Source organism: Streptomyces sp. B6B3, from assembly GCF_039871525.1.
Taxonomy (GTDB): domain Bacteria; phylum Actinomycetota; class Actinomycetes; order Streptomycetales; family Streptomycetaceae; genus Streptomyces.
This window is the reverse complement of sequence record NZ_JBDPLU010000027.1, coordinates 1-57671: the sequence shown is the minus strand read 5'-3', so window position 1 is coordinate 57671 and position 57671 is coordinate 1. Positions and strand designations below refer to the sequence as shown.

Here is a 57671-nt window from a genome sequence, read left to right as displayed (position 1 = left end):
GCTGCACGGGGCGCTGGCGACCATCAGGCCGCGGTCGTCGGCGAGGCCGACCAGTTCCTGTGCCTCGGCCAACGACGACGCGAAGGGCTTCTCGACGTAGACGTGTTTGCCGGCGAGCAGAGCCGCGCGGGTCACATCGGCGTGGCTCCGCGGATTCGTCAGGTTTACGACGATTCCCACTTCCGGGTCAGCCAGCAGTTCGGCCAGCGAGGAGTACGCCGGAACAGCGTAGTGATGCCGGAAGGCGGCACGACGTGCCTCACTCCGATCATAGACCCCGACGAGTCGAATGTTCGAATGGTTGGGAAGGGTCGCGGCATAGAGGTCCGCGACGTATCCGCATCCTACGAAGGCTATCCCGATCACGCTTCCTCCAAGATGTTCGCGCTGAAAGCCGCCGAGGGAAGACGGGAAAACTGAAGGGAAAGGTCCAGAAGCCAACGGCGGGGCCGAGGGACGTCCGCACGGGCGCGGAGCAGCGCCCGGACCGAGCAGACGAAGAAGAGAGACCGGCACGAACTCGACGGGTATCGGCGGCTGGTGGAACTGCGGTCCCGCGTATCGTGCAGCAGCGTAGTGGACCAGACAGGCACCGTCCATCATCACGTGCCCCGCGCGGTTCCGGCGACAGGCCGGAACGCCTCGTTCGCAGGGCTCAGACGTCCGGCCCACCATCGAGCTCGCCGCGATCAGTGGCCCGCGCCAGGCTCACGTCGCGCGCTTCACCCGCCCAGACGCGGGGCAGCGAACGAGCCCCGACCAGTTGTGACTCAGCCAGGATTGGCGTTGAATGCAGCAACAGGCCGGGCGCTTTCCAGCAACGGCGGCGATTCCGCTGCCGTGTCGATTCGTGCTGCCCAGCCGAGGAACGAGAGCAGAGCACGCGCTTGACTCGTCTGGAGTTGCCGCATGAACTTCGCAGCCTTACCGGAGATTCCCACCAGGACATTCCACTGGGCCGCCGTGACAGACGACGGCAGCCTTTCACGATCCCCAGGGGGCATCCCATGAGCACCCCGCGTGGGGTCGCCGTGATAGGCGCGGGCTGGGCCGGTTGCACCGCGGCACGGATGCTCCACGACCGGGGACGCACCGTGCATGTCTTCGAGCGTGGCGGGGAGGTCGGCGGCCACTCCCGTGCCGAGCGGCTGAACGGCGTCGTGTTCGAGCCCAACGGCCCACATATTTTTCACACATCGAACCAGAAGGTCGCCGAGTTCGTCCAGCTCCACGGAATGCGGCGAAATTTCGAACACAAGGTGATCACCGAGATATTCCTCGACGACGCCGACGAGGAAGGCCACTTCCTCTCCTGGCCGCCACAGGTCGAGGAGTTACGCGCGTTGCCGATCTGGCCGGCCATCGAGAAGGAGTTGGCCGTTCTGCCCGCCACCCCGTCGCGGGCGAACCTCGCCGAGTACTGCGAGTCCCTCATGGGTCCGACCCTGTACCGGCTGTTCGTGCGGGACTACTCCATCAAGCAGTGGGGCCAGCACCCGTCCACGCTGTCCAGCACCTTCGGGCCGAAGCGGCTCGACCTGCGCACCGACGGCAACCGACGCCTGTTCCGCGACACCTGGGAGTTCTTTCCGCCCGCCGGCGCCCAGGAGGTGATCGAGAACATCGCCCGGCCGATACCCATCACTGTCGGCGCCACCCTCACCCTCGCCGATCTCGAGGACCTGGCCCGGGAGTTCGCCGCCGTGGTGGTGACCGCCGCGCTGGACGACTTCGTGCGACGTCCCGGGGAACTGGAGTGGCGAGGCATCCGCACCGTCTCCCGCTACACCCCGCTCGACGACCCGGACAGCACCCTGACCCCGGGGTACCAGGTGAACCGGCCCTCGCTGCGCCGGCCTTACACCAGAACCGTGGAGACCAAGCACGCCACCGGTCAACGCGTGCCCGCCACGGTGGTGACCGAGGAATATCCCGGGGCGCCCGCACGCCACTATCCCGTGCCGGGTCTCGACGGCGGGAACGAACGGCGCAACGCGGAACTGCGCGACGAGATCCGGGCGACCAGCCCGATCCCGGTCTTCTTCTGTGGACGACTCGCCAACTACCAGTACATCGACCAGGAAGAGGCCATCGCGCAGGGCATGGCGACGGCGGCGGAGATCGACCTTCACCTGGGGTGACGGCCGTCGCGTTCCCGCGCTCCCCCACGCCGGAGCACCCCAGTGACCTCCTTCTCAGGACGAGCCTTCAGAAAGGAGCGGGACATGTCGCCTGCCGAGATCAGGCCACCCGTGGTTTCGGTCCTCATGCCCACGTACCGGCAGGGCGCCTTCATCGCCCGGGCGCTGGGCAGCCTGTTCGACCAGTCGTACCAGGACTTCGAGGTCGTGATCGTCAACGACGGGTCCGACGACGACACGGAGGACCAGGTTCTCGCCTACGACGACCCCCGGATCCGGTACATCGCGTGGGCGGAGAACCGCGGGCTCGGGGCCGCGCTCAACGCGGCCACCGCGGCCGCGGGGGGCGACCTCCTCTGCTACCTGCCCTCCGACGACCACTACGACCCCGACCATCTGGAAACCTGTGTGACGACGCTGCGCGACCGGCCCGACGCGGGACTGGTCTACTCCGGGGTTCGGTGGGTCCGACGGGACGAGGACGTGGCCTGGGGACCGGCCGAGGAGTCGGCGACGCTGCGCGAGGACGTCCCGGTCGGTGGGGAGGACCGCATCCACACCGCTATGGGACCCGAGGTCATCTCGCGACTGGACGTGCGGAGCGGCAACTTCCTCGCTCTCGTCCAGGTGATGCACAGGCGGAGCCTCACGGAGGGCGTCCGCTGGCGGGAGCGGACGGAGATCGTGTCCGACTCCCTGGAGGTCGACTTCTGGTCGGCGCTCCTCAAACGAGGCGTGACGTTCGCGTACACCGGCTCGGCGACTTGCGAGTGGGGGGACCACCCCGACCAACGCCACAAGATCATCTCCGGCCGGGGAACCGACACCAACCAGCTCAGCCACGGGTACGGCATCTCCCGGTACCGGCAGTTCTACCGCGTGCCGTCCGGCCAGCTGCTGAACTGGCAGCCGGTGCGAGAGGGCATTCCGATCGACGAGAGGACGAGGTACGGCGGAGTCGCGCCGGCGGCTCGGTCGACCGGGCGAACCGGCATGCGGATCCTCGTCACCGGGGCCATGGCCTACGGCCCGGAGCAGCTCGTCGCGCTGGAGGAGGCCGGCCACCGACTGGCCGGGCTGTGGTCGGAGAAGCCACACTTCTGGGAGACCGGCGGGCCGCTCCCGTTCGGGGACATCACCTGGATCCCCGATGACGCGCACTGGCAGGACCGCGTCCGTGAGTTCGCGCCGGACGTCGTCTACGGCCTGATGAACTGGCCCAACCTTCCGCTGCTGCACAGGGTCTGGCGGGCAGGACTCGCACCCTTCGTCGTTCACTTCAAGGAAAGCCCCATGGCCGCCATGCAGACCGGCATGTGGCCCATGCTGCGGGACCTGATGCTGCGCAGCGCGGGGCGCGTCTTCCACTCGGAGGACCTCCAGGAGTGGTTCAGGCGGACGATCGGCCCTTCGATGCCCGAGGGCCCGAGCATCGTCATGGACGGCGACCTCCCGAAGCGGGACCTCATGACCAACGAGTGGGCACCCGCCCTTTCGGATCTGTCCGAGGACCCGGAGGAGACGCACACCGTCTGCATCGGTCGGATCTTCCTGGAGCCCATGGCCGAGCTGGCGAAGCGGAAGATCCATGTCCACCACTACGGTGCGCTCTACCGCCGTTGGGCCTCCGGCTGGACGGCTGAGGCAGGGGACAACGCCTGTCTGCACCCGCACGCGCGGGTGGGGCCGCAGGACTGGGTGCGGGAGCTGTCGCGGTACGACGCGGCCTGGCTCTACGTCTTCTCCAGCTCGAACCGCGGCAACATCCGCAGCGCGTCCTGGGAGGACCTGAACTATCCCGCCCGGCTGCACACCTACGCGCTCGCGGGTCTGCCGTGGATCCAGCGCGACAACACCGGTCATGTCGTCAGCACGGAGAGGCTGGCCAGGGAGTTGGGGGTCGGGATCCTCTACCGGGACGTCGATCACCTCGCGGAACTCCTCCGGGAGGAGAAGAGGACCAGGAGGTCTCGAACCAGCATGAGGGCGGCGCGTGAGGCGTTCACCTTCGACTACCACGTACCTCGATTGACCGAGTTCTTCCGGTCGCTCACCGACTAACGCCACCGGGAAGGTAACGGCAGCCCAGATGTGTGCAGACACCGTGACAACCGCTCCCCGTCCCGCCCACGACGACGACCGCGACGCCCTCTGGCGGGACACCTCGTGCGAGCCGGCCGCACGGGTGGCCGATCTCATCGCCCGGATGACGTTGCACGAGAAGATCGCCCAACTCGGCGGGCTCTGGGTGAGCGCGTGCGTCGACGGCTCGGGCGTGACCCCGCACCAGCCCAACGACTTCGTCCCCGACGACCTCGTCTGGGTCACCGCCGAGTGGAGCGACGCCATCCGCCACGGCCTCGGCCAGCTCACCCGCGCCTTCGGCTCCAAGCCCGTGCACCCGGTCGCGGGGGTACGGGCCCTCGCCAACGCGCAGCGTGAGATCGTCGCCAGCAACCGGTTCGGCATCCCCGGCGTCGCCCACGAGGAGTGTCTCGCCGGGCTGCACACGTGGGGCGCCACGGTGTATCCGGTTCCGCTCGCCTGGGGCGCGTCGTTCGACCCGCAGCTGGTGCGCCGCATGGCGGAGGCGATCGGCACCGGAATGCGGACGATCGGCGTGCACCAGGGGCTCGCGCCGGTCGTCGACGTCGTGCGCGACCTGCGCTGGGGCAGGGTGGAGGAGACCATCGGCGAGGATCCCTATCTGGTGGGCCTGATCGGCTCCGCCTACGTCAGGGGCCTGGAGTCCGCTGGAATCGTCGCCACGCTCAAACACTTCGCCGCGCATTCGGCCTCCCGGGCCGGCCGCAACCTCGCGCCCGTTCCGATGGGCACCCGCGAGGTCGCCGACGTGATGCTGGTCCCGTTCGAGATGGCGCTGCGGCTCGGAGGCGCGCGATCCGTCATGGCCACCTACACGGAGATCGACGGGATACCCACGATCGCCGACGAAGAGTTGCTCACCGGGCTGCTGCGCGATGCCTGGGGATTCGACGGCACCGTGGTGGCCGACTACAACGCCATCTCCATCCTCGAACAGCTGCACCGGGTCGCCGACGGCCCCGGGGACGCGGGGGCGCAGGCGCTCACCGCCGGCGTGGACGTCGAACTGCCCAACGCCAACTGCTACGGGGAGCCGCTGGTCGAGCGGGTGCGTTCAGGCGACCTCGACGAGGCGCTCGTGAACCGCGCGCTGGAGCGGGTGCTCCGGCAGAAGTGCGAGCTCGGGCTCCTCGACCCGGGCTGGCAGCCGACGCCGGACATCCTCGCCGACGGTCGGATCGACACCCTCGACCTCGATCCGCCCGGCGACCGCGCGCTGGCGCGCACGCTGGCCGAGGAGTCGATCGTGCTCCTCGCCAACGACGCGGGTCTGCTTCCCCTCATGTCACCGGGGAAGGTCGCTGTCGTGGGCCCTCTGGCCGACGATCCACTGGCGCTCCACGGCTGCTATTCCTTCGAGTCCAACGTCGGCCAGGCGTATCCCGACTGGGAGATGGGCATCACCGTCCCGACCGTCCTGCAGGCGCTGGTCGACGAACTCGACGCGGAGTCGGTCGTGCACGCGGAGGGGTGCCCCGTGCAGGAGGAGGTCCGCTCCGGCATCGCCCCCGCCGCGGCCGTGGCCCGCGAGGCGGACGTGTGCGTCCTGGTGCTCGGAGACCGTTCCGGGCTCTTCGGCCGGGGCACCTCGGGAGAGGGCAGTGACGTCCAGGACCTGAGGTTTCCCGGCGTGCAACAGGAACTCCTGGACGCCGTGCTGGAGACCGGGGTGCCGGTGGTCCTCGTCATGCTGAGCGGCAGACCGTACGCGCTCGGCGGATCAGCCGAACGCGCGGCGGCGATCGTGCAGACCTTCTTCCCCGGGGAGGAGGGGGCCACCGCCCTCGCCCGCGTACTCAGCGGTCGGGTCAGCCCGTCCGGGCGGCTACCGGTGAGCGTGCCGCGAGACACAGGCGGCCAGCCGGGTACCTACCTGGGGCCTCCGCTGGTCCACGCCACCGTGGAGAGCTGCCTGGACCCGACCCCGCTCTATCCGTTCGGTCACGGTCTGTCATACACCACGTTCTCGTACTCGGATCTGTCCCTACCCGAGACCTGTCCCGTGGACGGCGCAATCGAGGTCTCCTGCACGGTGGCGAACACGGGCGGTCGGGACGGCGCGGAGGTCGTCCAGCTCTACCTGAGCGATCCGGTCGCCCAGGTGACCCGGCCGGTCAGGCAACTCGTCGGCTTCGCGCGGGTCGAGCTCGCGGCGGGGCACCGCGGCCGCGTCCGGTTCCAGCTCCACGCCGACCGCACCTCCTTCACCGGCCGCGCCGGCCGGCGCATCGTCGAACCGGGCCGGGTGGACGTCCACATCGGCGGGTCGAGCGCCGGCGCCCGTTTGGAGGGCAGCTACCTGCTCACCGGCCGGCTCCGCGAGACCGGTCGTGACCGCGTCCTCGACACACCGGTGACGGTCTCGGACCTGGCTCCCGACGTCCGGCGCGGTCGGCAGGAGGTCGGCCCGGCGAACAAAGGATGAAAGCCGGGTGAAAGCGCCCATCGGCACCATCGTCGAACGCGGGATCGGACCAACTCCCGCGTCGACACGATCGCCGTGAGAGCGCCGGAGGTGACCCGCGATGCCCGTGCCCGTCACCTCTGTCGCCGCCCAGGTCGACCGGTGCCGTCGGCGACGGACCCACGGCCCTGGCACAGGAGATCCGACGGACCGGTGGCCGGAGCGGCCTGCTGCGGCCACCGGGCCCCATGTGGTCGTCGGCGCCGTCTCCCCCCGGAACAGAGCGCGCTCTCCCTTTCAGGCAGGGCGGGCAGAGCGCGCTCGGCAGTTCCGTGTTGACGACGGACCGGCACCGCACCGCGTGCGCCGCAAGGCGACGCGCACCTTCACCCGCAGGTTGACGACATACGGATTCGCGTGCGACGCGACGCGTGGCCGCTGATTGAAACGAGCAGAACGCCATTCCGGATCTGTCGAGGGTTGTGTCAATCGCAGGGAGTCTGATGAAAATTCAGGAGAGCATAAAGAGTTCAGTCCACACCGGCCCGTCAGCGATCCGATCCCCCGAACGAGGTCTTCCCACAGCCCTCGTTCCGGTCGATCTCCTGACGCCCGGAGAATGCGTGCGGCTGACCGGGATAGACGAATCCCACGTCAACCTTCTCGTTGAGACACAGGCCCAGTTACCACCGATCCTTGTTCACCGCGAGACGATGCGTGTCATCGACGGAGCCCACCGCCTGGTCGCGGCGAAGAGGCTCGGACACGAGACGATAGCCGTGCGCTTCTTCGACGGCAGCGAGGACGACGCCTTCGTCACGGCGGTGCGACTCAACGTCGCACACGGCCTGCCCCTGACTCTGGCGGACCGACGGGCGGCCGCCGCCCGGGTCGTCGAGGTGCACGCCGAGTGGTCGGACCGCAAGATCGCCGGGGTCGTCGGCCTGTCGCCCAAGACCGTCGGTGTCGTCCGTAGATCGTCAACTGAGGAAATTCCTCAGTCGCGCGCACGAGTCGGCCGGGACGGGAGGCTGCGCCGCCTCCCGGAGCGAAGGCGAAGCGGCGCACCCCCGACGTTCGGAGCCTCCGACGATCCGGTCGACCGGCCGTCCGAGGAGGGACCAGCGCCGCGGGCCGCGACGGTGGACGCGACGGTGGAGGAGCCAGCGCCAGTCCGACCGGCCACCTCCCACAAGTCGTTGGCGGATCGCAGACCCGGTGAGGACGTCACCACGCTCCAGCGGCTGGCCCGGGACCCCGCACTGCGCATGTCCGATTCGGGCAGGTTTCTACTCCGGTTGCTGAGCATGCACTTCACGGGGATCAGCGCTCGGGAACAGCTGCTCACGGATGTTCCGCCACACTGCGCCGACCGTCTCGCCGACCTGGCCCGGCAGTGCGCCGAGGGGTGGCTGGAGTTCGCCGAGCGGATGGCGAGTCACGGCATCACGGGGACCATCGTCGCGTCCGGTGGCGTCGAGGCACCCGCCGGCACCGACGCGCGCGGTGGAGTCAGCCAAGCGCCGCGGGCCGCCTGGCCGGCGTGAACCGGCACCCCACGACCTCTCATCCCCCACGTCAGACCTCGTGTGAGAAGTGCCTCCGGCAACGGCCAAACCAGCCAGGGGCACTTCTCGCACGTCTACCCCCGGTTGGCCACCGCCCTTCGCGTGGCGGATCACCTCCCACGAATTATGATAGGCCCGCCCGCGGGGTTCCCGCAGCGCTTACCGACTTTCGAGAGCACATCGAGCCACTTCCGGCCGATTCCCAGGAAAGATGCGGCTGTTGACCGACCCGGTCCAGCATGTAAGGATGCGCCTCGGTGAGCGAATTCGGCGGGCGCCGTCCTGCTATTCGCGAGTTTTCTCCCACACTGCCAGAGGATGAATCCGGGCCGGCTCCGCCGTAGCGGGGACTGGTTGGATCGGGCGATTCCACGCCCCCCGACCTCGCCCATGAGCAATACGGTCGCGTGCGGAAACGGAGTGCGCCAGTGTTTCGTCAGGAGCGCGAGGATACTTCCTCCACGCCGAAGGCCACCCTTCACGCGCTGTTCGAGCACCACGCCGGACGAGCGCCCGAGGCGACGGCCTCCTCCTCGGGAGACCGCGTCCTGACCTACGGCGAGCTGAACGGTCGGGCGAACCAGATGGCATGGCGTCTTCGCGAACTGGGTGTCGGGCCCGACGTGCTGGTCGGGATCTGCGTCGAGCGGTCGGTGGACATGCTGGTAGGTCTGCTGGCCATCCTCAAGGCAGGTGGCGCCTATGTCCCCCTGGATCCCCATCTCCCGGCGAGACGGCTGGCGTTCATGTGCCGGGACAGCGCGGCCCACGTCATCGTCACCCAGAAGCGGCTGGCTCCGCTGCTGCCCGCGTCCGAAGCCGCGGTCCTCGTCCTGGACGATGACCGCGGTCGATACCCGTCCGAGAATCTCCCCGCCGTGTGCGGTCCCGAGAACGTCGCCTACGTGTGCTACACCTCCGGGTCCACCGGCACCCCGAAGGGCGTCCTGACCACCCACCGCAACGTGATCAACCTGGTGACGGACCAGAACTACGTCACCGTCACGCCGAACGACCGGGTGGCCGCGCTGGCCACGCTGTCGTTCGACGCCTCCACGTTCGAGATATGGGGGCCGCTGACCAACGGAGCCGAGTGCGTCGTCTACACGTTCGCCGGAGAGGACATCGCCAGCCTCTGCGAGAGGATCCGACGCGACGCGGTCTCGGTTCTCCACCTGACGAGCCCCGTGTTCCGGCTGCTGCGGCCCGAGCACTTCCGGGCACTCGCGGGAGTGCACACCCTGCTGTTCGGCGGCGACTCCGTCCGGTCCTCCCTCGGCCAAGCCGCGGGCGAGGCGTTCCCCGGAAACCTCGTGCACCTCTACGGGCCGACCGAGACGACGGGATTCGCGACGTTCCACGACCTCCGCTCGACGACCGAACCGGCCGCGTTGACGCCGATCGGGCGGCCGATCCGCGACGTCCACGCCTGCGTTCTCGGGCCCGACGGCCAGCCCGTCCCGGACGGCGAGGTCGGGGAACTGCACATCGGCGGGCACGGCGTGGCCCGCGGCTACCTGAACCGCCCGGGGCTCACGGCCGAACGTTTTCCGCCTGACGCCGGCGCCGCACCCTCCGGCCGCCGGTACCGGACCGGAGACCTGGTCCGACGGGACGGGGAGGGGGTGCTGCACTTCCTCGGCCGCCTTGACCGCCAGGTCAAGGTGCGGGGATATCGGGTCGAGCCGGGAGAGATCGAGCAGGCACTGACCCGGCACCCGCTGGTGGACGACGCCGTCGTCCTGGCGCGTGACGACGGCTCCGGGGACAGACGGCTCGACGCCTACGTGGTTCCTGCGCACCCGGGCACCGCGACGGAACCGAGGGACGTCGAGCACTCACACGTCGCCGACTGGCGCCATGTGTTCGATCTGGTCCAGGGGACCGGTCCCGCGTCCGACGAGCCACCGGAGGAGGACTTCACGGGGTGGAACAGCAGTTTCGACGGAACCCCGATACCGGCGGCACACATGCGGGAGTGGGTGAGGACCACCGTCTCCCGGATCGCGGAGACCAGCCCGCGGAGCGTGCTCGAGATCGGCTGTGGCGTCGGTCTGCTGCTGTTCCAGCTGGTCCCCAGGGTCGAGCGGTACGCGGGCACGGACTTCTCCGGTGAGACCCTGCGGCTGCTGAGGCAGCGGCTGGACTCGCGCGCTCCGGCTGGCGACGTCCAGCTCCTGCAGTGCGAGGCGACCGACCCTCGCGGCTTCGAACTCGTCGAACCCGACACCGTGGTCATCAACTCGGTCTCCCAGTACATGCCGAGCGCCGAGTATCTGGAACAGACGCTCGACCTGGCGGTGGCGTCCGTCCGTGAGGGCGGCACGGTGTTCGTGGGCGACGTCCGCAACCTACTGCTCGCCGAGCCCTTCCACGCGGCCGTCGCGGTCGCCGCCCGTCACCCGTTGACCATGGTCGAGGCCGTCCGCACCAAGCTGTCGAGGTCGCTCGCGGAGGACGACGAGATGCTGCTCGCGCCGCGGTTCTTCGTGGACTTCGCGCGCCGCCACGGGGACGTGAGCGGCGTGCGCGTCATGCCACGGCGCGGGCGCCACCTGAACGAGATGACGGCGTACCGCTACGACGTCGTCCTCGACGTCGGGCACCGGCACCGCGCCACGACGACGCCGGCGGGCGATCCGCCGGCGGAGCTGACGTCGATCGACTGGCGGTCGACGATCCTCGACCTGTCCCGGCTCCCCCGGGTGCTCGACGACTCCCAGGACGCGCAGCTCCTGCTGCGCGACGTCCCCAACGGTCGCCTCTCCGAGGCTCTCGCGGCGGCGCACACCATCAGGCACGCGGCACCGACCGCCCGCTGGACCGACGCGCACGAGGGCCCCGCGGACGGTCAGCACGGGATCTGCCCCGAAGAGCTGCACGCCGTGGCACACGACGCCGGATACGGCGCGGAGCTCAGCTGGGTCTCCTGCTCCGAGACCGGGGACTACGACGTGCTCCTGACCCGGAAGGGCGCCGACGTCGTCTGGACCCCGTGGGACCTCGCCGACCGGCTCGCGGCGGACGGTGCCGCGCGGACCGAGACGGCCAGCCACCCGGTGCGGAAGCGCACGCAGCGGCAGGACCAGCGGCGGCTCGCGGTCGAGCTCCGCGGGCACGTGGAGGAGACGCTGCCCAGGCACCTGCACCCTGCCTCCTTCACCGTGATTCCGAGCATCCCCCTCACTGCGAATCTCAAGGTCGACGACACCCGGTTGCCGCCGCCGGCGGAGGACGGGCGGGCACGGGCGCGGGAGACTCCGGCCGGGCCCCGCAGCACCGTGGAGTCCACGATGGTCACGCTGTGGAGCGAGGCGCTCGGCGTCGCCGAGGTGGGCATCGACGACAGTTTCTTCGATCTGGGTGGCGACTCGATCGCGGCGGTTCGGGTGGCGGCCGCGACCGCGCGGTGGACCGGCCGGAAGGTGGCCGTCAGCGACCTGTTCCGGCATCCGACGATCCGACAGCTGGCCGCGCTGGTGGCGAAGAACGAGCCGTAGGCCACCGAGCGTCGACGCGATCCCCGACGCGGGCCGGCGCACCGGATCGTCCTGACAGCACAGGATCCGTTTCAGACAAGGGAGAGACACTCATGACCACGGCCAGTCGCCCACCTGATCTGACGCTGAGTCACATTGAGTTCGCCGTCGAGGCGGAGTCGGGCGGCACCCGGCGGTTACTCGAGGACTTCGGCTTCACCGTTCTGGGCTCCCGCACCAGGGAGCAGGCGTCGCACGGAGCCTCGCGCGTCACCGTGCTGCAGTCGGGCTCGGGCACCCCCATGGTCCTCACCGAGGCCCTCTCCAACGAGCATCCGGGAGCCGGCTATCTGGCGGCGCACGGCGAGGGCGTGGCGGACATCGCCTTCAGCACCCCGGACGCGGTCGCCGCCTACCGTCACGCGACCGCGGCCGGCGGAACCGGCCTGACGGAGCCCCAGGAGATCGAGGGTGTCGTCCGCTGCCAGGTGCGGGCCTTCGGCGACGTGGTCCACACCATCTACCAGACCGACGGCGCCCATCCCCTCGAACTGACGGAGGGCGTCACCTTGACGGCGTCGGCGGACGAACCGCCCGGCGACCTCGGACGGGTGGACCACATCGCCGTGTGCCTCGCCTCCGGCGACCTGGCTCCCGTCGTCGAGCAGTACACCAACGCCCTCGGCTTCGCCGTCATCTTCGAGGAGCGGGTCCAGGTCGGCGACCAGGCGATGAACTCCAAGGTGGTGCAGGGCGGGAACGGTCGGCTGACCCTGACCCTCCTCGAGCCCGACGAGGACGCGCTCCCGGGACAGATCGACGACTTCCTCAAGGATCACGGGGACGCCGGCGTCCAACACGTGGCGCTGGAGTCGGCGGACATCGTCGCGGCGGTGCGGCGGCTGAAGGGTGTGGGCGTGCCGTTCCTGACGCCGGTGCCGGCGTACTACGAGATCGCCGGCGGGCGGATCAGGCCCTCCAGCCATGCCATCGCCGACCTGTCAGCGCAGGGCATCCTGTTCGACGAGGATCACGACGGCCAGCTCTACCAGATCTTCACCCGCTCCCTGCACCCTCGGGGGACCCTCTTCTTCGAGATCGTGGAGCGCGCCGGTGCCCGCACTTTCGGCTCGGGCAACATCCGGGCGCTGTACGAATCCGTCGAGATCAGCCGAACCGGCAGCGCGCCCGGCCCTCGCCAGGAGGAGACCTAGGTGGCCCCGGAGCCGACGTCGGCCGCCGGCCCTCGACGCGCCGAGCTGACCGGTGCCCGGGGCGACGAGAGCCGGCGGGGCGGGGATCATTCGACGGCCGTCCCGCTGACCCGGGCGCAGAGGTTCCAGTGGTTCGTCGAGAAGGGACTCGTCGAGGCCGTGCGCCCGTTGCCGGAACCACTGCGGGACTCGACCGCCGAGGGCTCGGTGCGTCGTGTGGTCCGCTCCCTGGTGGAACGCCATGAGATCCTGCGGACCTCCGTGGAGCAGGTCGACGGCGAACTGCGGCAACGGGTGCATGGTGCGGGCCCGGCGCTGGCCGTGGTCGACCTGGCCCCGGAGGAGGGCGCCGCACAGGCGCTGTCCAGGCTCGCGGGCGAGTACCGGAGGAAGCGGCAGGGCCTCGTCGGGGACTTCCTGGTTCGGTTCTACCTGCTCAGGTCCGGAGACCGAGGCTGGCTGGCGATGCTCGCCGACAACGTGGCCGTCGACGCGAACTACCACACCGTGATCGACGGCGAGCTGACGGAGCTGTTCGCCGCGCGGACCGGGCAGGTACCAGGTGCGACACGCCAACGGGGCACGGACATGCAGCCCGTGGAGCTCGCCCGGTGGGAGGCCGGCCGGAACGGCCAAGCCGAACGGACCGACGCCCTGCGCTACCTGCGGGGCCATTTCGCGACCGCGCCGGCACGTCTGCACGCCGCCCAACACGTCGGGGAGCGGCCCGCGGGCCGCTACTATCGGTGCACCCTCGGCCTGGACCACGCGGACGGCCTTCTGGCGCGCGTGATGTCGAGCACCGATCTGGTGCCCTCAGCCGTGATTCTGGCCGCCTTCGCACAGCTGTTGTGCTGGCGGAGCGAGAGCGACGCCTGTGTCGTCAACGTCTCGTTGGACAACCGCCACAGCCCCGAACTGCGCAGCGTCCTCGGCGCCACCGCACAGCGCACCCCCGTGACCTGTGTGCCGCGGGACGGGTCGCTGATCGCCACCGCCGCCGGGATCCAGGAAACGCTGTCCCAGGGGTATCCGGCGTACGGCAGGTACGAGCCGTTCGATCTCTTCCAGGAACGGGTCCGGGCCCAACACCGCAGAGGCGTCTGCCTGACCACGGACCTGGCGTTCAACTTCGTCCCGCCTCCCCAGGGGTGGGGCGCGCTGTTCTCCGCGGCCGGGGGTGGGCCCGGCCCCTCCCCGGATATGAGGACGGAGGTCAGGTGCGCCACGACGGACGAGACCTCCTATGTCTACGGTGCCAGCCTGACGGTGCGGTGGTCGGACTCCGGATCGGCGGAGCTTTCCGTGCACGGCGACACGGAGGTGCTGCCCCCGACCCAGTGCGCGGCCCTGCTGCGCGGCATCGAGGCCATGCTGCGAAGCACCGCGATGGGCCTGGATCCGGCCCCTGACGAGGTCGCGGGGGAGGTCGCCCTGGGTCGACGGGAACGGCTCCCGCACGAGACGCGCGCGGGCGGCCGATGGATCGATCTCGGAGCGATCAGGGACCGGCTGCTCGGCATGTCCGACGTGCGGGCGGTCGACGTCGAGACCGTCAGCCGCCCCGCCGAGACCGCGCGGCTCATGGCACGCGTCGTGGTCGCGGAGGGCTCGGAGCTCACCGAGTTCGACCTTCGGGAGGCGCTGTTGGAGGCGGTGGACGTCGGTGAGGTCCTGGTGACGCCGGACTGGTACGAGATCGTCGGCGAGGCCCGGACCGGCGCCGACCGTGTCGAGGACGCGACGCGACGGCGGGGCGGCGACGGGCACGCGACGGAGCGACGGCCCGTCAGGACCAGCGCGGAGGAGGCCGTCCGGCGTGCCCTGGAGAAGTCCCAGCAGGTGCGCGATCCCGATCTGGACCTCTGCTACGTCAGGGCGGGCGGCCGACTCGAACGGTATCCGGCGTTCGCGGACCGGCTGGTCGAGCGCGGCTATGTTCCTCCCGGTTTCGCGCTCCTGAGCGGCATGACCACACTCCGCTCCGTGGCTCGGAACCTGGTCGAAACCCCCTCCCCGGCCCGTAATAGCAGGGCTCTTCGTTGACACGACTTTACTGGCTCAATAGCATCACCAAGCAGAGTCGTTCCACCTTCCAGTCGCCTTCGCACGACGCGAAGAATTCAGTGGGGAGATATGCGCCCTAGGGAAGACGTGCTCACTCAGGAAGAAGTGAAGACCTTCTGGCAGGAAGGCTACCTCAGGGTTCGCGGGGTGTTGTCCACGGAAGAGGTCCAGCACTTCCGCCGGCTGATCCTGGATCTACTACCACGCGATTTGACCATCCCGGACCACTGGGAGTCCTTCGACGGCCGGATAAAGCCGTTCTATACTCCCGGGAACCAGACCTTCGATGGCCCGGACTTCATCCCGCTGCATCAGAACGAGAAGCTCTACAGGGTGATGGCCCAGCTGTTCGAGTACCCGAGGCTCCGAGTCGGGGACGGCTCGATCGGGATAACGATTCGGAATGACGCCGCGCACGGCGAACTGAGCCAGGATCTCCACCTCGATCCGGCGGTTCCCGAAGAGGCTGAGCAGTTCCTCTTCACTCCCGAGGAGATCGAGATAGGCGGCTGTTACTACCTGACCGACGTCGAGTCCGGGGGCGGTGGCATACACGTCGTCCCGCGCGGTCACTGCATCGTCGAGGAAGAAGCCGGGGCGGTCCCGGGTGGCCGGCAGCTGCATGACAAATGGCGAAGCATCAGCCATCTGGAGAGCGTCGAGGTGACCGGGCGGGCCGGCGACTTCATCCTCATGCATCATCTGATGCCGCACGGCGCGTCGCACAACCGTCGGCCGACGACCCGCCTCGCGCAGTTCTTCCGCTATGTGCGGGACGATCAGCCCCACGGCCTGGGCGCCCTACGGCCCGAGGGCTACTTCAGCAACCTGCAGGTCGAGGCCATGAGTCCGCTGGGCCGCAAACTACTCGGGGTCGACGCCTGGTAGACGTCCAGGCCGCCCGGCCCCCGCCACGCCGGCTCGGGAGCGGCACACGTAGCCGATCTCCGGCGTGCGTCGACGGCTGGGCCTCGCCCCTCGAAGGGATACGCCATGCACGGGTCTGCCGACATCCGGTTGAGCTCGGTGGTCATGACCCATCCGCGAAGAAGCGGCCTGGCGCAGAAACTGGTCGAGCGCCTCCACCCCGAAGCGGTCACGCTGGTCCTCGACCCGCGTCCTGACGGCCCGCCCACGGGGCTGCGCACCGCCATCCAGGCCTGGTCACGCGTGCCCGCCGACGCGACACATCACCTGGTACTCCAGGACGACGCGGTGCCGGTCGACGACTTCTTCACCCAGGTGCGGGCCGCCGCCCGGGCCGTCCCCGACGCCGCGCTGGCCTTCTACGCCCACTGGCAGTCGCGCAACGCCGGCGCGGTCCGGCTCGCCGCCCTCGCCGGCCGCCGCTGGGCGCCCGCCATGCCGGAGTACACCCCCACCATGGCACTCCTGCTTCCCGCGGAGATCGCCGCGGGATTCGCTCCCTTCGCCCGCGAACACGGCGCGACCTGGGCCGACGACGTGGTGATGAGCCGGTACCTGCGCCAGGCCGGGGTCAGCGTGTACGTGTCGGCACCGAACCTCGTCGACCATGCCGACGAGCCGAGCATCCACGCCAACGGGGGCAGCGGACCGCGGCGTTCGGCCTGCCTCGCCCCGACGCCCACGAAGAGTGGCGCGTGGACCCTGACGGCCGAGGACGCCGACCCCGACTCGATCCCGTTCTTCAAGCAGGGCCGCGCCCAGGTCGTCACGCGCGTGAGTCCCGACGAGTGGACGACCCTCAGCGCGTCGCGGTACCTGGCCCGCATCGGTCTCGCCCCGGACAGCGACACGGAGGCGCTGGCCGCGCTCATCGACGACCCGGCGCCCGGGACGACGCGACTGGCCGGGCTCAAACGACGCGTCGCACCCGCCCTCCTGGAAGCGCACTGGCGGACCGCCTACCTGATGGGCGTGGTCAACGCCCACGAGCGGCGACACGCCCCCGACGCGGAGGCGGAGTCCGTGATGACGGCCGCTCTCGCCACCCTCGGCCCCGGTGGGCTGTGCACGCGCCTCGACGATGCCTCGCTCTCCGAACTGGAGCCGGCGCTCCTCGAACTCAGCCGGGCCGGCTACCACCTGGGGCAGCGGGTCGGGCGACGACTCGACCACGGTCCGAGTGGCCCGCGTCGTGGAGTGGGCCGCGGACGTCTGCTCCTCAGGGACGCCGTGCGCCGCCTCGCGTCGCCCCTGGCGCGTGGTCTCGCGGACCAGGGATGGGAGGTGTGGGTCGACCTCGAGAGGCCAGGAGATGCCGGCCGGCCGGTGCCGGACGATGCCGTGGCGCCCTACCCCGGCGTGCACCCGTACGTGCCCGCCCGGAGTCCCGCGACCTTCACCTCGGTCGTCGAGATCGTGGACGGCGCGGGACCGCGGCCCCGGCCGACCGACGCCGCGGACGGCTCCCACCGCCTCGTTCTGCTGACCGCGCCCGAGGGCACCACCCCCGACCGGCCAGGCACGGTGCCGGCCGGCCACACCGTGCTGCTGCTGGGCGACGTGTACGGCCCTGGCGTGCGCTCCGACTCGGCCCTCGGACTGGCCGTGCGGGACGCGCTGTTGTGCCAACCCGTGCGGTGGCGTGGCCGCCACGACGCGCTGTGGCAGCCCGTCTACGTCGACGACGTGGCCCAGGCGGTGCATCACGCGGCCGGCGGCGCGGCGGCCGGCACGTCGATCAACCTGCGGGCCTCCCCACCGCTCTCCTCCCGCGCGCTCGCCGACGCCGTCGTGCGTTCCGTGCGCCGGGTGCCCTTGGCGCTCCCCCCGGCCGCGACGGCCGGCCCGCATCCACCCGACACCCCGTCCGTTCCGGAGAGAGCGCCGGAGCTGCCCGGCTGGCCGGCCCGCACCGGGTTGGAGGACGGGTTACACGCCTGGTCCCAGTGGATCGCGTACGAGGAACCGCCGTCGGCCGGCGTGGTCGTGCCCGCGCCCCACGGAGGGGTCGACGGCCCCGCGACCCGCAGGCCGGTGTCCCGGCCATGACCGTCTCGCCCGACATCGTGCTGCGCACCACCTCGGCCACCGTGCCGTCACCCGGCGGTGCCAACCAGGACCTCTTCCTGACCGGGCCCCGGTTCGCTCTCGTCCTCGACGGCGCGACCCCGGAACCCGGTGCGGCCACCGGCTGCCGTCACGACGTCCCCTGGCTGGTGGCCGAACTGGCTGGCCAACTCGGACAGCGGTGCCTGGCGGACGGTGACCGGCGGACCCCTGTCGCCGTGCTCCTCGGCGAGGCGCTGACCGCGGTGGCCACCTCGCACGGCCGCACCTGCGACCTGGACAACCCGTGCAGCCCCAGCGCCACCCTCGCCCTCCTGCTCCTGCGCGACGACACGGCGGAGTACGCGGTCCTGGGCGACAGCACGGTGGCCCTGGGACGGGCGGACGGCACCGTGCACGCCGTCACCGACGACCGTCTCGACCGGCTCATCCACCTGCCCTGGGCCGAACTGCGCGGGTATCGCAACCGGCCGGGAGGCTTCTGGGTCGCCGGTGCGCGGCCCGAGGCCGCCGACCACGCCGTCACCGGCAACGCGTACCTGCCCGGTCTGACCGAGGTGGCCCTGCTCACCGACGGCGCGACGCGAGTCGTCGAGCGCTACGGCCAAAGCTGGGGGGACCTGTTCGGCCTCCTTCGCACCGGCGGCCCCACCGCGCTGATCGCCCGAACCAGGGAGTACGAGCGGGACACCGAACCAGGCCGTTATCCCGGCAAGCACCACGACGACGCCACCGCCGTGTACTGCCGCATCGAGGACGCCGCGACGGGCCGACCACCGGGCGATGCGCCAACCGACTGACGAAGAACACGACAGGACAACGCGAAGGCACGGCAGGAGGAGGTCACCTGATGTCGGAAAAGCTCGTGCTGGTCACCGGGGGAGCGGGTTTCGTGGGGAGCAGCCTGATCCGCAGACTGCTCGCGAACGACGAGGACCTACAGGTCGTCTCGGTCGACAACTACTTCACGGGCAGCGCCGCGCGGCACGTGCGCGACCCGCGAGCGCGTTACGTGCACGGCAACACCATCGACGTCATGGCGCTGTGGGACGACCTGCGGTTGGACGCCCCGGCGACGGTCTACCACCTCGGCGAGTACTCCCGCATCCCACAGTCCTTCGAGGAACCGGACCGGGTGTGGGAGTACAACCTCCGCGGCACCAAGGAGGTCGTGCGCCTGTGCCGGCGGTTCGACGCCAAACTCGTCTACGCGGCCTCCAGCTCGAGATTCGGCAACGACGGGCGCGACGAGAACCTGACGCCGTACTCGTGGACCAAGGCCAAGAACGTCGAGTTCATCAGGAACACCCACACATGGTTCGGGCTCGACCACGCCATCGCCTACTGCTACAACGTGTACGGACCGGGCCAGATCTCCGTCGGCCCCTACGCCACCGTCATCGGCATCTTCGAGGAGCAGTACCGCGCCGGGGAGCCGCTGACCGTCGCGGAGCCCGGCACCCAGAGCCGGGACTTCACCCACGTCGACGACATCGTGGCGGGCCTCGTGCTGTGCGCCGAACGCGGCTTCGGGGACGGCTACCTGCTGGGCCGCGGCGAGGAACTGCAGATCATCGAGGTGGCCCGGATGTTCGGAGCCGACACGATCATGATTCCTCCGCGCCGTGGTGAGCGGTACCGAGGGCTGGCGGACACCTCCCTGGCCCGGTCCATCGGCTGGGAGCCGAAGATTTCGCTGGCCGACTACGTCGCCGAGGTCGTCAAGCACACGACCAGCGACGGTGCGGCCGCCCGCGCCGGGACCGACGCCCCGCAGGCCGTACGAAGCGCACGCTGATCCCTGCTTCGACAGTCCACCTTCGAATGACCGGAAGAAAGGCAGCAGGTTTCATGATCCTGACCGGTCCTGAAATTATCGCCGCCACGAGAGTCGGAAAGATATCAATATCCCCGTTCAGTCGGGATCAGGTGAATCCGAACAGCTACAACATATGCCTCGGAGAGACCTTGGTCACCTACGCGGACGGCGTTATCGACGCGTATCGACCCAACCCCACAGAGGTCACGAAGATAGACTCGGAAGGCTTCGTCCTGCGCCCGGAGCAGCTCTATCTGGGGCACACGGTCGAGGAGGTCGGGTCCGACGTCTTCGTCCCGCTCCTCTTTGGCCGCTCCTCGGTCGGACGGCTCGGACTCTTCGTGGAGATAACCGCCCCGATCGGCGATATCGGGTTCCACGGCCAGTGGACTCTGATGTTATCCGCCGTCAGGCCGCTGCGCGTCTATCCCGGCATGAAGATCGGCCAGATCATGTTCTTCGTCTCACACGGCGACATCGAGCTCTACTCCGGCAAGTACCAGAGGGCCGTGGGACCGCAGGAGTCACGCTACTGGCGAGACAAGATGGGAACGACGTGATTCTCACGAGCCGGAAGATAGCCAGGTCCGTCGAGACCGGCGACATCGTCATCAGCCCTTTCGATGCCCGACGTCTCTCGCCGAACGCTTACGACTGGCGGCTCGGCGACACCATCCGGGTGTGCGAGAACGACCTCGACGCGGCCCGCCCCTCGGAATTCACCGAACAGACGATCCCCGAGAGCGGCATGGTGCTGCTGCCGGGCAGGATCTACCTCGGCGTCACCTACGAGCGCACCTACTCCGAGCGGTACGCGCAGATGATCAACGGGGACCGCACCATCGGGGCGCTGGGCGTCTGGGTCCATGTCTCGGCGCCCCTGGGGCACGTTGGCCACGCCATCAGGTGGACCCTGGAAATCCGGGTCGTCCGGCCGGTGCGGATCTACCCACGGATGACCTTCGGGAAGATCATATTCCTCAGCACCAGTGGCCAGAACGCCAGTTACCAGCAGATGGGCCGCAAGTACACCAGGAGCGTCGGCATCGACACCTCACGCTTGTACGAGGAGTTCGGATGAGGGTTCTCACCGGAATCGACCTCCCCTACGGCAGCCCCGGCGGAAGCATGGAACTCGTGCGGGACATCTACCTGGGCCCTGATTCCCCACTCCCCGCCGACGTCTTCATGCTGCCCCCGGAGCACGACGGCGAGCCCGACGCCTCCGGTCTGCCGGCCCTGCTTCCGGTAACGGGAAAGAGTGTCTCCGGCGAGGAGTTCTGGTCCTACGTCGACCGGCTGACGACCCAGGTGCTGACAAGGTTCTCCGCCGTCGACTACGAGGTCATCCACTGCCAGCACCTGACGTTCGGAGCGACGCCCTCCCTCATGCGGGCGTTTCCGGCCCAGTCGAAGATCGCGCTCGTCCACGGCACCGACCTCCTGTACGCGGAGGAGAACCCGACCCAGGCCGAGGTGCTACGGCAGACGGTCGCGGCAGCCGCCGCGGTCGTCGTCCCCACGCGGGCGATGGAGAGCCGACTGCGGAGGATCTCCCCCGTTTCCCCTCGCCACGTCCGTCACATCCCCTGGGGGGTGCCCGACGAACTGCTGCGACGCCGGCCCTCGCCTCCCGAGCGGCGCCACGGGACGCTTCGGGTCCTCTACGCGGGCCGCCTGTCAGCGGAGAAGATCACGTCCGACGTCGTCGAGACGATCGCGGGACTCGCCGGAGTCACGTTGAGCGTGGCCGCACCCGTCGCCGAGTACGCCCGCCTCGCCGACCGGACCGACATGTCGCGCGTCCGCTACCTCGGGTGGCTGTCCCGGGAACAGCTCTGGCGCGAGTTCCGCCAGCACGACGCGCTCATCGTCCCGTCGCTCAAGCTGGAGGCGTTCGGGCTGGTGGTGATCGAGGCACAGGCCTGCGCGCTGCCCGTGCTCTACCAGCCGGTGCCCGGCCTCGCAGAGGTCATGGGCGACAGCGGGATCCCGGTCGACTTCGGGAAGCCACGGGAACTCGCCACGCTCCTCGCACGGGTGAGCAGATCTCGCACCGCCCTGGACGACATCCGCTCCGCGGGACTGACCAACTGCGCGCGCTTCCCGCTGTCGCGAACCGTCGCCGAACTCGCGGGCCTGTCAGCGACGGTGGCCCGATAGCGCGACGGCGCGCCCGACCCGACCCCCCGCGAGAGCGATGCGCCCAGGAGCCGATCGTGACGAAGAGTTCGCCTGAGACCGACTGCGTGTTCTGTGCCATCGTCGCCGGGCGGCAGGCCGCCGCCGTGGTCTTCGAGGACGACCTCACGATGGCGTTTCTCGACATCACGGCCGTCATGGAGGGACACACCCTGGTGATCCCCAAGTCGCACGCCACGGATCTCTGGGACATCTCGCAGCGGGATGCCGTCGCCGTGATGCGAACGGTCCATCTGATGGCCCGAAGAATCCGCGATGTCCTGGAGCCGGACGGGCTGACGCTGTTCCAGGCGAACCGCGAGGCGGGGTGGCAGGACGTTTTCCACCTCCACGTGCACCTCGTGCCCCGCATGGCGGCTGACACCCTGTCCCGCCCGTGGACGGCCGGACCGAAACCACTGAGCGCCCTGCGGACGACGCGTGACCGGCTCGCGACGCCGGCCGGCCGGGACCGACGACGCCGACTCGGCGACGAGGACAGGACAGCGACATGAGCGAGCGGATCCGGGCCCTGGTGTTCGACTTCGACGGGCTGATCGCCGACACCGAGGTGCTGTGGCTGGCGGTCCTCACCAGGCTCTACCGCTCGCAGCGCCAGGAACTACCCTATGACCGGTACCTGGCGGCCGTCGGCGGCACGGTGGAGGACTTCGACCCGTACGCGCTCCTGGCAGCCCGCGGCGTGGGGCCGAGCGCGGCCGAGTTGGAGGAGCAGGGACTTCGTCTTTTCCGGAGCTGGATGGCGCACGAGGAGCCCATGCCGGGAGTCCGGCGGCTGGTCGCCGAGGCCCGGAGGCGCGGCCTCGCCCTGGGCGTCGCCACCAGTTCCCGGGCGAGCCACGTCCTGCCGTACCTCCGCCAGTTCTCGCTGCACGACGCGTTCGCCACGGTCGTCACCGCGGATGACGTCACCAGGACCAAGCCGGCGCCCGACCTCTACCTGCGGGCGGCTCGGCGGCTCGGCGTGGCCCCCGCAAGCGTGGTGGCCTTCGAGGATTCGAGCCGCGGGGTGCGGGCCGCGAAGGCGGCGGGTACCTTCTGCGTGGCAGTGCCGCACGTGCTCTCGCGGTCGCACGATTTCGACGGGGCGGATCTTCGCCTCGACTCACTGTCCCTCTGCGACGTGGACGACCTGGTCGAGTTGGTGTCCGCGACACCGTAGAGGTCAACGAACGGGAGGGGCGTTGGCTGGTCGAGGGCGTTTCGCGGTGCTCGCCGAACGCGACTTCAGGCTCTTCTTCACGGGATACGCGGCCTCCGTACTGGGCATCTCGATGGTGCCGGTCGCCCTCACGTTCGCGGTGCTCCAGCAGGGTGGCAGCGTCAGCGACGTCGGTTACGTGTTGGCCGCCCAGACCATCCCGCTCGTCGCACTTCTCCTGTTCGGAGGCGTCCTGGCAGACCGGCTGCCGCGCAAGACCGTCATCATCACCGCCGACCTGGTTCGTTGCGTCAACGAGCTGCTCCTGGCCATCCTGTTGATCACCGGTCACGCGCCCCTGTGGATGCTCGTCATCTCGGCGGCGGTACTCGGTGCCGGACAGTCCGTGTCCCTTCCCGCGCTTTCCGGCATGGCACCCCAGGTGGTCAGTGCGGAACGGCTGCAGGACGCCAACGCCCTGCGAGGCGTGGCCGAATCCGGCAGCCGGATCCTCGGCCCGGCGATCGCCGGCGTCGTGGTGACCTCTGCCGGCGCCGGCTGGGCCATCGCGATCGACGCCGCCAGCCACGCGGTGGACGCCTTCTTCCTGAGCAGGCTGAGTCCGCCGGCTCCGCAGCCGGCGGACGACGGTCCCGTCTGGCGACAACTCCGGGTCGGGTGGCAGGAGTTCCGGTCCCGGACCTGGTTGTGGGTGATCACGCTGCACTTCGGCCTGTTCAACATGCTGGCCGTCGCACCGTTCGCCGTGCTGGGGGCGGTGCTCGCCAGCGAACACTTCGGTGGAGCGCAGGCGTGGGGGCTCCTGCTCGCCGCCCAGGGCATCGGGGCGATGGTCGGCGGGCTCGGCGCCCTCGGCGTCCGGTTCGCCCGCCCGCTCGTGGTTGCCGCGCTCTGCACGATGCTCTTCGCCCTTCCCATGATCATGCTGGCGGCCAGAGCGCCCTTCGCGGTCGTCGTGGCCGCGGCCTTCGTGACCGGGGCGGGCATCGCGATCTTCGACATGTCGTGGGAGACCACCCTGCAGCGAAACGTTCCACCCGAGGCGCTCTCGCGTGTGGCCGCGTACGACGGGCTGGGTTCCTTCGCCCTCCTGCCGGTGGGTTACGCCCTCGTCGGACCCCTCTCCGTCGCCCTGGGCGACGAGACCACCGTCTGGGGATCCGCGGCCTGGGTGGTGGCCACGGCCCTGGTCGTGCTGACGGTACCCAGCGTGCGCCGGTTGCGCCACGACGTCCCGCCCCGCCCCAACGCGGCCCCGTCCGGGCCCGCGGACCCGGCGCCTCGAACGACACGTCCGGGGTGATTCCATGGGGTCCGTGCACCGCGGATCCGACCGATGACGCCGGTGGGACGGACGGGCCACCGGCGCCTCGTGGTGGCCCGTCCGCCGGTTCACGCCGTGTGCAGGGTCAGCCCGTACGCGGCCAGGATCTCGTTGACCGGCTGGTACCAGGTCTCACCGCCGCCGGAGCAGTTGCCCCAGCCGCCCGAGGTGACGCCCTGGGCCTGGTCGCCGCTGATGTAGGAGCCCCCGGAATCGCCGGGCTCCGCGCAGACGCTCGTCTTGGTGAGTTGGTGGACGGTCTCGCCCGAGCTGTAGTTGACCGTCTCGTTCTTCGCGAGCACGGTGCCGCAGTGCCATCCGGTGGTGGACCCCGAGCGGCAGATCGAGGCGCCGACGGGCGCCTCCGCGGAGCCGCGCACCAGCGCGTCGGAGACCGTGCCCCAGCCGAGGACGACCGGCTCCGTCCACCAGCCGTTGCCCACGCTGACCCAGGCGTAGTCGTTGTCGGGGAAGGACGAGCCGCGGAACTCGCCGATGCGCGTGCCGTCCCAGCCGCTGACTGCGGTGCCGGGCGAGCCGCAGTGGCCCGCGGTGACGAATCCGCCGTGCACCGAGAAGCCGATGGAGCACCGGACCGAGCCCGTGTAGTACGGATCCCCGCCGACCGTGCCGGCGGCGAAGGTCTCCGGCGCCTGGCCGACGTCCGCCCGGACGGTCACCGGGCCCTCCCGCCGCGCGTCGGCGAGGAACGCGGCGACGTCGGCGTCGGACCCGGCTCCCTCGACGACCTCAACGACCACGCTGTTGGCGCGCGGGTCAACGCTCCAGCTGCTGACGCCCGCGGGCGCCCCGTCCGCCCCGGCCAACTCGTCGAGCGCGGCCAGGGTGGCGTCGAGGGTCCGCTCGGTGTGGCGGACCGACTCGACCTCGGCGCCGGTGGCCCGTACGGGCTCGGCGTACTCCCGGTCCGTCACGCCCACGACCAGGTCCCCGGTCTCGGGGTCGAACCAGCTCCCGCCGAACGCCTCGCCGGCCGCGCGGCGCGCCGCCGGCTCGATCGCGATGGCGTTCGCCTCCTGCTCCAGCCGCTCCGCGGCCTCGTCCTCGGTCAGTCCGAGATCGCGCTGCAGGGCGTTCACCAGCCCTGGTTCCGCCGCGGGTTCCTCCGCGGCGACCGCGTGCGTGCCACTCAGCGCGCCGACGATCAGCAGCGCGGACAGGGACAGGCGTATGCCTACGGTACGTCTCATGTGGGGGTTCTCCTTCTGCGTTCTACCGATGGGGCGGAACAGTGGAGACCGAGAGCGCTCTCATCCTCTCCGAGGGAGAGTAGAGCTGTGGCATGCACATGTCTAGACCAACGACGCCCCGGCGCCGCCGGACAGGGCCTGGGCGGGACGCACCTCCACGGGGGTGGTCATCACGCGGGCGCCCTCGATGGCGCGTGGGCCGGTGCCGGTGATCTCGAAACGGGTGGTGAGGGGGAGGTCCTCGGCGGAGTGGCCGACGGCGAGGGTGAAGGCGCCGGGTTCGACGATGCGGTGGTGGTCGAGGCCGGTGAACGAGGTGCGGTCGGCGTGCAGGCGGAAGCTGACCTGGCAGCTCTCGCCGGGGGCGAGGCGGACGCGGGCGTAGCCGACGAGTTCCCGGACGGGGCGGGTGACCTGGGCGACCTCGTCGGACAGGTAGAGCTGGACGACGTCCTCGCCCTCGCGCGCGCCGGTGTTGCGGACCAGGAGGGTGGCGGTGAGCGTGCCGTCGGCGGGGATGGAGGCTGCGGACAGGGCCAGGTCCTCGAAGGCGAAGGTGGTGTACGAGCCGCCGTGGCCGAGGGGGTAGAGGGGGGTGGGGTCGAGGTTGGAGATGCCCTCGCTGTAGCGGCCCAGGGGCGGGGCGAGGTAGGTGCCGGGCTGGCCGCCGGGGTCGCGGGGGATGCTGACCGGCAGGTGGCCGCTCGGGTTGACGCGGCCGGTGAGCACGCCGGCGATGGCCGGGCCGCCCTCCTCGCCGGGGAGGAACGCCTGGACGACGGCGGCGCAGCGGTCGGCGTACGGCCCGAGGGCGTAGGGGCGTCCGGACACGACGACGAGGACGGTCGGGGTGCCGGTCGCGAGGACGGCCTCGACGAGCCGCGGTTGGGCGCCGGGAAGGGAGAGATCTGGGGCGTCGCAGCCCTCGCCCGAGGTGCCGCGGCCGAAGAGGCTCGCCAGGTCGCCGACGCACAGGACGGCGAGGTCGGCGTCGCGGGCGGCCGCCACCGCGGCCGGGATGCCGGAGGTGTCGGGGTCGCGGACGGGGACGCCCTGGGCGTACTCGATCCGGGCGTCCGGGAGTTCGGCGTGGAGCGCCGCCCTGAGGGAGTCGACGCGGATGCCGGTGCCGTGCTCCTCGTAGCGGGACAGCACGTGGTTGGGGAAGGAGTAGCAGCCGAGGAAGGTGCGGGGGTCGTCGGCGCAGGGGCCGAGCAGGGCGATGCGGGAGGGCGGACTCGCGGAGGGAGCGGAGAGGGGCAGCGTGTCGTGGGGGTTGGCGAGGAGGATCACGGACTTCTCGGCGAGCTGGCGGGCCAGGGCGCGGTTGGCCGGGGAGTCGAGATCGAGGTCGTGGTCGGGGTCGCGATCGGTGCCGGGCCTGGTGTCGGTCTCGGGGGTGGGCTGCCAGTCGGGGTCGAGGAGGCCGAGTCGGATCTTCTGGGTGAGGACGCGGCGGGCGGCGCGGTCGATCAACGCGTCGGGGACGTCGGCCTCTCCCAGCCGGGCGTAGGCGTCGGTGGCGGGGAGTTCGACGTCGATGCCGGCCTGCAGGGCGAGGGCGCCCGAGCTCGCGCGGTCGGGGCTGACGCGGTGCATCAGGTCGAGGAAGGCGATGGCCCAGTAGTCCGAGACGACCGTGCCGGTGAAGCCCCACTGCTCGCGGAGGGTGGTGGTGAGGAGCTGGGCGTGGGCGGCGGCGGGGCGGCCGTCGATGTCGGAGTAGGAGTTCATCACGGAGCCCGCGCCGCCCTCGCGGACCGCCATCTCGAACGGCGGCAGGATGGTGTCGGCGAACTCCCGCGGCCCGATGGGCACGGGCGCGTGGTTGCGGCCGGCGCGGGCGGCGGAGTAGCCGGCGAAGTGCTTGAGGGTCGCGATGATCCCGCTGGACTGCAGCCCGCGCACGTAGGCGGTGCCGAGCGTGGCGACGAGGTACGGATCCTCGCCCATGGTCTCCTCGACCCGGCCCCAGCGGTAGTCCCGGACGACGTCGAGCACCGGCGAGAGGCCCTGGTGGACGCCGACGGCGCGCATGTCGCGGCCGATGGCCTCGGACATGGCCTGGACCAGGTCGGGCGCGAAGGTCGCGGCCCAGGCGAGGGGGGCGGGGTAGACCGTCGCGCCGAGGGTGGTGAAGCCGGTGAGGCACTCCTCGTGAACGATGGCGGGGATGCCGAGGCGGGTGGCGGTGGTGAGGTGCCGCTGCCGGCCGCGCAGCCGGGCGACGCCGGCGGCCGGCGTGACCGGCTCGCTGCCGAAGACGCGCGTGAGGTGGCCGAGGCCGTGGGCGGTCGCCTCCTCGAAGGCGCGACGGCCGGCGGCGAAGGCGTGCTCCAGCGGCGCGATCGCACCCCTCTCGGGTCCGGTGGGGGTGTCGGCCGAGGACCGCCAGTGGCTGCCGAGCTGGGCGAGCTTCTCCTCCCGGGTCATGGCGGCGAGGAGGGCCTCGACCCGCTCGTGGGTGGGGAGGTGGGGATCGCGCCACGGGGCGTGCTCGGACATGGGGGGGCGCTCCTTCGATGGTGCAGGTGGGGCGAGGGATCACTTGCTGAAGCCGGCGGTGAGGCCGGAGACGAGGTGGCGGCGCGCGAGGACGTACGCGGCGAGCATCGGCAGGACCGACAGCACGACCGAGGCCAGCAGGGCCGGTACGTCGGCGGAGAACTCCCCCTCGAAGGCCCACAGGGACAGCGGCAGGACGCGCTGGTCCTGGGACTGGGTGAGGACGAGGGGGAAGAGGAAGCCGTTCCACACCTGGAGCGCGTCGTACACGCCGACCGTCACCAGGGCGGGGCGGGTCAGCGGCAACGCCAGACTCCACAGCGTGCGCCACTCCCCCGCGCCGTCCATCCGCATCGACTCGAAGAGCTCGCGCGGCACGTCGCGGAGGAAGTTCACCAGGATGAGGACGGTGAGGGGGATGGCGAAGGCGATCGACGGCAGGGCGATCGCCAGGAGGGTGTCGTAGAGCTGGAGCTCGACGATGAGGTAGTAGACGGGGATGATCGCCGCCTGCAGGGGGATCGCGATGCCGAGCAGGATCGCGCGGAAGAGGTTGACGGCGAACCGGGTGCGGCTGCGGACGACGACGTACGCCGCCATCAGCGAGGCGGCGAGGGTGACCGCGACCGCGCCGACGGTGACGAGGACGCTGTTGAGGAAGTAGTGGGTGAAGTCGGCTTCCAGGACGCGCTGGTAGGCGTCGAGGGTGGGGTGGGAGGGGAAGGAGAACGGGTTCTCCCTGAAGTAGTCCTCGCGGGGGCGGAGACTGGTGACGACGATGTAGTAGATGGGGAGGATGATGACCGCCAGCCACAGCCAGCCGCCGAGCGCGCCCAGGACGTTGTAGCGCCCGTTCGGCCGGTTCGGCTTGCTGATCCGGCCAACCCCACCGGCGCGGCTGACCCGGTTCATACGCCCTCCCGTTGGCTGTCCATGCGGCTGGCGCCGGTGAAGCGGTTGAGGCCGAGCGCGACGGCGAGGCCGACGGCGGCCAGGACGAGGGCGATGACGCTGGCCCTGCCCATCTCGTACGAGCGGAAGCCCGTCAGGTACATGTCCAGCGGCAGCACGCGGGTGGCGTCGCCAGGACCGCCGCCCGTCAGCACGAAGATGAGGTCGAAGTAGGTCAGCGAGCCGACGATCATCAGCGTGGAGGAGGTCACCATCGTGTACTTCAGCTGCGGCAGGGTGATCCGCCAGAACTGCGTCCACGTGCCCGCGCCGTCGATCCGCGCCGCCTCGTACAGCTCGACGGGGATCTGGCGGACGCCCGCCTGGTAGATCAGCGCGTGGAACGGGATGAACGACCAGCCGATCACGAAGACCACGACGTAGAGGGCGAGGTCGGGATCGCCCAGCCAGTCCCGCGCCAGGGCGTCGATGCCGAGCCCCGTGCCGAGGCCGAAGTTCGGGTCCACCAGGGCCTGGAAGGCGATGGCGACGCCGGCGGAGCTGAAGAGGAGCGGCAGGAAGTACAGCACGGACAGCAGCGCCCGGTACCGCTGCCGGCCCGCCGTGAAGACGCCGAGCAGCAGGGAGATCGGCGCCTGGAAGACGAAGGAGAGGGCGGTGAGCTTCACGGTGAGCCAGACCGCCTCGCGGGTGACGGGGTCGTCGATCACCTCGCGCCAGTTGTCCAGGCCCGTCCAGAGGGGGTCGTTCAGGCCGTCCCAGGACATGAACGACAGCACCACGACGCCGAGCAGGGGCAGCACGGCGAAGAGGCCGAAGAGGAGCAGGGCGGGCGCCGCCATCCACGGCGTGGGGCCGGCGGCGGCGCCCGTCTCGCTCCTCGTACGCCGTCCCTTCACAGCGTCGCGTCCATGGCCGAGGAGAAGTCCTCGGGTGTGATCTCGCCGAGGAACAGCTTGCTGAGGTTGGTCAGCAGTTCCTGAGCCTGCGCGGGCGGCAGGGCCTGGTCCCAGGAGAGCTGGAAGTGGTCCGCGTCGCGCACCATGCCGTAGACGAACTCCAGGTAGTCGGCGTCGTCCTGCTCGGCGATGCGGTCCTCCAGGCCCGCGACGGGCGGCACGGTGCCGTTGTCGAGCAGCGCGTCGATGTGCTCGTCGTTGAAGAGCGCCTCGTTCAGGTACTCGGTGGCGGTCTCCTGGGACTGGGCGGGCGAGTCAGCGGAGATGGACCAGAAGTTGGACGGGTTGCCGACGATGTTCGACGGGTCGCCCGCGCCGCCCTCGATGGTCGGGAAGGTGGTGTAGCCGAGGTTCCCGTCGGCGACGAAGTCGGGCGCGTCCTGGACGAAGGTCGGGTAGACCCAGCTGCCCTGGAGAAGCATGGCCGCCGTTCCCGAGTGGACGAGGGCGACGTCGGCGCCGCCGTCGGCGGTCACGGAGGCGAAGCCGTCGCCGAACGCCCCGGCGTCGACCAGTTCCCTGATGCGGCTGGTGGCCTCGATGATCGCGGGGTCGGACCAGGCGCCGGGCTCGCCGTCCAGCACGCGCTGGAACACCTCGGGCCCGCCGATCCGGTCGGTCAGGTACTGGATGTACATCAGCTCGGGCCACACGCTCTGGCCGGCCAGCCCGAGGGGGGTGACGCCGGTGTCCTTGAGCGCCTCGACCGCGTCGAGCAACTCCTGCCACGTGGTGGGCGGCTCCACCCCGGCGTCGGCCAGCAGCTGCCGGTTGTAGTAGAGGACGACGGGCTGGCTCTGGTTGTTGGGCACGGCGTACGTCCGGCCGTCGATGACACCGCTCGCGGCGACGGACGGCAGCACGCGGTCCATGACGTCGCTGGTCTCGTCGGTGATGTCGGTGACCCGGCCGCCCTCGGCGTAGTCGGCGAGCGTGCCGCCGGCCCACGAGAAGATGAGCGTGGGCGCGTTGCCGGAGCCGACGGCCGTGCGGATCTTCTCCTTGTAGGCGTCGTTGGCGTACCACTCGGCGCTGATCTGCTGGTCTGGGTGGTCCTCGTTCCAGGCCTCGAACGAGGCGCGGAACGGCGCTTCCGAGCCTCCGGTCAACGCCCATGCGGTGGCGCCGCCATCGCGCTCGCCGCCGCCGGGCTCGGAGCCGCAGGCGCTCAGCGCGACCGCGGAGATGGCGGCGGCCACGGCCAGGAGCGTTCTTCCGGTCTTCCTCAGCTTCATCGCGTGAGTCCCTTCTCGACCGACAGGGAAGCCGACAGCGTCAACGAAAAAGTTTCTCGCTGTTTACTAAACAGGGTCGAAACGTAGGGGCGCCACATTCCGCTGTCAATAGAAAGTCGCAGCAAGACATCACGAAACTGTTTCGTTGAACGACGTGTACAGTGACGTCCCATGGCGGGAACGATCAGCGGACGCGCGACCCTGGAGGCGGTCGCGCGCGCGGCGGGGGTGTCCAAGGCCACCGTGTCCAAGGTCCTCAACGGCCGCCCCGGCGTCTCGGCCGAGACGCGCGCCCACGTGCGGCGAGTGCTGCGCGGGGTCGGCTACACCCCGACCACGGGACCGCGCGACTCCGCGCCGCCGGCGGGGGCGTTGCAGGCCGTCTTCAGCCAACTCTTCAGCCCGTACTCGATGCACATCCTGGACGGTGTGCTGGCGGGCGCCCGCGACCTGGGCGTCGAGGTGGTCACCAGCGTGTTGCAGCAGGGCGCCGGAGCGCGGGCGACCGCGACCCCGGCCTCGCCCGGCGTCGCGTGGATCGAGGAGCTCAGCGCCCGCGGGCGGGCCGGGTTGATCGTCGTGACCTCCGAACTCGCCCCGGAGGAGATCGCCGCCTGCGACCGCCTGGGACTCGGCCTGGTCGTGGTCGACCCGCGCAATCCACTCGACGAGAACGTCGTCAGTGTCGGGGCCACGAACTGGGCCGGCGGCGTGCGGGCGACCGAGCACCTGCTCTCGCTCGGCCACCGCCGCATCGCCTACGCGGGCGGGCCCGACCGCTCCGTCCCGGCCCGCGAGCGGCTGCACGGCTACCGCGAGGCGCTGGAGACCGCGGGCGTCGCGGTCGATCCGGCGCTGACGCTGCACGACGACTTCGCCGCCGACGCCGGGCGGCGCATGGCCGAGATCCTGCTGGACCGGGACGACCCACCGACCGCCGTCTTCGCGGGAAGCGACCTCATCGCCATGGGCGTCTTCCAGGCCGCCCGCGCCCGGGGCCTGACCGTGCCCACCGACCTCAGCGTCGTCGGCTTCGACGACACCTACGGGGCGCCGTGGACCGACCCGCCCCTGACCACCATCAACCAGCCGCTGCTGGACATGGGCCGGGTGGCCACCCGCACCGTCCTGCAGCTGGCGCGGGGCGAGACACCCGACTCCCACCACGTCCAGCTGGCGACCCGCCTGGTCGTCCGGGACTCGACCGCCCCTCCTCCATCCGCCGGTCCGGACCACGACTGACCATGTGATCGCACCGCGACGCGGCCCGGCCCGGCCCGGTGCGTCAGACTGGGCCCGGCGGGGTGGAGGAGTGCGAAAGAGACCATGGACTTCCTGATGTTGGGCCCTCTGGAGATCCTGCGGGACGCGCGGCGGGAGCCGGTGCCGGGGCGGTTGCGGAGGATCCTGCTGGGTGTGTTGCTGGCGCGGGCGAACCAGTCGGTGCCGGCGGACGTGCTGGTCGACGCGTTGTGGGGGGAGCGTCCCGAGGAGCGGGCCCGGCAGCGGCTGCACCTTCATGTGCACCGGTTGCGGACGGTGATCGGCGACGGGGATCGGCTGCGCTTCGACGAGAACGGCTACCGGCTGCGGGTGTTGCCCGGGGAGCTGGACGCGGAGCGTTTCGAGACGTTGGTGGCCGAGGGGTTGGAGGTCGCGGGTGGGGATCCGCGGCGGGCGGCCGGCGTGTTGCGGGAGGCGTTGGACCTGTGGCGGGATGTGCCGTTCGCGGATCTGGACATCCCGCTGCTGACGGACTGGGCTCACGAGTTGGCCGAGCGTCGGCTGGTCGCCTGTGAGGCGTTGTTCGGGGCGGAGGTGGCGTGCGGGCGGAGCGCCGCGGTGGCCGGGGAGTTGGCCACCCTGGTGCGGGAGCATCCGTTGCGGGAGCGGTTGCACGGGTTGCTGATGACCGCGTTGTACCGGTCGGGGCAGCCGGGCGCGGCGTTGGCGGCGTACCGGGCGGCACGGGAGACGCTGGTCGCGGAGCTGGGGTTGGAGCCGGGTCCGGAGCTACGTGACCTGGAGGCCCGGATGCTGGCGGGCGAGCCGGTGGAGGTCGGCGCCGAACAGCAGCGGGAGCAGGGGCGGGAGCAGTCGCCGCGGGCCACAGTGCCCGCTCAACTGCCGGGAAACGTCCGAGGCTTCGTGGGCCGGGAGGTCGAGCTGGCGGAGCTGGACGGGTTGCTGTCCCCCGACGCCGCGGGCGCGCGGGGTGTGGTGATCTCGGCGGTCGCCGGCACCGCCGGGGTGGGGAAGACCGCGCTGGCGTTGCGCTGGGCGCACCAAGTGCGCGAACGGTTCCCCGACGGGCAGTTGTACGTCGACCTGCGCGGCTACGGCCCCGACCAGCCCGTCACGCCGCAGGACGCGCTGGCCGGGTTCCTGCGGGCGTTGGGTCTGGAGGGCGCGGCGATCCCGCAGGACGAGGCGGAACGGGCCGCCCGGTTCCGCACCCTGCTGGACGGCCGACGCATGCTCGTCGTCCTGGACAACGCCCACAGCGTCACGCAGGTGCGGCCCCTGCTGCCGGGCAGCCCGACGTGTTTCGCGCTGGTCACCAGCCGCGACGCGCTGGCCGGGCTGGTCGCCCGCGACGGCGCCCACCGACTCAACCTCGACCGCCTGCCGTTGCCCGACGCCCGCGCCCTCCTCCACGAGGCGCTCGGGGAACGGGCGGAAGCCGACCCCGCCGCGACGGACGCGCTGATCGAACGCTGCGCCCGGCTGCCGCTGGCCCTGCGGATCACCGCCGAACTGGCCAGATCCCAACCGACCCGGCCGTTGGCCGACCTGGTCGAGGAACTCGCCGACCAACAGGGCGCGCTGGACCTGCTGGACATCGACGGCGACCCCCACACCGCCGTACGCGCGGTGTTCTCCTGGTCCTACCAACGCCTCGACCCGCCCGTGGCCCGAGCCTTCCGCCTCCTGGGCCTCCACCCCGGACACGACGTCGACGCCCACGCCATCGCCGCCATGGCCGGCGCCAGACCCCGCGAGACACGCCGCGCCCTGGACGCCCTCCTCCGCGCTCATCTCGTCGACCAGGTAGCCGGCAGCCGCTACCAACCCCACGACCTGCTCCGCGCCTACGCCGCCGAACTCGCCGCCGACACCGACGGACCCGCCGAACGCGAAACCACCCTGACCCGGCTGCTGGACTACTACCTCGCCACCACCTCCGCCGCGATGGACGCCTTCGCACCCTACGAGACCTACCGCCGGCCCAAGGTGCCCGCCTGGGACGGTGAGGCGCCGCCGCTCACCTCCCACGACCACGCCCGGCGCTGGCTGGACGCCGAACGGGCCAACCTGCTGGAGACCACCCGACACGGCGACCCCGGGTTCGTCGTCCTCATGTCGGAGACGCTGTGGCGTTACCTGGACGTCAGGGGGCACTCCGACGAGGCGATCACCCTGCACACCCGGGCTCTCCGGGCGGCGTTGGCCGACGGCGAGCCGCTGGCGGAGGCCAACGCGCGACGCCAACTCGCCGCCGCCATGGACCGCGTGGGCAAGAACCACGAGGAGGTGGTCGACCACCTGCGCCAGGCGCTGGCGGCGTACGAACGAGCGGGCGACCAGGCGTTGCAGGGCGCCGTGCTCATCAATCTCGGCAACGCGTACGCGTCCCGTGGCGACCAGTTCGAGGCCCTCCGCCACTACGAACTCACCCTGGAGCTCGACGCCGCCGACTGGGCGCTGCGCCGCGCGGCCCTGGTCAACTCAGGGTTGACGCTGCGACTGCTCGACCGGAACGCGGAGGCCGTGCGCCCCCTCGACGAGGCGCTGACGCTGTGCCGGGAGCACGGCGACCGGACCAACGAGGCCAACATCCTCTCCGGTCTGGCCGAGGCGTTCAGAAGCCTGGGACGGGACGAGCAGGCGTTCGACCATGCCCAGCGGGCCCTGGTCCTCGCCCGTGAGACGGGCTACCGCGTCATCGAGACGCACTGTCTGCGCACGCTCGGCCACCTGCACCGGAGTCGGGACGACCTGGTGCGGGCCCTGGACCTCCACGACGAGGCGCTGGCGCTCGCCCGTTCCGTGGGCGATTCGGAACTGGTCGTCACCGCGCTGACCACGCTGGCGGACACCCAGGCGTCCACCGGACGCACGGCCGAGGCGCTCCACTCGTACGAGGAGGCGTTGGCCGTGGCCACCGAGGGGGACCACCGGCAGGGGCAGGCGGACACCCACGCGGCCATCGCCGCCGTCCACACCGCCGCCGGCGACCACGCCTCGGCCCACGCCCACTGGCGCCAGGCGCTCGACGACTACGAGGCGCTGGGCCTCCCCCAGGCGGCCGAGATACGGCGACGGCTCACCGGCGACTGAGCCTCCCGCCGGCAACGCCCCTCCCGAACGGTCGTGCCGTCCCCACCGTTCACCGGAGGTTTCTTCGGGGACGCTTCCCCCCTGTTCCGGTCCATGGCAGATTTCCGTCGCGTCAGGCACACAGCGGCCGAACCGCCGTCGTACGGAGGGTGATCCATGTCCCTTGACTCTTCCATCCCGTCGCGCCGGCACGTGTTGCTCGGGGCCGCCGCGGCCGGCGCCGGGCTCGCCCTCGGGACGGCCGGGCAGGCCGTCGCCGGGCACCGGAGCGTCCCCCCGGTCGTGGTCACCGACCAGGCGAGCAAGCAGCTGCTGGTGCTCGACTCCCGCGCGGACGTCTGGGACCCGGCCATCGATCCGACCGTCGTGCGGTGGGCGTTCTCCCCGCTGGGCGACACCAGGTACCGCGATCTCGAACCCGAGACGAGCTGGATCTACCCCGACGAGGCCAAGGCGCGGCGGTACCGGGACCGGACCTTCGTGCTGACCACGGCGTCCTTCGGTTTCGCCGCCGTCGTCGAGTACCCCACGGGACGCCGGTACTGGGCCGGTGGCCTCGGCGCCGGTGACGACCTGCTCAACCCCCACTCCGCCGAGATCCTGCCGGACGGGAACGTCGCGGTCGCCTGCAGCACGGGCGCCCTGGTGCGGCTGTTCGCCGCGTCGCTCGGCCCGAACGCCACCCGGTACGTCGACGCCGAGCTGAAGGGCGCGCACGGGCTGCACTGGGACGAGGGTCACGACGTGCTGTGGGCCCTGGGCGACGACGAGTTGGTCGCCTACGAGGTGACGGGATCGCGGGTGCGACCGGGCCTCAGGCAGCACCTGGCGGTGTCGCTGCCCGTCGCCACCCCCGGGACGTCGGCCGGCGGGCACGACCTCTCCCCCGTGCTGGGCCGGCCGGACCGCCTGTGGGTGACGACCAACGCCTCGGTCTACCAGTACGACATCGCGAGCCGCACCTTCACGCAGGACTTCCCGGGCGCGAGCGAGATCTCCCGGAAGTCCGTGAAGGCCGTCGGGGACGATCCGCGTACGGGCCAGGTCCTGAGCAACACGCCCGAGTCCGGGCTGGAGCAGTCGTGGTGGACCACCACGGTCAGCCTGCACCAGCCCACCGACAGCCGGAAGCTTGTCAACGGCGGGATCTACAAGGCCCGTTGGTGGCTCCCGCGCTGAACATGACGTTCGGTCGAAGCACCGGCCGGGGCCCCGCCACACGCGGGGCCCCGCATCGGCGCGCGGCGCGGTCGGGTCCTCGGCGATTCGGAAGCCGCGGCGCGTCGATCCGGTTCATGCGTCGGTCTCGGTGGCGTCGAGTTCGGCCCACAGCTCGTCGGGAATCCGGGTCGCGGTGTGCTCGACGTTGCGTAGGACCTCGTCGGCGCTGCGTGCGCCGAGGACGACGCCGGTGACGGCCGGGTGGCGCAGCGGGAAGGCGATCGCCGCGGCGGGCAGGGCAACGCCGTGGGCCGCGCAGCGGTCCGCGAGCCGCCGGGCGCGCCGCAGGACGTCCTCCGACGCCGGGGCGTAGTCGAAGTGCGCGCCGGGCCGGGGGTCCGCGAGGACGCCGCTGTTGAAGACGCCGCAGGCCAACACGCTGACGCCCCGCTCCTGGCACCTCGGCAGCAGCGCCTCGGCCGCGGTCCGGTCCAGCAGGGTGTAGCGGCCGGAGAGCATGACGCAGTCGATGTCGGTTTCGGTCACGAAGCGGCCGAGCATGGCCGCCTGGTTCATGCCGACGCCGACGGCCTTGACCACGCCCTCGGCGCGGAGCCGTTCCAGCGCCGGGTACGCCTCGCGCACCGCGGGTTCCCAGTGGTCGTCCGGGTCGTGGATCAGCACCAGGTCGAAGGCGTCGAGGCCGCTGCGTTCCAGGCTCTCGGAGAGGGACCGCCGCACGCCGTCGGCACTGTAGTCCAGCACCCGGACCCGGTCCCGGCCGCCGTGGAAGCCGGCGTCCGGTTCGGGGGCTCCGGGCTGGAGCAGCCGGCCGACCTTGGTGGAGACGGTGAACTCGGCGCGCGGGCGGTCGGTGAGGAAGGCGCCGAGACGTTCCTCGGCCAGCCCGGCACCGTAGTGCGGCGCGGTGTCGAAGTACCGGATCCCGCTGTCCCAGGCCGCGGCCAGCGCGGCGTGGGCCTGCTCGTCGGACACCTTCGCGAACAGGCCGCCGAGCGGGCCGGTGCCGAGTCCGGTGCGCCCGACCGTCACCGACGAGCGGCCGAGACGGGCCTGCCCGGTGGCGGTCATGGCGCCTGCTCCAGGGTGTGTCGCTGCCGCCCGAGGCGGTCGATCTCGATCTCCACGACGTCCCCGGCGCGCAGGTAGGGGAAGGCGTTGGCGCCGAAGGCCACCCCCGCCGGAGTCCCGGTGTTGATGACGTCGCCGGGGTCGAGAACCATGAACTGGCTCAGGTACCAGATCACGTGGTGCACGCCGAAGATCATGTCGCCGGTGCTGCCGTTCTGGCGCGGCTCGCCGTTGACCGACAGCCGCATGCCCAGGGCCTGCGGGTCGCCCGCCTCGTCAGGGGTGACGAGCCAGGGTCCCAACGGGTTGAAGGTCTCGCAGGACTTGCCCTTGTCCCACTGCCCGCCGCGTTCGTGCTGGAAGACCCGCTCGGACACGTCGTCGGATATCGCGTATCCGGCCACGCAGGCGGCCGCGGCGTCGGGAGAGTCGAGATAGCGGGCGGTGGCGCCGATGACGACGGCGAGCTCGACCTCGTAGTCGGTGGCGGTGCTGCCCCGGGGCACGAGGACGGTGTCGTCGGGGCCGACGACGGTGTTGGACGCCTTCATGAAGATCACGGGCTCGGCGGGCGGTGGGGTGTTCGTCTCGGCCGCGTGGTCGCGGTAGTTCAGGCCCACGCACACCACCTTGCCCGGCCGGGCGACCGGCGGACCGGTCCGGAGGCCGGTGAGGTCGACGCCTGGCAGCCGTCCGGCGGCGGCCGCCGCCCGTGCCTGCCGAGGGCCGTCGCCGGCGAGGAAGGGACCGTCGATGTCGTGGGTGAGCGGCGACAGGTCGTGGGCGGTGCCGTCCTCGGACAGCAGGCAGGGTCGTTCGGCGCCGGGCGGGCCGACTCTCAGGAAGCGCATGATTCTCCGGATCGTGCGAAAACGGTCAACCGAGTTGGGCAGCCGACGGGTCGTCAGGTCGCAGGTGGGCGCGGAGCCAGTCCTCGGTGGTGCTGACGTGCACCAGCGCCGTGGCCTGGGCGAGCGGCGAGTTCCGGTCGGCCAGCGCGGCGTAGATGGCCTCGTGTTCGGCGATGGTGCGGTCCGCCGTGTGCTCGTCGACCAGGCCGCGCCATACCCGGCCGCGCAGCGTGCGGCTGGAGATGCCCTCGAGCACGGACACCAGCGTCGCGTTGCCGGTCGCGAGGGTGACCGTGCGGTGGAACGCGGCGTCGTGCTCGGTCAGCAGCTGGGGGTCGTCCCGGCAGTCGCGCATGGCCTTCAGGTGCTGGCGCAGCTCGTGCAGGTCGGCGTCGGTGATCCTGGTCGCGGCGAGCGCGGTGGCGACGGGTTCGAGCAGGCGCCGCACCTCGCTGACCTCCAGCAGGGTCTCGCCGCGGAGCATCTCCACCGCCGCGCTGAGCCCTTCGAGCAGCAGGCCGGGCTCCAGGCTCGTGACGTAGGTGCCGTCCCCGCGTCGGATGTCCAGGACCCGGGCGACGACCAGCGCCTTCACGGCCTCGCGCATCAGGTTCCGCGACAGGCCCAGCTCGGCGGCCAGCTGCGGTTCCGGGGGAAGCTTGGAACCAGGCGGCAGGGCACCGGACCTGATCAGCTCCCGGATACGGGCGATCGCCCCGTCGGTCAGTGACATGGGGCGCAGCGTAGAGCAGAGATCCCATGTCTGGATAGGCCCTGAGCCTAGATCGGGTCGATTTCCTCGGAATGCTGGACTATTCCGTAGTGGCGTTCTATAAATCGATCCCATGTCTGCTCGAACGATGCTCTGATCAGGAGCGCCACCGCCACCCCGACGGATCCGTCTGGAGCCCTCAGCCATGACCGACCACGAGTTCTCCGGCCTCAAGGCCCTCGTCACCGGCGGCGCGTCCGGCATCGGCCTGGCCACCGCCACCCTGCTCGCCCACCGCGGCGCCCACGTCGCCTGCCTCGACCTGGCGCCGGCCCAGCTGCCCGAACCGCTGATCGGCGTGCAGGCCGACGTCACCGATGACGCGGCCGTCCGCACCGCCGTGGCCGCGGCCGTCGAGGCGCTGGGCGGCGGCCTGGACATCCTCGTCAACAACGCCGGCATCGGCGCCCAGGGCAGCATCGAGGACAACCCCGACGACGAATGGCACCGGGTCTTCGACGTCAACGTCCTCGGCATCGTCCGCACCACCCGGGCCGCCCTCCCCCACCTCCGCCGCTCCGCGGCGCCGGCCATCGTCAACACGTGCTCCGTCGCCGCCACCGCCGGGCTGCCGCAGCGCGCCCTGTACTCCGCGACCAAGGGCGCGGTCCTCGCGCTCACCCGGGCCACCGCCGCCGACGTGATCGGCGACGGCATCCGCGTCACCTGCGTCAACCCCGGCACCGCCGACACCCCGTGGGTGGCCCGTCTGCTGGCGGCGGCCGACGACCCGGCCGCCGAACGCGCCGCCCTGGAAGCCCGCCAACCCACCGGCCGCCTGGTCACCGCCGAGGAGGTCGCCACCGCGATCGCCTACCTCGCCAGCCCGCACTCCGGCGCCACCACGGGCACGGATCTCGCCGTCGACGGTGGCATGCACGGCCTTCGTCTCCGCCCCCGGACCCCGTGAACGCGGTGGCGGCGAACCACCGATCGCCATCGACGCCGACCGGCTGACCCCGGCGGCCACCCCCTGCCCGTCTCGGGCAGGGAAGCACCGAGCAACAGGAGCCGTACCGCCATGCCCGACAAACAGGTTCCCACGCCCTTCCTGCCGACCCTGGAATCGTTGAGCGAGTTCGCGTGCCCGGAGTGGTTCCGGGATGCCAAGTTCGGCATCTGGTCTCACTGGGGCCCGCAATCGGTGGCCCGGCAGGGTGACTGGTACGCGCGGAACATCTATGTGGAGGGGTCGGAGCACTACCGGCATCACGTCCGCACCTACGGCCATCCCTCCGAATTCGGCTACAAGGACGTCGCCAGGCTCTGGAAGGCCGAGGCGTTCGACCCGGACGCCCTGATGGACCTCTACGTCCGGGCCGGGGCCAGGTACTTCGTGGCGCAGGCCGCGCATCACGACTACTTCCTGAACTACGCCTCCCGGCTGCACCGGTGGAACGCGGCCGAGGTCGGTCCCGGCAAGGACATCGTCGGGCTGTGGCGGTCCGCCGCGCGTCGGCACGACCTTCCCTTCGGCCTCAGCGAGCACCTCGCCGCCACCTTCAGCTGGTGGTCGGTCAACAAGGGGGCCGACACAACCGGGCCTCGGGCCGGCGTCCCCTACGACGGCGCAGACCCGGCCCACGAGGACCTCTACCTGCCCAATCACGAGCATTTCGTGCCCGGTTGCGAGGAGCTGCCGGTCACCCCCTGGTACACCGACAACGCCTGGTGGCACCAGCGCTGGCTCGACCTCGTCACCGAGATGGTCGACCTGTACCAGCCCGACCTCCTGTACACCGACGGCCCGCCGCCGTTCGCCCCGAACGACGCCCAGCCCGCCCTGACGGCGGCCGCCCATCTCTACAACACCAGCTCGGCCACGCACGGCGGCCGGAACCAGGCGATCTTCGCGCACAAGGAGCGTCAGGAGCGGCTGCGCCGGATCGGCATCCTCGATGTCGAACGCACCCAGGAGCCGCGGGTGTCGCCGGTGCCGTGGCAGACCGACACCTGCCTGGGCAGCTGGTTCTACAACGACCGCGCCGTCTACAAGACGCCGGCCCACGTGATCGAGCTGCTGGTCGACATCGTGGCCAAGAACGGCAACCTGCTGCTCAACGTCCCGCAGCTGCCCGACGGCAGTCTGGACGAGGAATGTCGGTACCTGCTGGCCGAGTTGGCCGACTGGATGGAGATCCACGGCGAGGGCGTCCACGGCACCCGCCCGTTCCGGGAGGGCATGGAGGGGCCCAGCGGCGTGACGATCGACGGCTTCCGCGAGGACCGCGTGTCCTGGACCAGTGCCGACTACCGGCTGACCCGGCGCGGCGACACCGTCTACGTCTTCCTGATGCGCTGGCCCACCGACCGCAGGGCCGTCATCCGCAGCATCGACGCCCGCGACCGGGTCGCCCGGGTCCGCCTCCTCGGCGCCGACAGCGTCCAGCCGCGTTTCACCCAGACCGGCCCCGCCGGTGAACTCGTCGTGGATCTGCCCGAACAGGCGCCCTCCCGCTACCTCTCCTGCCTGGCCGTCGAACTCGGCTGAACGCCGTCGCCGGGTCGGCTCGCGCCTCCCGCTCCGCCCGGAGACATCCCATGTAGCCCACGCGATCGCGCTCAGACACATCACGCTCCGCAATCGCAGAGCCGAAGAACTTCCAGTTCAGATCGATTTGCCAGTAAACCTCTGGACATTCGCGTGATGACCAGGCTATACATTCATCCCATGTAACAGACAGGCTCGGCCACCCGCGGCGGGGCTCGGTGGGGCGCGCGCGTCCCGGTAGGGAGCCAACACATGACGAGTGCCGATCCACGCCACGAGGTCGAGAGCGACCTGGCGTGGGAGAGCCACGACGGCGGCGTGCTGATCCATCGCGGCGCGACCGTGGTCCGGGTGTCGTGGGAGGCGAAGGGGGTCGTGCGGGTCGGCACACGGAGGAACGGCGACGGTGTCCCGTCGTTTCACGAGGGGCCCATGCTCGATCCGGCACGTCCTCGGCGCCCCGCGCGCTTCGACGTACACGAGTCGGAGCAGGAGCTCGTCCTGTCCGACGGAACGCTGGCCCTGCACCTCGACCGCTCGACCGGCGGTCTCTCCTATCGCGACGGCCGCGGTGACCTGCTGTTCGCCGAACAGGGCGCGGCCGGAGGCGCCATGGAGCCGAGGGCGGACGTGCCCGGATTCAGGGCCCGCCTCTCGCTCGCCGTCTCCGACGATCAGGCCCTGTACGGACTCGGCCAACACGAGGACGGCATCCTCGATCGGCGGGGCCACCACCTCGACCTCTACCAGCACAACCTCAAGATCCCGGTTCCCTTCCTCCTCTCGTCGCGCGGCTGGGGGCTGCTGTGGCACTGCTACTCGGCGATGAGCTTCGACGACGACGCCTCGGGCACCACCCTGCGGGCTGACTGCGTCGACGAGATCGACTACTTCGTCATCGCCGGTGACACCATGGACCGTGTCATCGCCGGCTACCGCCACCTCACCGGCGCGGCGACCATCCCGCCTCGCTGGGCGTTCGGCTTCGTCCAGTCCAGAGAGCGCTACGAGACGCAGGAGCAGGTGCTGTCGGTCGCGCGACGCTACGCGGAGCTCGGGCTTCCGGCGGAGTGCATCGTCGTGGACTGGCAGTACTGGCCGGAAGGGCACTGGGGGCAGAAGTCCTTCGACCCGCGGCGCTTCCCCGATCCGCAGGGCATGTGCCGCGAGCTGCACGAGCTCGGGACCAGGGTCATGGTCTCGGTCTGGCCCCACGTGGACGCCGGTGGTGCCGACCACGCGGAGCTGCGGGCGGCGGGCAGGCTGCTCGCCAACGGTCGCACCTACGACGCGTTCGACCCCGAGGCCCGCGCCCTCTTCTGGGAGCAGACACGCAGGGGCCTGCTCGCGCACGGAATCGATGCCGTGTGGTGCGACTGCTCCGAGCCGTTCGAGGCCGACTGGCACGGTGCCGTCAGGCCCGGTCCCGAGGAGCAGCGGTCGATCAACGTCGGGGCGGCCGAACGGTACCTCGGCCCCGCCAGGGCGAACTCCTACGCCCTGGCCCACGCTCGTGGCATCTGGGACGGCCACCGCGCCTCAGGCTCCGCCAGCCGGATGCTGAACCTCACGCGTGCGGCCCATCCGGGGCAGCAGCGCTACGGCACGTTCACCTGGTCCGGCGACATATCGGCCTCGTGGGACACGCTCGCCCGGCAGGTCCCTGAGGGGCTCAACTTCGCCGCCTCCGGGATGCCCTACTGGACCTGCGATGTCGGCGGCTTCTTCGTCAGGCCCGGAGAGGCATGGTTCGCCCGCGGCGAGTTCCCGGACGGTGTGGACGATCCCGCCTACCGAGAGCTCTTTCTTCGATGGTTCCAGTACGGCTGCTTCCTCCCGATGTTCCGGGTCCACGGCAGCGACACTCCTCGCGAGATCTGGCACTTCGGCGAACCGGGCGAGGTGGTCTACGACACGCTCAGGCGCTTCATCGAGTTGCGTAAGGCGCTGGTCCCGTATCTGTACGCGGTCGCTGGCGCCGTGTACCTCGAGTCGTCGACGATGATGCGACCGCTCGCCTTCGACTTCGCGCACGATCCCGGCGCTCTGCGCGTCGACGACCAGTTCCTGCTGGGACCGTCCCTGATGGTCTGTCCGGTCACCCGCCCCCGGCGAGTCGACTCCGACCCTCCGCCCGGCACCGAGACGACCCGGTCGGTGTACCTGCCCGGGGGCACGGCCTGGATCGACGCGTGGACGGGTAACACCCAGGAGGGCGGCACACGGGTCGAGGCTCCGGCCCCGCTCGAGAGGATCCCCGTGTACGCGAGGACGGGAACGATCCTGCCCCTCGCTCGTCCGGACGGCGATCTCGATGTCCTGGTGTTCCCCGGAGCCGACGGCGGGTTCGGTCTCTACGAGGACGACGGCGACGGCTGGGGCTTCGAGGTCGGCGAGCACAGCCGCACCACGCTGCGCTGGATCGATGCCCAGCGCACGCTGGTGATCGGCCCGGCGCCGGGATCCCGCCCCGACGGCCCGGCCACCCGGACGTTCCACGCGCGGCTCGTCCGCCCCGGGCACGGGTGGCGCGACGACTCCGGGAGGTCCGTCCGGATCGAGTACCACGGCGAGGAGGTTCGGGTGCGGGTCGCGTGACGACCCGCGACCATCCGGCGACCCCCACCTGCACACACGCCCGACGCGAAACAGAACACACCGAGGGAAGTACCTCTACATGAGCAAACAGGCCATCATCGTTCGCGGCGGCTGGGACGGGCACCAACCCGAGGCGGCCACCGAGTTCTTCCTCCCCCACCTCGCTCGCAACGACTTCGCATGGGAGATATTCGACTCACCGGCCGTCTACGCGGACCCGGACCGTATGGCAGAGGTCGACCTGATCGTGCAGTGCATGACGATGTCGACGATCGAGCGCGAGCAGGCCCGTGGGTTGAGCGCGGCCATCGCGGCCGGCACCGGCTTCGCCGGCTGGCACGGCGGCATCGCCGACTCGTACCGGGCCAGCGACGACTACCTGCACCTGATGGGCGCGCAGTTCGCTCACCATCCCGGCAAGCACCCGGACGAACGAACGGGCGAGCAGTCCGACAACTACATACCCCATCGGATCGAGATGCTGCCCGCGGCGGCCGATCATCCCATCACCGCCGGAATCGGCAGTTTCGACCTCGTCACCGAGCAGTACTGGGTTCTGACGGACGGGCTGCTCGACGTCCTGGCCACCACCACGCTGCCCGCGCGCCCGTGGGACCCGTGGCACCAACCGCACACCTGTCCGGCCGTGTGGACCCGGAACTGGGGCGCGGGACGCATCTTCGCGTGCACGCCGGGCCACCGGGTCGAGGTCCTCGAGGACCAGAACGTCAGGACGATCATCGAACGGGGGATGCTGTGGGCCAGCCGCTGAGGATCGGGCTCGTCGGCGCCGGCGTCATCAGCCGGCAGTATCTGGAGACGATCGCCCGGCTCGACGATCTCGAACTCGTCGCCGTCGCCGATCTGGATGCCAGCCGCGCCGCCGCGGCGGCGGACGAGTACGGCGCGAGGGCGACGACCGTCGCGGAGCTGCTGCGCCGCGACGACGTCGACGCCGTGCTGAACCTCACCATCCCCGCGGCCCACGCCGAGACGTCACTGGCGGCGATGGAGGCGGGCAAGGCCGTCTACGTCGAGAAACCGCTGGCCGCCACGACGGAGCAGGGCCGCACGATGCTGGATGCCGCGTCCGCCGCCGGTGTCGTCCTCGGCAGCGCGCCCGACACCGTCCTCGGCACCGGCGTTCAGACCGCCCGCGCGGCCATCGACGAGGGCGTGATCGGGACACCGCTCAGCGCCACCGCCACGATGGTGACACCGGGTCACGAGCGCTGGCACCCGCAGCCGGACTTCTACTACCAGCCAGGCGGCGGCCCGCTCCTGGACATGGGCCCCTACTACCTGACGTCGCTGGTGACGCTGCTCGGGCCGGTCGTGAGCGTCGTCGGCGCCGCCAGCGCCATCCGGAGCGAACGCGTCATCGGGTCGGGACCGCGGGCGGGCGAGCGGATCCCCGTGACAACGCCCACCCATGTGACCGGAGCGCTGACGCACGCCTCAGGCGCCATCTCGACGCTGCTGGTGAGCTTCGACGCGCTGTCCACCCATGCCGCCAACATCGAGGTGCACGGGACGGACGGGTCCCTGGCCGTGCCGGACCCGAACATGTTCGTCGGCGACGTGGAACTCAACACGGGTTCGGGCTGGAAGGTGCTGCCCGTCTCCGCGGGATACCGGCAGGCCGCCCGCGGTTACGGGCTGGCCGACCTCCTGTGGTCGGGTGCGTTCGCTGGTGAACCGTCGGCGGGCCGGTCCCGGGGGGTGCTCGGATTCCACGTCCTGGAGGTGATGGAGGCGGTGCTGACCGCCGCGGCCGAGGGCCGATCGGTCCCGATCACCAGCACCGTCGAACGCCCCGCGGCCGTTCTCCTCGACGATCGGTGAGGTCCCGGGCATCGCGTACCGCATGAGCCGGGGGCTGGTCCGTGTTCCGGATCAGCCCCCGGCCGGCGGCGGCTCGGCCGGGGCATCACCGTCGTCGGGCAGATCGCGCAGGGACTGCTCGACGCCGACCAGGTGGTTGGCCATCCGGATGCGCACCGTTTCGGAGTCGCGGGTTCGGAGGCCCTCGAGGATCGCCACGTGCTCCTCGTGGGTGCGCAGGTCGGCGCCCTCTTCGTGCAGGCTGCGCCAGAGCCGGCCCCGCACCGTGCGGCCGGCGAACGCCTCGATCAACCCGGCGAGGACCGGATTGTCGCTGTGCGAGGCGATGATGCGATGGAAGGCGATGTCGATCTCGATGAGCCGCTCGTGGTCCTGCGGCATCCGGCCGACGACCAGGGCGGCTTCGTCGAGCAGTTCTCCCGCCTCGTCGAGCGCCTCGTCGGTGATCCTGGTGGCGGCCAGCCGAGCCGCCTCGCATTCGAGGACCCGGCGCACGGCGTGGGTGTTCACGGCGGTGCCGTCGCCCTGGATGTCGACGACGAATCCCATCGGCGCCAACAACCGCGTCACGTCGAGGTTGGTGACGTATGTCCCGTCGCCTCGCCGGGTGTTGAGAATGCCCAGGATGGACAGCGCGGAGACGCCCTCGCGTAGTGGGCCGCGTGAGACGCCCAGGGCTTCGGCGAGATCCTTCTCGATCGGCAGGCGGTCTCCGGGGCGGAGCCGGCCTTCGCGGATCATCCGCTTGATGCCGTCGACGACTTCTTCGGTGCGAGACATGACTGGAGTATGTTCCTAGGTTCTGGCGGCGGCCGCGGCCGCTCGTCCCGCGGACTGCGTCGGTGTCGCCGCGGTCGCCCAGTAGCGACCGTCAGGGAAACGATAGTCCTCGATCGACTCCGGATACATCTGCGTGGAGTAGCCAGGCCTGGTCGGCAGCACGTAGCCCGTGCCCGCACCGGCGTCGCGTACCACGCAGGGGTCGGTGAAGTGCTCGTGCAGGTGGTCGACGAACTCGGTCACCCGGTCGGTCAGATCGCCGGAGACGGCGACGTAGTCGAGCACCGCGACGTGCTGGACCATCTCGCACAACCCGACGCCGCCGGCGTGCGGGCAGACGGGGACACCGAACTTGGCGGCGAGGAGCAGCACCGCGACGATCTCGTTGATGCTCGCCAGCCGGCCGGTGTCGAGTTGGCAGTAGTCGATGGCGTCGGCCTGGAACAGCTGCTTGAACATCACCCGGTTGTGGCAGTGTTCGCCCGTCGCGACGCCGATGGGTGCGACGGCACGCCGGACGGCCGCGTGACCCAGGATGTCGTCGGGACTGGTCGGCTCCTCGATCCACACGGGCTCGAACCGCGCCAGCGCGCGCACCCAGTCGATCGCCTCCCCGACGTCCCACATCTGGTTCGCGTCGATCATGAGCCTGCGCTCGGGCCCGATGATCTCGCGGGCGATGGCACAGCGACGCACGTCGTCGTCCAGGTCGGCGCCCACCTTGAGCTTGAGGTGGCCGTACCCGGCGTCGACCGCCTCCTGGCAGAGCCGACGCAGTTTCTCGTCGTCGTAGCCGAGCCAGCCCGCCGAGGTCGTGTAGACCGGGTATCCGGTGCGCTCGAGTTCGGCCACCCGGTCGGCCTTCGTGCTCTCCCGGGCGCGAAGGATCTCCAGCGCCTCGTCGCGCGTCAGCGCGTCGGAGATATAGCGGAGGTCCGCGATGTCGACCAGTTGCTCCGGCGTCAGGTCGGCGAGCAGCCGCCACAGCGGCCGGTCCGCGCGGCGGGCCACGAGGTCCCACGACGCGTTCAGTACGGCGGCGAGCGAGAGGTGGACGACGCCCTTCTCCGGGCCCAGCCAACGCAACTGCGAGTCCGCGGTGAGAGAGCGGTAGACCGCGCCCATGTCCGCCGCCATCGCGTCGACGTCCCGACCGATGAGCTGCTGGGCCTGCTGGTGGGCCGCGGCGGCCACGATGTCGTTGCCCCTGCCGATGGTGAAGGTCAGACCGTGGCCCGCGAGTGGCGCGCCCGTGCTGTCGGAACCGTCGGTGTGCAGGACGACGTACGCCGCCGAGTAGTCCCCGTCCTTGTTCATGGCGTCCGATCCGTCGCCGGTGAGCGACGTCGGGAAACGAACGTCCTCAACGGTCACGGCGGTGATCTGCGGCATGGACCGGCCCTTCGCCTGTTTCCTCAAAGATCAGATGACTACCGCAGTGTAGGGAGGCGTTTCTCCATGCGTCAACAGCCCGTAGACGCCTCCAGGGTGCCGGCTCTGGCTGTCTGACCTGGACAGTATGGGTTCGACGGGTTCGCGGGAACGCGTTTCGACAACCCCCCACAGCATGCGTCTCCCTCAAGAAGATTAGATGTTTGTGCTGCGGTGGCCGGCCCAGGTGCCTCCCCCGGGAAGACGTGCTGGTCACTGGTGGCCACCAGCGACCTGGTGGCTCGATCTGGCCAGGAGGGTGGCGGCGACTCGCGGTGCGGGCCGCCTGGCGCCCCCCGCAGGCCGGACCCAAAGATCTGATCTGCGAACCCGGGATCGGACTCCGGTCCGAGGACCCTCACCGTCGACCGGAGTCCGACCGCACTGCCGCGCCCCGGGGCCGGGGCGCGGAGCCGACCGCCGGACGGACGCGTCCGTGGCCGGCAACCGGCGGTCGCTCCGCCGCCTCACCGCGGCTGGCGTGTCGTCGTCCGTCCGGGCGGCACGCGCGTTCCCCGCGAAGGGCCGTAAGGCGGCCCGGCGTTGGGCAGATGACCTGCCTCGATGCGGAGTCTCGGGCTCCCGAGCGCGCCCGTCGGAGCGCTGGCCGCCCACTCCATCCGGCTCGTTCCGCCCGCCCCGCCGCGGCGCCCTCGTCGCCTCGGACCGCACGCGCCGAGGAGGCTCCGACACCACGAAGTGGCACCGGCAACTCGCCGCTGGCCGCGCGGTCCGCCCCGCCGGTCCGTGCCCGCGACGAAGGGAGGTGGACACAGAGTGTTGACAGTGATTGATATGACTTTTATGGTGACGGCGTCAGTGAACGGCGGAGATTGGCTGGTACCCGACGGTGAAGTCGAGTAGTTGGGAATGCGCCACGCACCGCGCCGGTCCGTGGCGGGCCGGTCTGTTGTCACGCGAGTCGGGGTCACGATGGTGACGCCGGTCGCGGCGGGGCCGACGCGGGAGAAGGTCAGGTCACGCAGCACGACACGCGGCTGGGCGGGTGCGAAGAAGAGCTTCCGCCGGCATTGGCAGCTGTACCTTCTCATGGTTCCGCCGCTGGTGTACTTCGGCGTCTTCAAGTACATCCCGATGGTCAACTCGGTCATCGCGTTCAAGAACTACAACGTCGTGGACGGCGTGTGGGGAAGCGAATGGGTGGGGTTCGACCAGTTCGACCGCCTCTTCGCGAACCCGCAGTTCTGGACCCTGGTGCAGAACACGTTCCTGCTCTCGGGATACGTGGTGCTGGCGAGCTTTCCGTTTCCCATCATCCTGGCCCTCGCACTCAACGAGGTCCGCAACCGCTTCTTCAAACGCACGGTGCAGATGGTCACCTACGCGCCGTACTTCATCTCGACCGTCGTCGTGATCTCCATGACGCTCCTCTTCCTGTCACCGCGGCTCGGCCTGATGAGCGACATGACCTCGTTCTTCGGTATGGGCACGGTCGACTATCTGAGCGATCCGGACTACTTCCGGCACATCTACGTCGCGACTGACGTCTGGCAGACGGTCGGCTATTCGGCCGTGATCTACATGGCGGCCCTGTCCGCCATCGATCCGGCACTGTACGAGGCGGCGCGCGTCGACGGCGCGAACCGTATGCAGAAGATCATCCACGTGGACATCCCCGGCATCATGCCCACCGCTGTCATCATTCTCGTGCTCGGCGTGGGGAACGTCATGGCCATCGGGTTCGAGAAGGCGTTCCTGCTGCAGAACTCGTTGAACCTGTCGACGTCGGAGATCATTCCAACCTACACCTACAAGGTCGGACTGTTGAACGCCGACTTCAGCCAGGCCGCCGCTATCGGCCTGCTCAACTCGGCGGTCAACCTCGTCCTGCTGCTGGCCGTGAACTTCGGAGCCAAGAGGATCACGGGGAACGGACTATGGTGACCGAGCCGAGGACCATCGCCAGACGCACCACCAGGAAGGTGTTCCGGACGCGATCGACTCATATCCGGGATCCGCTGGTGGACCGGGTGTTCATGATCGGCGTGTACGTTCTGCTCACGACGTTCCTGCTGGTGGTTCTGCTGCCGCTGATCTACATCGTGGCCAGTTCGTTCAGCGACCCGCTGGCGGTCTCGTCCGGCCGCGTGACGCTCTGGCCGATCGACTTCACGTTCGAGGGTTACGAGCGGGTTCTCAGCGACGACCAGATCGTGACCGGGTTCATGAACTCCCTGTTCTACACCGGGGTCGGGACCCTGCTGAGCGTGACCCTGACGGTCGCCATCGCCTATCCGCTGTCCCGGAAGGATCTCTGGGGCGGTGGCGTGATCACCATGGCCGTCGTGTTCACGATGCTGTTCGCGGGTGGGCTGATCCCCACCTATCTGGTGGTGCAGAATCTCGGTCTGCTCGACACCCGAATGGCCCTCATCCTGCCGCAGGCGATCGGGGTGTGGCAGGTGATCATCGCCATGGTGTTCTTCCGCTCGACGATCCCGGACGAACTCTACGAGGCGGCTCAACTCGACGGTTCCAGCGATCTGCGCTTCCTGTGGTCCGTAGTGCTACCCCTGTCGAAACCGCTGATCGCGGTCATCGCCCTGATGTATGCGATCTACCAGTGGAACTCCTATTTCGACGCCCTCCTGTATATACGCGATCCCGACCTCTACCCCCTTCAGCTGGTACTTCGCAACGTACTGATATTGAACGAGTCATCCGTGGGAACGGACGCCACCGCTGCGATGGAAAGGCAGCAGCTCGCCGACCTGATGAAGTACTCGCTGATCGTGATATCCACCGTACCCGTCATGTTGATCTATCCCTTCGTTGCCCGGTACTTCACCAAGGGCGTCATGGTCGGCGCCGTCAAGGGTTGACCGGACGAGCCGTGGTGTCTGCGGCTCCGTCGACTTCGCCTCAGAGACCATGAGGCCACCCGAACACATGACGTCGGCTGGCTTCGGTCTCCCCCGACCGCCCCGCCCACAGAAAAGGGAAGAGCAGTGCTATTCGCATCGTCAACCAGATCGAGGTCGCGCCGCGTCAGAACGGTCGCGGCCACCTTTGCCGCTTTCGCCACCGCACTGGGGCTGACCACCGCCTGCGGGAGCTCGGACGAAGCGGGCGATGACAACGTCATCAAGATCTTTGCCTCGCAGTCGGCGCAGATGGACCTCAATTCTAACTCATTCACACGTCATCTCGAGAAGAAGTTCAACGTCGACCTGCGATTCGAGACAACCTCCTACGAGGCCTCGTCGGCCACGGAGGCGCGTCAGATCTCCCTCGCCGGCGGCGACCTCCCCGATGCCTACATGCTCGTGGCGTGGGCGACCCAGTTCAACCAGTCCGAACTCCTCCGCTACGGCCAGCAGGGGCTCCTCGTACCGCTCAACGACCTCATCGAGCAGCACGCCCCAGACATCCAGGCCGCGTTCGAAGAGGAGCCCGACTTCGAGAAGTTCTCGACGGCCCCAGACGGGACGATATGGGGCCTGCCGCAATGGAACGACTGTTATCACTGCTCCTATCCCTATAAGTTCTGGATTAACACCGAATGGCTCGACAACCTGGGCCTGGAGATGCCGACCACGCCGGAGGAGTTCTTCGACGTGATGGTCGCCTTCAAGGAGGACGACCCCAACGGCAACGGCAAGGCCGACGAGATCCCGCTGACCGGCAACACCCAGAACTCCCTGGTGCCGTTCATCATGAACGCGTTCATCTACAACGCGTTCAACACCGGCGTGGTCGGGCAGCCGGTGTCGCTCGGCCTGAACGGTGACACCGTGCAGGTTCAGGCGGCGCAGGACGGCTGGCGCGAAGGGCTCCAGTTCCTGAACCGCATGTGGGAGGCGGACCTGATCGATCCCGCCGCCTTCTCGCAGGGCCCCGACACCATGCAGGCGACCGGGAACTCGGCGGAAGGTGTCATGGTCGGCGGCGCGACGGTCATGCATCCGGGACTACTGGTCACGATGGGCCAGGAGGACGGCCGCGACAATCAGTACGACCCGCTGCCGCCCCTGAACGGGCCGACCGGTGACGCGGCGACCTACGTGCTGCCGAGCACGCCGGGGGCGACCTTCGTGGTCACGAGCGCTGCCAGCGAGGCGAAGCAGCAGACGATTGTGGAGATCATGAACTACATCTTCTCGCCGGAGGGTCACCGTCGCGCCCAGTTCGGTGAGGAGGGCATCGGCTGGCGGGAGCCGAAGCCGGACGAGATCGCGCTCGATGAGAGCCTGGAGCCCGTCATCGTCGACATTCCCACCGACGAGGACAACCCCGCCGACTACAACGGGAACTGGGGCCCGATGTCGCAGGTGTTCGACACCGAGGAGTGGCGAAACACGCAGGTTCAGCCGATGGACATCTACACGCTGGAGGGCGCCGAACGGCGGTTCTTCGAAGCCACCGGGCTCTACGAGGGCAAGGAAACCGACGCGATGTTCCCGTACTGGAACGTCTGGATACCCCTCGAGGACGGCAGTGAGCTCTCCACGCTGCTCACCAACGTGGAGACCTACATCGCGACGTCCACCGCGGAGTTCGTCACCGGCGTACGTGACCCGAACAGCGACGGGGACTGGCAGTCCTACCTCGACGGCATGGACGGACTCGGCGTGGACCGTTACCTCGAGATCTGGCAGAACGCGTACGACGCCAGCTGAACCGGGCGTCGACACCGACCCCCTCCCGCGGCGCGAGGTCGCGCCGCGGGAGGGGGTTCGTTCGTCAGCGCACGACGATCGTGGCGCTGGAGGGGCCGACGCCGCTCCCGCGCACGGTCACCGTGATGGTCCCGGGCGCGGTCGGCCGGATCACGGCGAGGGCGTGGCCCTGGAAGGAGCGGTGACGGGGGTCGAGGTACGACTCCTCCGTGCGTGGCGCGGCGCTTCCGAATCCCTGGAGGTGGCCGGGCCCGTCGATCCGGAGCTCCAGTTCGGTCTCGCCGTCGGTGGCGCGGGTGCCGTGCGCGTCGACGATGTCGATGTCGACGAACGACAGGTCGGTGTCGCCGACCGCGATGTCGGCGCGGTCCGGCGCGACCACGAGCCGGCGGTCGCAGTTCGCCGACCGGAGCGAGACCCGTTCGGCGGCTCGGCCGGAGCGCACGGCGACCGCTTCGAGGTGTCCGGGCTCGTACCGGACGTCGAAGACGGCGCGGTACCGACGCGCCGGTCCGGCCGGCAGGCGACCCGCCGAGGTCCCGTCGACGAACAGTTCGACCTCGGGGGCGTCGCTGTACACCTCGACCTCGACCGCGGTGCCCTCGGCGCCTGGCCACGTCCACGACGACACGCTGTCGGACCACGCCCACGGGCTCGACTTCGGGGTGAGCCCCCTGGTGCCCGGGCGGCGCACGGCGATGTACGGTTCGGCCCGCCGCCCGAACACGATCTCCCGGTAGAACGACGGCGGGCGACGGCGCCCGGTGATGTCGATGTCGCCGACCCACGCCGTGATCCAGGGGTATTCCGCCAGCGGGCCACCGCCGGGGGGATCCTCCGCGTACCGCGGGCGGCCGATGCCGACCTCGCCGAGGTAGTCCCAGCCGGTCCAGGTGAAGTCGCCGATGACGTGCGGATGCGCGAGCACGAGCGACCAGAGCTCGTCGATCCGCGTCGGGAACGTCTCGGAGCCGACGATGACGCGGTTCGGGAACAGACTCCGGTCGTGCTCGTACCGTGCGTCGAGGTAGTTCATCCCGGCGATGTCGAGCGCGGCGTACGGTTCGGCGGTCAGTTCGCTGACCGCCTCCGAGGTGCCGAGCGTGTTCAGCTTCTCGGCGAGCCCCATCATGAACCCGTTGATCTCCTTGACCTCGGCCCGTGCCGCCTCCCCGAGCAGGTCGGGATCGTGTTCGAGCACGTCGGACATCACGAGCAGGGCGCCGTTGACGCCGCTCGTCACGAACCGGGTCGGATCGAGACGACGCGCCTCGGTGGCGATGCGTCGCGCCCACGCCGCGCCGTGTCCCGTCCCGATGTCCGGAATCTCGTTGCCGATCGAGTACGCGAACACGCTCGGCCGGTTCCTGGCCTTGCGGATCATCGACTCCAGGTCGCGCCGCCAGGAGTCGGGGAACGTCGTGGCAGCGTCGTGGTCGCTCTTGGTCTGCGTCCACATGTCGGAGAGCTCGTCCATGACGAGCACTCCGTGGCGATCGCAGGCGTCGAGCATGGCCCGGCTCATCGGCTGGTGGGAACTGCGAATCGCGTTGAAGCCGGCCGCCTTCAGACGCTCGACGCGACGCTCCTCGGCACGTGCGATCGCGGCCGCGCCGATGACGCCGTTGTCGTGGTGCACGCACGCACCGCGGAGCTTGACCGGTTCGCCGTTGATCCGCAGACCACGCGCGGCGTCCACCCGCATGACGCGGATCCCGAAGGTCGTCTCCGCCTCGTCGGTCACCGTGCCGTCAGCGGTGACCGTCACGACGGCTCGGTAGAGCGACGGTGTGTCCGTACTCCAGAGCCGCGGCTCCGGGACCAGCATCCGCTGGTGCACGACCGCGGGTTCGCCGGGAAGTACGGTGACCCGGGCCGTGTCGGCGGCGCGTTCGGTGCCGTCCGGCGCGATGATCCGCGTCGTCACGGCACGCGTCGCCGTGTGCCGGCCGACGTTGTCGACCGTCGTGTCGACCTGCACCAGGGCGAAGTCCGCATCGACGTCCGGGGTGGTCACGACGATCCCGTCGAGCGCCACGTGCACGGGGTCGGCGACCACCAGGTGGACGGGTCTGATGATTCCGCCGCCGGAGTACCACCGCGAGTCCCGGTGGGCGCGCGCCTGGACCCGCACCTCGTTCTCGGTGCCGAACCGGAGGAACGGGTCGAGGCACACGCCGAACTCCGAGTACCCGAAGGCGGTGTGTGCGGCCAGGCTGCCGTTGACGAAGACGGAGGCGGAACGGTACACGGCCTCGAACTCCAGCAGGACATGGCGGTTCCGCCACTCCTCCGGCACCAGGAATCGCTTCGAGTACTCCCAGGCACCTCCCGGGAAGTAGGCCGTGCCCGTCAGCGCCGGGTCCGGGCGTCGCGGGGAGGCCAGGACGGCGTCGTGCGGCAGCGTCACCCGCACGGCCGGCGCATCCGCCGCGGCCGGCGCTCCCTCGGTGTGCGTGGTGCGGAACCACCAGTCGTCGGAGAAGGATCGGCGGATCATCGGAGTCCTCTCATGTGTCAGACACTCGCCCGGTCGGCCTCGTCCCGGTGCCCTTCGACGTCGGCCGGGCGGCCGTCCGCGGTGGGTGAACATCCGTGGGTCCGAGGCTGCTTGGCGATCCCGATCGGAGCCGGACGACCCCGAGTCATATGATGAATGCCGGCGAGAACCCTAAGCCATGGGGATCCGCGCGGCCAGCCCCGCGACGCGGGACCGATCGGCCCGGCGGCGCCGGGCGGACCGGCTGCCGGCGGCGGAACGGCCCGCGAGGCAGGCCGAATTCCGAGGTAAACGACGTCTTCCGCGGTCCCCCCGCCACCACTCGCCGCGATCGCGTGTGCGGCGGGACGGTGGCCGCTGTCCCCCGGACCGCTCGCCGGGACCGCGGCCGGGCAGGCGATTGCGGAGGCAGCATCAGCATGAGAACATCATATGAATCGGTCGTTGTCTCCAGCCTTGCGCACGCGATCGAGTCGCGCCCGGCGACCAGAACGACGCCGGCGTTCGGTAGCAGCGAATCCGAAAGGCCTCCCCATGGTGACCCGACCTCCGATCCGTCTCCTGTGGGGCCACGCCGCCCTGACCCTGGAGTTGACCGCCGACGCCGACGCGCCGGTGTGTCTGACCCGGCTCGAGGCGATGGACGTACGCCGGGCCGACGCCGGCGGTGGGGCGGGCACCCGCCGATCCGGTCAGCCACTGGTCGAGGTGCAGATCGCGGGCGAGGGGCAGCCCTGGTCCGGGCCTCGGCAGGTGGGGACCACGGTCGGGCTCCGGCTCCGCTACGCCGCCCATCGGGTCGAGGAGGCGGACGGCTGGACGGAGTTCGAGCTCGAGCAGGTGGACGAGGGGGCCGGGCTCCAGGTCCGGACGCTGATCCGCTCGCCGCAGGGCGTCCCGGCGATCCAGGTGTACACCAGCGTTCGGGCGGTCGGCGCGGAGCCCGTGACGCTGCACGCGGTCGGCTCGCTCGCGACCGGTGCGTTCCGACCCGACTCCGGTGCGGACGGCATCGACGTGTACTGGGCGGAGAACGACTGGATGGCCGAGAACCGGTGGCAGCGGCAGCCGCTGCGCGAGGGCCGGCTGCCGGATATCAACCCCACCACCCACCGGCACCTACCGCGCGGCGCGCTGGTGGTGGCCAGCCACGGTTCCTGGTCGTCAGGTGAGTACCTGCCCATGGGCGCGCTGGTCGACACGGACACCGGGCGGGCGTGGGCGTTCCAGGTGGAGCACAACGGGGCGTGGCGGTGGGAGGTGGGCGAGCGTCGGGACGGTGTGTACCTGGCCGTGCACGGACCTGGTGACCGCGACCATCAGTGGCGCCAGACACTGGATCCGGGCCAGCAGTTCGTCAGCGTGCCGGTCGGTCTCGCGATCGGCGACGAGGGCATGGAGTCGGCGATCGCGTCGCTCACGGCGTACCGGCGGGCGATCGTCCGGCCGCATCCCGACCGGACCGGGCTGCCCGTGGTGTTCAACGACTTCATGAACACCCTGGGCGGCGACCCCACCACCGAGCGACTGCTCCCACTGATCGGTGCCGCCGCGACGGCCGGTGCCGAGTACTTCTGTATCGACGCCGGCTGGTACGCCGAGGACGGCGCGTGGTGGGACAGCGTGGGCACCTGGACGCCGTCCAGTACGCGGTTCCCGGACGGTCTGGGCGAGGTGATCGACCGGATCCGGGCCGCGGGGATGCGGCCGGGACTGTGGCTGGAGCCGGAGGTCGTCGGCGTGCGCAGCCCGCTGGCGGACAGCCTCCCGCCCGACGCGTTCTTCCAACGGGAAGGCCGGCGGCAGGTCGAGAACGGCCGATACCACCTGGACCTGCGCCACCCCGCGGCGGTCGCGCACCTGGACG

At 70.3% G+C, this 57671-nt stretch carries 42 protein-coding genes (1 of these 42 running past the window's edge); 29 read left to right on the top strand and 13 right to left on the bottom strand.

Annotated elements, in window-relative coordinates:
- On the bottom strand, positions 1-366 hold the beginning of the coding sequence (locus ABGB06_RS34850; protein ID WP_347598001.1) for a Gfo/Idh/MocA family oxidoreductase. 738 nt of this gene lie to the left of the window's left edge; the window shows 366 of its 1104 coding nt (coding positions 1-366); its start codon is at positions 364-366; its stop codon lies beyond the left edge, outside the window.
- Between the two features lie 404 nt (positions 367-770).
- Entirely contained in the window at positions 771-1304 is a 534-nt protein-coding gene (locus ABGB06_RS34845; RefSeq protein ID WP_347597998.1) for a hypothetical protein, read from the bottom strand.
- Between ABGB06_RS34845 and ABGB06_RS34840 the strand changes: the two genes are divergently transcribed.
- From ABGB06_RS34840 to ABGB06_RS34760, 17 genes are all read left to right on the top strand, one after another.
- Complete coding sequence (locus tag ABGB06_RS34840; RefSeq protein ID WP_347597995.1) at positions 1260-2141, top strand: UDP-galactopyranose mutase; 882 nt, start codon at positions 1260-1262, stop codon at positions 2139-2141. The two genes, ABGB06_RS34845 and ABGB06_RS34840, sit on opposite strands and share 45 nt — an antisense overlap.
- 84 nt (positions 2142-2225) lie before the next feature.
- Positions 2226-4202, top strand: a complete 1977-nt coding sequence (locus ABGB06_RS34835) for a glycosyltransferase family A protein (protein ID WP_347597992.1) — start codon at positions 2226-2228, stop codon at positions 4200-4202.
- 43 nt (positions 4203-4245) lie between these two features.
- On the top strand, positions 4246-6672 hold the full coding sequence (locus ABGB06_RS34830) for a glycoside hydrolase family 3 N-terminal domain-containing protein (RefSeq protein WP_347597989.1): 2427 nt from the start codon (positions 4246-4248) through the stop codon (positions 6670-6672).
- Positions 6673-7154: 482 nt separating this feature from the next.
- On the top strand, positions 7155-8198 hold the full coding sequence (locus tag ABGB06_RS34825) for a ParB/RepB/Spo0J family partition protein (protein ID WP_347597986.1): 1044 nt from the start codon (positions 7155-7157) through the stop codon (positions 8196-8198).
- A gap of 449 nt (positions 8199-8647) precedes the next feature.
- Positions 8648-11719: an amino acid adenylation domain-containing protein gene (locus tag ABGB06_RS34820; RefSeq protein WP_347597983.1), complete on the top strand. Its 3072-nt coding sequence runs from the start codon at positions 8648-8650 to the stop codon at positions 11717-11719.
- A 92-nt stretch (positions 11720-11811) separates the two neighbouring features.
- Positions 11812-12912: a 4-hydroxyphenylpyruvate dioxygenase gene (hppD, locus tag ABGB06_RS34815; protein ID WP_347597980.1), complete on the top strand. Its 1101-nt coding sequence runs from the start codon at positions 11812-11814 to the stop codon at positions 12910-12912.
- Positions 12913-14958 carry a condensation domain-containing protein gene (locus tag ABGB06_RS34810; RefSeq protein ID WP_347597977.1) on the top strand — a complete coding sequence of 682 codons (2046 nt, stop codon included), beginning with the start codon at positions 12913-12915 and terminating at the stop codon, positions 14956-14958.
- A gap of 108 nt (positions 14959-15066) precedes the next feature.
- Positions 15067-15867 carry a phytanoyl-CoA dioxygenase family protein gene (locus tag ABGB06_RS34805; protein WP_347597974.1) on the top strand — a complete coding sequence of 267 codons (801 nt, stop codon included), beginning with the start codon at positions 15067-15069 and terminating at the stop codon, positions 15865-15867.
- Between the two features lie 105 nt (positions 15868-15972).
- Positions 15973-17955: a hypothetical protein gene (locus tag ABGB06_RS34800; RefSeq protein ID WP_347597971.1), complete on the top strand. Its 1983-nt coding sequence runs from the start codon at positions 15973-15975 to the stop codon at positions 17953-17955.
- Positions 17952-18773 carry a protein phosphatase 2C domain-containing protein gene (locus tag ABGB06_RS34795; RefSeq protein ID WP_347597968.1) on the top strand — a complete coding sequence of 274 codons (822 nt, stop codon included), beginning with the start codon at positions 17952-17954 and terminating at the stop codon, positions 18771-18773. Before ABGB06_RS34800 ends, ABGB06_RS34795 begins: the two co-directional genes overlap by 4 nt.
- A gap of 50 nt (positions 18774-18823) precedes the next feature.
- The gene (locus ABGB06_RS34790; protein WP_347597965.1) at positions 18824-19771 is read left to right on the top strand and encodes an NAD-dependent epimerase/dehydratase family protein; all 948 of its coding nucleotides are present in this window, start codon (positions 18824-18826) and stop codon (positions 19769-19771) included.
- A 53-nt stretch (positions 19772-19824) separates the two neighbouring features.
- Positions 19825-20352, top strand: a complete 528-nt coding sequence (gene dcd / locus ABGB06_RS34785; protein WP_347598097.1) for a dCTP deaminase — start codon at positions 19825-19827, stop codon at positions 20350-20352.
- Positions 20349-20873: a deoxycytidine triphosphate deaminase gene (locus tag ABGB06_RS34780; protein WP_347597962.1), complete on the top strand. Its 525-nt coding sequence runs from the start codon at positions 20349-20351 to the stop codon at positions 20871-20873. The genes dcd and ABGB06_RS34780 overlap by 4 nt, the downstream gene beginning before the upstream one ends.
- Positions 20870-21955, top strand: coding sequence for a glycosyltransferase family 4 protein (locus ABGB06_RS34775; RefSeq protein ID WP_347597959.1), 1086 nt, complete (start codon positions 20870-20872; stop codon positions 21953-21955). Before ABGB06_RS34780 ends, ABGB06_RS34775 begins: the two co-directional genes overlap by 4 nt.
- A gap of 56 nt (positions 21956-22011) precedes the next feature.
- Positions 22012-22488 (top strand): HIT domain-containing protein, encoded by a 477-nt coding sequence (locus ABGB06_RS34770; protein ID WP_347597956.1) that lies wholly within the window; start codon positions 22012-22014, stop codon positions 22486-22488.
- Complete coding sequence (locus tag ABGB06_RS34765; RefSeq protein ID WP_347597953.1) at positions 22485-23156, top strand: HAD family hydrolase; 672 nt, start codon at positions 22485-22487, stop codon at positions 23154-23156. The genes ABGB06_RS34770 and ABGB06_RS34765 overlap by 4 nt, the downstream gene beginning before the upstream one ends.
- Before the next feature lie 22 nt (positions 23157-23178).
- Positions 23179-24459 carry an MFS transporter gene (locus ABGB06_RS34760; RefSeq protein WP_347597950.1) on the top strand — a complete coding sequence of 427 codons (1281 nt, stop codon included), beginning with the start codon at positions 23179-23181 and terminating at the stop codon, positions 24457-24459.
- Between the two features lie 89 nt (positions 24460-24548).
- Here ABGB06_RS34760 and ABGB06_RS34755 read toward each other — a convergent pair whose 3' ends face one another.
- From ABGB06_RS34755 to ABGB06_RS34735, 5 genes are all read right to left on the bottom strand, one after another.
- On the bottom strand, positions 24549-25691 hold the full coding sequence (locus ABGB06_RS34755) for a S1 family peptidase (RefSeq protein ID WP_347597947.1): 1143 nt from the start codon (positions 25689-25691) through the stop codon (positions 24549-24551).
- A 102-nt stretch (positions 25692-25793) separates the two neighbouring features.
- Positions 25794-28196 (bottom strand): glycoside hydrolase family 3 N-terminal domain-containing protein, encoded by a 2403-nt coding sequence (locus ABGB06_RS34750; protein ID WP_347597944.1) that lies wholly within the window; start codon positions 28194-28196, stop codon positions 25794-25796.
- A 39-nt stretch (positions 28197-28235) separates the two neighbouring features.
- On the bottom strand, positions 28236-29108 hold the full coding sequence (locus tag ABGB06_RS34745) for a carbohydrate ABC transporter permease (RefSeq protein WP_347597941.1): 873 nt from the start codon (positions 29106-29108) through the stop codon (positions 28236-28238).
- Positions 29105-29950, bottom strand: coding sequence for a sugar ABC transporter permease (locus tag ABGB06_RS34740; protein ID WP_347598094.1), 846 nt, complete (start codon positions 29948-29950; stop codon positions 29105-29107). Before ABGB06_RS34740 ends, ABGB06_RS34745 begins: the two co-directional genes overlap by 4 nt.
- Positions 29951-30003: 53 nt before the next feature.
- Entirely contained in the window at positions 30004-31302 is a 1299-nt protein-coding gene (locus ABGB06_RS34735) for an extracellular solute-binding protein (RefSeq protein WP_347597938.1), read from the bottom strand.
- A 171-nt stretch (positions 31303-31473) separates the two neighbouring features.
- On the opposite strand from ABGB06_RS34735, the gene ABGB06_RS34730 reads away from it, so the two are divergent.
- The 3 genes from ABGB06_RS34730 (at position 31474) to ABGB06_RS34720 (ending at position 36822) form a co-directional block, all read left to right on the top strand.
- A complete protein-coding gene (locus ABGB06_RS34730; RefSeq protein WP_347597935.1) occupies positions 31474-32544 on the top strand; it encodes a LacI family DNA-binding transcriptional regulator in 1071 nt (356 codons plus the stop codon).
- Positions 32545-32628: 84 nt separating this feature from the next.
- Positions 32629-35643, top strand: a complete 3015-nt coding sequence (locus ABGB06_RS34725; protein WP_347597932.1) for a BTAD domain-containing putative transcriptional regulator — start codon at positions 32629-32631, stop codon at positions 35641-35643.
- Between the two features lie 156 nt (positions 35644-35799).
- Complete coding sequence (locus ABGB06_RS34720) at positions 35800-36822, top strand: DUF6528 family protein (protein ID WP_347597929.1); 1023 nt, start codon at positions 35800-35802, stop codon at positions 36820-36822.
- 114 nt (positions 36823-36936) lie between these two features.
- Here the strand turns inward: ABGB06_RS34720 and ABGB06_RS34715 are convergent, their stop codons facing one another.
- From ABGB06_RS34715 to ABGB06_RS34705, 3 genes are read right to left on the bottom strand one after another with little or no spacing between them, the layout of a single operon-like run.
- On the bottom strand, positions 36937-37896 hold the full coding sequence (locus tag ABGB06_RS34715; RefSeq protein ID WP_347597926.1) for an aldo/keto reductase: 960 nt from the start codon (positions 37894-37896) through the stop codon (positions 36937-36939).
- Positions 37893-38747: a fumarylacetoacetate hydrolase family protein gene (locus ABGB06_RS34710; protein WP_347597923.1), complete on the bottom strand. Its 855-nt coding sequence runs from the start codon at positions 38745-38747 to the stop codon at positions 37893-37895. The genes ABGB06_RS34715 and ABGB06_RS34710 overlap by 4 nt, the downstream gene beginning before the upstream one ends.
- A gap of 25 nt (positions 38748-38772) precedes the next feature.
- Positions 38773-39480 carry a FadR/GntR family transcriptional regulator gene (locus ABGB06_RS34705; RefSeq protein ID WP_347597920.1) on the bottom strand — a complete coding sequence of 236 codons (708 nt, stop codon included), beginning with the start codon at positions 39478-39480 and terminating at the stop codon, positions 38773-38775.
- 184 nt (positions 39481-39664) lie between these two features.
- Between ABGB06_RS34705 and ABGB06_RS34700 the strand changes: the two genes are divergently transcribed.
- The 5 genes from ABGB06_RS34700 (at position 39665) to ABGB06_RS34680 (ending at position 46453) form a co-directional block, all read left to right on the top strand.
- A complete protein-coding gene (locus ABGB06_RS34700) occupies positions 39665-40429 on the top strand; it encodes an SDR family oxidoreductase (RefSeq protein WP_347597917.1) in 765 nt (254 codons plus the stop codon).
- 111 nt (positions 40430-40540) lie between these two features.
- Complete coding sequence (locus ABGB06_RS34695; RefSeq protein ID WP_347597914.1) at positions 40541-42010, top strand: alpha-L-fucosidase; 1470 nt, start codon at positions 40541-40543, stop codon at positions 42008-42010.
- 252 nt (positions 42011-42262) lie between these two features.
- Complete coding sequence (locus ABGB06_RS34690; RefSeq protein WP_347597911.1) at positions 42263-44608, top strand: TIM-barrel domain-containing protein; 2346 nt, start codon at positions 42263-42265, stop codon at positions 44606-44608.
- 79 nt (positions 44609-44687) lie between these two features.
- Entirely contained in the window at positions 44688-45380 is a 693-nt protein-coding gene (locus tag ABGB06_RS34685; protein ID WP_347597908.1) for a ThuA domain-containing protein, read from the top strand.
- The gene (locus ABGB06_RS34680; protein ID WP_347597905.1) at positions 45365-46453 is read left to right on the top strand and encodes a Gfo/Idh/MocA family oxidoreductase; all 1089 of its coding nucleotides are present in this window, start codon (positions 45365-45367) and stop codon (positions 46451-46453) included. The genes ABGB06_RS34685 and ABGB06_RS34680 overlap by 16 nt, the downstream gene beginning before the upstream one ends.
- A 51-nt stretch (positions 46454-46504) precedes the next feature.
- Here the strand turns inward: ABGB06_RS34680 and ABGB06_RS34675 are convergent, their stop codons facing one another.
- A complete protein-coding gene (locus ABGB06_RS34675) occupies positions 46505-47233 on the bottom strand; it encodes a FadR/GntR family transcriptional regulator (RefSeq protein ID WP_347597902.1) in 729 nt (242 codons plus the stop codon).
- Between the two features lie 15 nt (positions 47234-47248).
- Positions 47249-48625 carry an enolase C-terminal domain-like protein gene (locus ABGB06_RS34670; RefSeq protein WP_347597899.1) on the bottom strand — a complete coding sequence of 459 codons (1377 nt, stop codon included), beginning with the start codon at positions 48623-48625 and terminating at the stop codon, positions 47249-47251.
- 972 nt (positions 48626-49597) lie between these two features.
- Here ABGB06_RS34670 and ABGB06_RS34665 point away from each other — a divergent pair.
- The 3 genes from ABGB06_RS34665 (at position 49598) to ABGB06_RS34655 (ending at position 53304) form a co-directional block, all read left to right on the top strand.
- Complete coding sequence (locus ABGB06_RS34665) at positions 49598-50569, top strand: ABC transporter permease subunit (protein WP_347597896.1); 972 nt, start codon at positions 49598-49600, stop codon at positions 50567-50569.
- Positions 50563-51507 carry a carbohydrate ABC transporter permease gene (locus ABGB06_RS34660; protein WP_347597893.1) on the top strand — a complete coding sequence of 315 codons (945 nt, stop codon included), beginning with the start codon at positions 50563-50565 and terminating at the stop codon, positions 51505-51507. Before ABGB06_RS34665 ends, ABGB06_RS34660 begins: the two co-directional genes overlap by 7 nt.
- A gap of 126 nt (positions 51508-51633) precedes the next feature.
- On the top strand, positions 51634-53304 hold the full coding sequence (locus ABGB06_RS34655) for an ABC transporter substrate-binding protein (protein ID WP_347597890.1): 1671 nt from the start codon (positions 51634-51636) through the stop codon (positions 53302-53304).
- A 64-nt stretch (positions 53305-53368) separates the two neighbouring features.
- Here ABGB06_RS34655 and ABGB06_RS34650 read toward each other — a convergent pair whose 3' ends face one another.
- Positions 53369-55804 (bottom strand): glycoside hydrolase family 2 TIM barrel-domain containing protein, encoded by a 2436-nt coding sequence (locus ABGB06_RS34650; protein WP_347597887.1) that lies wholly within the window; start codon positions 55802-55804, stop codon positions 53369-53371.
- A gap of 534 nt (positions 55805-56338) precedes the next feature.
- Between ABGB06_RS34650 and ABGB06_RS34645 the strand changes: the two genes are divergently transcribed.
- Positions 56339-57671, top strand: a 1333-nt coding sequence (locus tag ABGB06_RS34645) for a glycoside hydrolase family 36 protein (protein ID WP_347597884.1), incomplete at its 3' end; no start/stop codon positions are given.

Coding starts and splice junctions, on each gene's coding strand:
- ABGB06_RS34755 (WP_347597947.1), bottom strand. CDS start 25,691: ATGAGACGTACCGTAGGCATACGCCTGTCCCTGTCCGCGCTGCTGATC.
- ABGB06_RS34745 (WP_347597941.1), bottom strand. CDS start 29,108: ATGAACCGGGTCAGCCGCGCCGGTGGGGTTGGCCGGATCAGCAAGCCG.
- dcd (WP_347598097.1), top strand. CDS start 19,825: ATGATCCTGACCGGTCCTGAAATTATCGCCGCCACGAGAGTCGGAAAG.
- ABGB06_RS34725 (WP_347597932.1), top strand. CDS start 32,629: ATGGACTTCCTGATGTTGGGCCCTCTGGAGATCCTGCGGGACGCGCGG.
- ABGB06_RS34710 (WP_347597923.1), bottom strand. CDS start 38,747: ATGCGCTTCCTGAGAGTCGGCCCGCCCGGCGCCGAACGACCCTGCCTG.
- ABGB06_RS34695 (WP_347597914.1), top strand. CDS start 40,541: ATGCCCGACAAACAGGTTCCCACGCCCTTCCTGCCGACCCTGGAATCG.
- ABGB06_RS34750 (WP_347597944.1), bottom strand. CDS start 28,196: ATGTCCGAGCACGCCCCGTGGCGCGATCCCCACCTCCCCACCCACGAG.
- ABGB06_RS34765 (WP_347597953.1), top strand. CDS start 22,485: ATGAGCGAGCGGATCCGGGCCCTGGTGTTCGACTTCGACGGGCTGATC.
- ABGB06_RS34700 (WP_347597917.1), top strand. CDS start 39,665: ATGACCGACCACGAGTTCTCCGGCCTCAAGGCCCTCGTCACCGGCGGC.
- ABGB06_RS34735 (WP_347597938.1), bottom strand. CDS start 31,302: ATGAAGCTGAGGAAGACCGGAAGAACGCTCCTGGCCGTGGCCGCCGCC.
- ABGB06_RS34730 (WP_347597935.1), top strand. CDS start 31,474: ATGGCGGGAACGATCAGCGGACGCGCGACCCTGGAGGCGGTCGCGCGC.
- ABGB06_RS34825 (WP_347597986.1), top strand. CDS start 7,155: ATGAAAATTCAGGAGAGCATAAAGAGTTCAGTCCACACCGGCCCGTCA.
- ABGB06_RS34835 (WP_347597992.1), top strand. CDS start 2,226: ATGTCGCCTGCCGAGATCAGGCCACCCGTGGTTTCGGTCCTCATGCCC.
- ABGB06_RS34665 (WP_347597896.1), top strand. CDS start 49,598: ATGGTGACGCCGGTCGCGGCGGGGCCGACGCGGGAGAAGGTCAGGTCA.
- ABGB06_RS34705 (WP_347597920.1), bottom strand. CDS start 39,480: ATGTCACTGACCGACGGGGCGATCGCCCGTATCCGGGAGCTGATCAGG.
- ABGB06_RS34670 (WP_347597899.1), bottom strand. CDS start 48,625: ATGCCGCAGATCACCGCCGTGACCGTTGAGGACGTTCGTTTCCCGACG.
- ABGB06_RS34650 (WP_347597887.1), bottom strand. CDS start 55,804: ATGATCCGCCGATCCTTCTCCGACGACTGGTGGTTCCGCACCACGCAC.
- ABGB06_RS34800 (WP_347597971.1), top strand. CDS start 15,973: ATGCACGGGTCTGCCGACATCCGGTTGAGCTCGGTGGTCATGACCCAT.
- hppD (WP_347597980.1), top strand. CDS start 11,812: ATGACCACGGCCAGTCGCCCACCTGATCTGACGCTGAGTCACATTGAG.
- ABGB06_RS34740 (WP_347598094.1), bottom strand. CDS start 29,950: ATGGCGGCGCCCGCCCTGCTCCTCTTCGGCCTCTTCGCCGTGCTGCCC.
- ABGB06_RS34775 (WP_347597959.1), top strand. CDS start 20,870: ATGAGGGTTCTCACCGGAATCGACCTCCCCTACGGCAGCCCCGGCGGA.
- ABGB06_RS34660 (WP_347597893.1), top strand. CDS start 50,563: ATGGTGACCGAGCCGAGGACCATCGCCAGACGCACCACCAGGAAGGTG.
- ABGB06_RS34690 (WP_347597911.1), top strand. CDS start 42,263: ATGACGAGTGCCGATCCACGCCACGAGGTCGAGAGCGACCTGGCGTGG.
- ABGB06_RS34795 (WP_347597968.1), top strand. CDS start 17,952: ATGACCGTCTCGCCCGACATCGTGCTGCGCACCACCTCGGCCACCGTG.
- ABGB06_RS34790 (WP_347597965.1), top strand. CDS start 18,824: ATGTCGGAAAAGCTCGTGCTGGTCACCGGGGGAGCGGGTTTCGTGGGG.
- ABGB06_RS34720 (WP_347597929.1), top strand. CDS start 35,800: ATGTCCCTTGACTCTTCCATCCCGTCGCGCCGGCACGTGTTGCTCGGG.
- ABGB06_RS34685 (WP_347597908.1), top strand. CDS start 44,688: ATGAGCAAACAGGCCATCATCGTTCGCGGCGGCTGGGACGGGCACCAA.
- ABGB06_RS34675 (WP_347597902.1), bottom strand. CDS start 47,233: ATGTCTCGCACCGAAGAAGTCGTCGACGGCATCAAGCGGATGATCCGC.
- ABGB06_RS34715 (WP_347597926.1), bottom strand. CDS start 37,896: ATGACCGCCACCGGGCAGGCCCGTCTCGGCCGCTCGTCGGTGACGGTC.